The 45,640-nt window shown below is 35.0% G+C and carries 44 protein-coding genes; 8 read left to right on the forward strand and 36 right to left on the reverse strand.

The features are described from left to right. Together MUN42_RS02680 and MUN42_RS02685 are read left to right on the forward strand one after the other, a co-directional pair. Positions 1-1,176: NCS2 family permease (locus MUN42_RS02680; RefSeq protein ID WP_243342765.1), on the forward strand; the 1,176-nt coding region annotated here is incomplete at its 5' end. Positions 1,177-1,487: 311 nt separating this feature from the next. After that, on the forward strand, positions 1,488-1,982 hold the full coding sequence (locus MUN42_RS02685; RefSeq protein ID WP_243342767.1) for a tryptophan transporter: 495 nt from the start codon (positions 1,488-1,490) through the stop codon (positions 1,980-1,982). A 55-nt stretch (positions 1,983-2,037) separates the two neighbouring features. On the opposite strand, the gene MUN42_RS02690 is transcribed toward MUN42_RS02685, so the two are convergent. Genes MUN42_RS02690 through MUN42_RS02720 form a run of 7 tightly spaced genes read right to left on the reverse strand, consistent with a single transcriptional unit; the run spans position 2,038 to position 8,685 of the window. Then, on the reverse strand, positions 2,038-2,814 hold the full coding sequence (locus MUN42_RS02690; protein ID WP_243342769.1) for an ATP-binding cassette domain-containing protein: 777 nt from the start codon (positions 2,812-2,814) through the stop codon (positions 2,038-2,040). Between the two features lies 1 nt (position 2,815). Then, on the reverse strand, positions 2,816-3,781 hold the full coding sequence (locus tag MUN42_RS02695) for an ABC transporter ATP-binding protein (protein WP_243342770.1): 966 nt from the start codon (positions 3,779-3,781) through the stop codon (positions 2,816-2,818). Beyond that, positions 3,774-4,595 (reverse strand): ABC transporter permease, encoded by an 822-nt coding sequence (locus tag MUN42_RS02700; RefSeq protein ID WP_243342771.1) that lies wholly within the window; start codon positions 4,593-4,595, stop codon positions 3,774-3,776. Before MUN42_RS02700 ends, MUN42_RS02695 begins: the two co-directional genes overlap by 8 nt. Then, on the reverse strand, positions 4,588-5,538 hold the full coding sequence (locus MUN42_RS02705; RefSeq protein ID WP_243342772.1) for an ABC transporter permease: 951 nt from the start codon (positions 5,536-5,538) through the stop codon (positions 4,588-4,590). The genes MUN42_RS02700 and MUN42_RS02705 overlap by 8 nt, the downstream gene beginning before the upstream one ends. Next, a complete protein-coding gene (locus MUN42_RS02710) occupies positions 5,535-7,076 on the reverse strand; it encodes an ABC transporter substrate-binding protein (RefSeq protein ID WP_243342773.1) in 1,542 nt (513 codons plus the stop codon). The genes MUN42_RS02705 and MUN42_RS02710 overlap by 4 nt, the downstream gene beginning before the upstream one ends. Before the next feature lie 34 nt (positions 7,077-7,110). Beyond that, complete coding sequence (locus tag MUN42_RS02715) at positions 7,111-7,407, reverse strand: MTH1187 family thiamine-binding protein (RefSeq protein WP_243342774.1); 297 nt, start codon at positions 7,405-7,407, stop codon at positions 7,111-7,113. After that, complete coding sequence (locus MUN42_RS02720; RefSeq protein ID WP_243342775.1) at positions 7,408-8,685, reverse strand: M18 family aminopeptidase; 1,278 nt, start codon at positions 8,683-8,685, stop codon at positions 7,408-7,410. Between the two features lie 161 nt (positions 8,686-8,846). On the opposite strand from MUN42_RS02720, the gene MUN42_RS02725 reads away from it, so the two are divergent. Next, positions 8,847-9,422 carry a xanthine phosphoribosyltransferase gene (locus tag MUN42_RS02725; RefSeq protein WP_243342776.1) on the forward strand — a complete coding sequence of 192 codons (576 nt, stop codon included), beginning with the start codon at positions 8,847-8,849 and terminating at the stop codon, positions 9,420-9,422. 390 nt (positions 9,423-9,812) lie between these two features. Here the strand turns inward: MUN42_RS02725 and MUN42_RS02730 are convergent, their stop codons facing one another. The 5 genes from MUN42_RS02730 to MUN42_RS02750 all read right to left on the reverse strand — a co-directional run bounded on the left by MUN42_RS02730 (position 9,813) and on the right by MUN42_RS02750 (position 14,902). Further along, positions 9,813-11,195, reverse strand: coding sequence for a radical SAM protein (locus MUN42_RS02730; protein WP_243342778.1), 1,383 nt, complete (start codon positions 11,193-11,195; stop codon positions 9,813-9,815). Beyond that, positions 11,192-12,787, reverse strand: coding sequence for an ABC transporter ATP-binding protein (locus tag MUN42_RS02735; RefSeq protein ID WP_243342780.1), 1,596 nt, complete (start codon positions 12,785-12,787; stop codon positions 11,192-11,194). The genes MUN42_RS02730 and MUN42_RS02735 overlap by 4 nt, the downstream gene beginning before the upstream one ends. A gap of 43 nt (positions 12,788-12,830) precedes the next feature. Further along, positions 12,831-13,001 (reverse strand): hypothetical protein, encoded by a 171-nt coding sequence (locus MUN42_RS02740; RefSeq protein ID WP_243342781.1) that lies wholly within the window; start codon positions 12,999-13,001, stop codon positions 12,831-12,833. Positions 13,002-13,073: 72 nt separating this feature from the next. After that, a complete protein-coding gene (locus tag MUN42_RS02745) occupies positions 13,074-14,351 on the reverse strand; it encodes a radical SAM protein (protein ID WP_243342783.1) in 1,278 nt (425 codons plus the stop codon). 284 nt (positions 14,352-14,635) lie between these two features. Next, positions 14,636-14,902 carry a hypothetical protein gene (locus MUN42_RS02750; RefSeq protein ID WP_243342786.1) on the reverse strand — a complete coding sequence of 89 codons (267 nt, stop codon included), beginning with the start codon at positions 14,900-14,902 and terminating at the stop codon, positions 14,636-14,638. Between the two features lie 159 nt (positions 14,903-15,061). Between MUN42_RS02750 and MUN42_RS02755 the strand changes: the two genes are divergently transcribed. Next, entirely contained in the window at positions 15,062-15,637 is a 576-nt protein-coding gene (locus MUN42_RS02755; RefSeq protein ID WP_243342787.1) for a xanthine phosphoribosyltransferase, read from the forward strand. 532 nt (positions 15,638-16,169) lie between these two features. Beyond that, positions 16,170-16,538 carry a YbaN family protein gene (locus MUN42_RS02760; protein WP_243342788.1) on the forward strand — a complete coding sequence of 123 codons (369 nt, stop codon included), beginning with the start codon at positions 16,170-16,172 and terminating at the stop codon, positions 16,536-16,538. 67 nt (positions 16,539-16,605) lie between these two features. On the opposite strand, the gene MUN42_RS02765 is transcribed toward MUN42_RS02760, so the two are convergent. The 14 genes from MUN42_RS02765 to MUN42_RS02830 all read right to left on the reverse strand — a co-directional run bounded on the left by MUN42_RS02765 (position 16,606) and on the right by MUN42_RS02830 (position 34,544). Continuing rightward, on the reverse strand, positions 16,606-18,378 hold the full coding sequence (locus MUN42_RS02765; protein ID WP_243342789.1) for a flavocytochrome c: 1,773 nt from the start codon (positions 18,376-18,378) through the stop codon (positions 16,606-16,608). 162 nt (positions 18,379-18,540) lie between these two features. Continuing rightward, entirely contained in the window at positions 18,541-19,128 is a 588-nt protein-coding gene (gene yihA, locus MUN42_RS02770; protein ID WP_243342790.1) for a ribosome biogenesis GTP-binding protein YihA/YsxC, read from the reverse strand. Then, entirely contained in the window at positions 19,125-21,458 is a 2,334-nt protein-coding gene (gene lon, locus MUN42_RS02775; RefSeq protein ID WP_243342791.1) for an endopeptidase La, read from the reverse strand. The genes yihA and lon overlap by 4 nt, the downstream gene beginning before the upstream one ends. Before the next feature lie 52 nt (positions 21,459-21,510). Beyond that, positions 21,511-22,725, reverse strand: a complete 1,215-nt coding sequence (clpX, locus tag MUN42_RS02780) for an ATP-dependent Clp protease ATP-binding subunit ClpX (RefSeq protein WP_243342792.1) — start codon at positions 22,723-22,725, stop codon at positions 21,511-21,513. A 6-nt stretch (positions 22,726-22,731) separates the two neighbouring features. After that, positions 22,732-23,325: an ATP-dependent Clp endopeptidase proteolytic subunit ClpP gene (clpP, locus tag MUN42_RS02785; protein WP_243342793.1), complete on the reverse strand. Its 594-nt coding sequence runs from the start codon at positions 23,323-23,325 to the stop codon at positions 22,732-22,734. A 30-nt stretch (positions 23,326-23,355) separates the two neighbouring features. Continuing rightward, on the reverse strand, positions 23,356-24,723 hold the full coding sequence (gene tig, locus MUN42_RS02790) for a trigger factor (RefSeq protein WP_243342794.1): 1,368 nt from the start codon (positions 24,721-24,723) through the stop codon (positions 23,356-23,358). A 52-nt stretch (positions 24,724-24,775) separates the two neighbouring features. Then, positions 24,776-26,128, reverse strand: coding sequence for an HD domain-containing protein (locus MUN42_RS02795; RefSeq protein WP_243342796.1), 1,353 nt, complete (start codon positions 26,126-26,128; stop codon positions 24,776-24,778). Further along, positions 26,106-27,056: a CdaR family protein gene (locus tag MUN42_RS02800; RefSeq protein WP_243342798.1), complete on the reverse strand. Its 951-nt coding sequence runs from the start codon at positions 27,054-27,056 to the stop codon at positions 26,106-26,108. The genes MUN42_RS02795 and MUN42_RS02800 overlap by 23 nt, the downstream gene beginning before the upstream one ends. Then, a complete protein-coding gene (gene cdaA, locus MUN42_RS02805) occupies positions 27,043-27,867 on the reverse strand; it encodes a diadenylate cyclase CdaA (RefSeq protein ID WP_243342800.1) in 825 nt (274 codons plus the stop codon). The genes MUN42_RS02800 and cdaA overlap by 14 nt, the downstream gene beginning before the upstream one ends. A gap of 182 nt (positions 27,868-28,049) precedes the next feature. After that, positions 28,050-28,841, reverse strand: coding sequence for a ZIP family metal transporter (locus MUN42_RS02810; RefSeq protein WP_243342802.1), 792 nt, complete (start codon positions 28,839-28,841; stop codon positions 28,050-28,052). After that, positions 28,838-31,231, reverse strand: coding sequence for a glycogen/starch/alpha-glucan phosphorylase (locus MUN42_RS02815; protein ID WP_243342803.1), 2,394 nt, complete (start codon positions 31,229-31,231; stop codon positions 28,838-28,840). Before MUN42_RS02815 ends, MUN42_RS02810 begins: the two co-directional genes overlap by 4 nt. Then, positions 31,218-32,738, reverse strand: a complete 1,521-nt coding sequence (gene malQ / locus MUN42_RS02820; protein WP_243342805.1) for a 4-alpha-glucanotransferase — start codon at positions 32,736-32,738, stop codon at positions 31,218-31,220. The genes MUN42_RS02815 and malQ overlap by 14 nt, the downstream gene beginning before the upstream one ends. A gap of 2 nt (positions 32,739-32,740) precedes the next feature. Beyond that, complete coding sequence (locus tag MUN42_RS02825; RefSeq protein ID WP_243342808.1) at positions 32,741-33,349, reverse strand: hypothetical protein; 609 nt, start codon at positions 33,347-33,349, stop codon at positions 32,741-32,743. After that, positions 33,336-34,544 carry an AI-2E family transporter gene (locus MUN42_RS02830; RefSeq protein ID WP_243342810.1) on the reverse strand — a complete coding sequence of 403 codons (1,209 nt, stop codon included), beginning with the start codon at positions 34,542-34,544 and terminating at the stop codon, positions 33,336-33,338. Before MUN42_RS02830 ends, MUN42_RS02825 begins: the two co-directional genes overlap by 14 nt. 96 nt (positions 34,545-34,640) lie before the next feature. Here MUN42_RS02830 and MUN42_RS02835 point away from each other — a divergent pair, with 96 nt between their 5' ends. Next, positions 34,641-35,258, forward strand: a complete 618-nt coding sequence (locus MUN42_RS02835) for a thiamine diphosphokinase (RefSeq protein ID WP_243342812.1) — start codon at positions 34,641-34,643, stop codon at positions 35,256-35,258. Positions 35,259-35,283: 25 nt separating this feature from the next. On the opposite strand, the gene MUN42_RS02840 is transcribed toward MUN42_RS02835, so the two are convergent. Then, positions 35,284-35,733, reverse strand: a complete 450-nt coding sequence (locus tag MUN42_RS02840; protein WP_243342814.1) for a YhcH/YjgK/YiaL family protein — start codon at positions 35,731-35,733, stop codon at positions 35,284-35,286. Positions 35,734-36,143: 410 nt separating this feature from the next. Between MUN42_RS02840 and MUN42_RS02845 the strand changes: the two genes are divergently transcribed. Both MUN42_RS02845 and MUN42_RS02850 read left to right on the forward strand, forming a co-directional pair. After that, on the forward strand, positions 36,144-36,917 hold the full coding sequence (locus tag MUN42_RS02845) for a hypothetical protein (protein WP_243342816.1): 774 nt from the start codon (positions 36,144-36,146) through the stop codon (positions 36,915-36,917). 125 nt (positions 36,918-37,042) lie between these two features. After that, positions 37,043-37,297: a hypothetical protein gene (locus tag MUN42_RS02850; RefSeq protein WP_243342817.1), complete on the forward strand. Its 255-nt coding sequence runs from the start codon at positions 37,043-37,045 to the stop codon at positions 37,295-37,297. Between the two features lie 58 nt (positions 37,298-37,355). Here the strand turns inward: MUN42_RS02850 and MUN42_RS02855 are convergent, their stop codons facing one another. The 9 genes from MUN42_RS02855 to MUN42_RS02895 all read right to left on the reverse strand — a co-directional run. Continuing rightward, a complete protein-coding gene (locus tag MUN42_RS02855; protein ID WP_243342819.1) occupies positions 37,356-38,579 on the reverse strand; it encodes an AI-2E family transporter in 1,224 nt (407 codons plus the stop codon). A gap of 94 nt (positions 38,580-38,673) precedes the next feature. Beyond that, the gene (locus MUN42_RS02860) at positions 38,674-39,123 is read right to left on the reverse strand and encodes an Asp23/Gls24 family envelope stress response protein (RefSeq protein WP_243342822.1); all 450 of its coding nucleotides are present in this window, start codon (positions 39,121-39,123) and stop codon (positions 38,674-38,676) included. A gap of 11 nt (positions 39,124-39,134) precedes the next feature. Then, entirely contained in the window at positions 39,135-39,425 is a 291-nt protein-coding gene (locus MUN42_RS02865) for a DUF2273 domain-containing protein (protein ID WP_243342824.1), read from the reverse strand. After that, complete coding sequence (gene amaP, locus MUN42_RS02870; RefSeq protein WP_243342827.1) at positions 39,409-39,966, reverse strand: alkaline shock response membrane anchor protein AmaP; 558 nt, start codon at positions 39,964-39,966, stop codon at positions 39,409-39,411. Before amaP ends, MUN42_RS02865 begins: the two co-directional genes overlap by 17 nt. A gap of 49 nt (positions 39,967-40,015) precedes the next feature. Further along, positions 40,016-41,935, reverse strand: coding sequence for a ribosomal protection-like ABC-F family protein (gene abc-f, locus MUN42_RS02875; RefSeq protein ID WP_243342829.1), 1,920 nt, complete (start codon positions 41,933-41,935; stop codon positions 40,016-40,018). After that, positions 41,935-42,573 (reverse strand): redox-sensing transcriptional repressor Rex, encoded by a 639-nt coding sequence (locus tag MUN42_RS02880; RefSeq protein WP_243342830.1) that lies wholly within the window; start codon positions 42,571-42,573, stop codon positions 41,935-41,937. Before MUN42_RS02880 ends, abc-f begins: the two co-directional genes overlap by 1 nt. Further along, positions 42,566-43,135: a hypothetical protein gene (locus tag MUN42_RS02885; RefSeq protein WP_243342831.1), complete on the reverse strand. Its 570-nt coding sequence runs from the start codon at positions 43,133-43,135 to the stop codon at positions 42,566-42,568. The genes MUN42_RS02880 and MUN42_RS02885 overlap by 8 nt, the downstream gene beginning before the upstream one ends. A 6-nt stretch (positions 43,136-43,141) precedes the next feature. Further along, on the reverse strand, positions 43,142-44,965 hold the full coding sequence (gene typA / locus MUN42_RS02890) for a translational GTPase TypA (protein ID WP_243342832.1): 1,824 nt from the start codon (positions 44,963-44,965) through the stop codon (positions 43,142-43,144). Between the two features lie 439 nt (positions 44,966-45,404). Then, positions 45,405-45,640: hypothetical protein (locus tag MUN42_RS02895; protein WP_243342833.1), on the reverse strand; the 236-nt coding region annotated here is incomplete at its 5' end.

Consider the following 45,640-nt stretch of genomic DNA (forward strand, 5'->3'; position numbering starts at 1 on the left):
GAGGCAGGCATGGACTATGGTGCTGTCTTTACGAGTACCATTATAGCATCTGTAGTAGCTATGCTCTTTATGGCCTTTTATGCCAACTTGCCATTTGCCCTATCTGCAGGTATGGGACTTAATGCCTTCTTTACCTACACAGTAGTTATGCAAATGGGGAAAACCTGGCAATTTGCTCTAACAGCAGTATTTTTTGAGGGTATTATCTTCTTGGTCTTATCTTTCTTGGGAGTCAGAGAGGCTATTTTTAATTCAATACCAATCAACCTAAAAAAGGCTGTATCAGTAGGAATCGGTTTGTTTATTGCAGAAATCGGACTCTTGAATACCGGCATTATTAATCCAGGAGATGTATCACTAGAACTTGGCACTATCACAAATGCCAACGGATTTGTATTTTTTATAGCACTTATTATAATGGTGGTCCTTACCGCCAAGAATGTAAAGGGAGCCTTACTTTGGGGAATATTGATATCAACTCTTATATCTCTAATCCTAGGGGTAACAAGCTTACCTACTTCAAACATAGTATCCTTGCCACCATCAATTAAGCCAGTAGCCTTCAAGCTAGACTTTTCAAATGTATTTTCCTTGGAGATGTTCTCAGTACTATTCTCCTTCTTGTTTGTAGATATTTTTGATACTCTAGGTACTCTAACAGGGGTCGCTACAAAGGCTAATATGCTTGATGAAGATGGCAATTTGCCAAATGCCTCAAAGGCCCTCTTCTCTGATGCTGTCGGAACAACAATAGGAGCCTTGCTTGGAACATCTACCGTAACAACCTTTGTTGAGTCTTCTTCAGGTGTTGCTGAGGGTGGTAGGACTGGACTTACTACTTTAGTAACTGCTATCTTGTTTGTAGTAGCTGCCTTCTTCTTTCCAGTATTTTCAATAATTCCAGCACCTGCTACATCAGCTGCCCTAGTTACAGTAGGACTCTTTATGATAACAACAGTTGTTGAAATTGATTTTACGGATATAAGTGAAGCCTTCCCAGCCTTCATGACAATCTTGATGATGCCTTTGACTTATTCTATAGCTGAGGGAATCTCCTTTGGAATGATTTCTTATGCTCTAATCAAGTTATTTACAGGTAAGGGCAAGGAAGTATCTCCTCTAGTTTACATCTTAGCTCTTGTATTTATAGTTAGGTACCTACTACCAATTTTTTAACTTTACTACTTGACAGATTTAAACTGATGGACTATAATCTAACTAAATATAAATCATATGCAGAAGTAGTAGTGGGTAAAGCTTTATACAGAAAGAAAATGGTTGATGAGAATTTTCATAAGCTAGCCTAGTGAATGGATCTGCTAGATCAAAGGTGAACTAAAAGTAGCCTGCGGGTATTCTCGCCTTATTGAGATAGGATATGTATGTATCTAAAGATGTCTTTTAAAGGATAAGATGGATGGCACCGTGGGTCAAAGCTCGCTCCAATTAAGGAGTGGGCTTTTTATTTTGTGAAAAAAGGAGTTATTATGAAAACAAGAAATATCACAATATCAGCAATTTTTATGGCAGTTGGACTTGTACTACACTTTGTAGTACCACCAGTATTTTTTGGAGTTAAACCAGACTTTCTCTTATCAATGATGTTTATATCATTAATCATGATTGATGATAGAAAAGAAGCCTTACTAGTAGGCGTAGCAGGTGGAGTAATGAGTGCCTTGACAACTGGTTTTCCAGGTGGACAAATCCCTAACTTTATAGAAAAAATTATAGTTTCTGTATCTATCTTTTATCTAATAAAATCTATGGGCAAAACCAACTTAAACAATATTAAAATTGTCATAATCTTTGCCCTAGGTACTTGCCTTTCCGGAGTCCTCTTCCTACTAATGGCCCTAGGTTTTACCAACCAACTAAATATGTTTATCCCATCCCTACCAGTAGTACTCGTAGCTATGGTAGTAAATCCTATCTTTGGAATCCTTCTAAACACTATTTATGGAAAATTTATAAGTAAATGAAGAGAAAAAATATGACCTTCTTTGTCAGACTAAGAACAAAGAGGGTCATATCTATTTATAGGCTTATAGATTTAAAAAGTTCCTTGGTATATTCGTGCCTATCATCACTTTCTAAATCGTAAGTGTCAAATAAGTCTACCAGCTCTCCCTTGTATAGGACACCAATCCTGTCACAAAGATAGGCTATTACATTCAAATCATGGGATATAAAGAGGCTAGTAAAATTATGCTTTTTTTGCAAGGACCTAATCAAGTTTAATATTTGTGCTTGGATTGAAACATCTAAGGCACTCACTCCCTCATCTATTATCAAGAATTCAGGATTAACGACTAGGGCCTGGGCTATGGCTATCCTTTGCTTTTGCCCACCTGATAGGCTGTCTGGATAGTAGTTTAGCACATCTTCTTCCATCTCTATTTCTTCAAGAAGGTCCCTAATTAACTTTCGTCTTTCTTCTTTACTATAAATATCATGAATTTTAAGTATCTCTTCTATAGAAAATCCTATAGTTTTTTTGGGGTTTAGGGCCTGGTAGGGATTTTGAAAGACAACTTGGACTTCCCTACGATACTTCATTAGCTCATCCTTATTTAAACTTGCTATATTATTCCCCTTAAATAAAATTTTCCCTGAACTTTCTTTTACCAACCTCAATATTATATTTGATAGGGTGGTCTTCCCTGAACCACTTTCTCCTACTAGACCAAATATTTCTCCCTTCTTTATATCAAAGGATACATGATCTAAGGCTAGCTTGTCCTTTTTCCTAAAAAGTATGCCCGATCCCTTATAGGTCTTACTAATATCTTGAATTTTTAAAATATTTTCCATCTTATTCTCCATACAAATGACAATTTACCTCATGGTCATTCCTGTAGGTGGTCGCAGGATAGGTTTTAAAGCACTTATCCATGACAAAGTCGCACCTATCAGCAAAGGGACATCCTTCGTTAGACCTGTTTTTAAGATCTGGCACACGTCCTTTTATATTGTATAGGTCTTGGCCCCTTTTCTTATAATTTGGCACAGCCTTAAGGAGGGCCTTGGTGTAGGGATGGAGAGGACTATCAATTACATCTTTAGTAAGTCCCCTTTCGACAATCCTACCAGCATACATTATCATTACTTTTTTTGAAATATTTTCTATAAGGTTTAGGTCGTGGCTAATAAAAACTATGGCTCCCTTGTAGATATGGGATATCTCCTTAAAGAGGTCTATAATTTGGCTTTGAACCTTGGCATCTAGGGCTGTTGTTGGCTCATCAGCTATAAGGACATTGGGATTTGCTATAAGGGCCATAGAAATCACTATCCTTTGTTGCATACCACCGGATAATTCGTGGGGGTACTTGTGATAGAGGCTCTCTACATCCTTGAGTCCACACTTTTCCATAGTAGTATAGACTAGGTCTAGACGTTTTTTCTTGTCAAAGTCGTAGTGGATTTTTAATACTTCTTCGATTTGCTTACCTACTTTGATTAATGGATTTAGGGCAGAACCAGGCTCTTGGAAGACTGTAGCTATGTTTCTACTCCTATAGGGAGCCCACTGTTTATCATCAAGACCCAAGATTTCCTTGCCCTTTAATAGGCAAGAGCCTGACTTAATGATAGCAGATGGTGATTCTATTCCCAAAATTGTTTGGGTCGCTACGGTTTTGCCACAGCCACTTTCTCCAACAAGACCCACAAAGTCATTTTCAAATAGGTCAAATGATATATGGTTTACTGCGTATTTTTCGCCATTTGAAGTTGGAAAGGCAACTGTTAGGTCCTTTACTTCTAATAATTTATTCATGGTTTACCTTCTCCTTTAGTCTTCTTGTCCTAAACTTCTCCCCATAGAGGGTAAAGCCTAAAACTAGAAGTGATAGACAAATTCCTGTGGCTATAAAATAGTATGGGGCTTTGGAAAAATATACTTGGCTTTCCTTGAGCATCCTACCCCAGGATGGATCAGGAGGTCTTACTCCCAGTCCCAAATATGATAGGCCACTTTCAGCTAGGATAGCCTGTGAAATTGAAAGGATTATAGCAACCATTAGTTGGTTTTTGATATTTGGCAAAATATGGTTGATGCCTATATAGATAGGACTTGCTCCCTTAACCTGAGCACTCTTGACAAACTGGGCATTTTTCACTTGCAAGAACCCACTCCTTACAACCCTAGCAAAGTATGGGACAGAAATAATACCTATAGCAAAGATCGTATTTACTAGGCTTGCACCAAATACCGAAACTAGCATCATGGCAAAAAGTATTCCTGGAAAGGCCATAAGGGAGTCGATAAATCTCATCAATACTTCATCAACCAGTCCACCAAAATATCCAGCACTGGCTCCAATTATTGCCCCTATCACAAGGGCAAGGCTCACTGTTCCAAAGGATAAGAACAAGGCGTATTTGGATCCTTCCATTAGCCTAGATAGGATGTCCCTACCCATATTGTCAGTTCCCAAGAGATGGTCTAGGGATGGGGTCATAAGCTTTTCTTTTGTCATAATAGCATTTGGATCATAGGGTGTCCAAAATAATGACAAGATAAATACTCCAAAGTAGAAAAAAAGTATAGCCCTCCCTAAATTTATAGAAATTTTATTATTTTTAATCATTGCCACTCCTTATTCTAGGATCTATTATCCCGTACAAGATATCTATTATTAGGTTAATAAAGATTACCAAAAAGGCAACTGCTACAACGACGCTTTGGATTAGTGGAAAGTCCCTTGATGATATAGATGATACTATCAAAGATCCTACCCCTGGAAGAGCAAAAACATTTTCTACTATAAGGCTTCCACCAACACTTGATGTAAGACTCATGCCTATAACTGTGATTACTGGAATCAAAGCGTTTTTGAGGACGTGCTTATAGAGGATTTCTCTAATAGTAAGTCCCTTCATCCTGGCTGTTCTCACATAGTCCTTGTTCATTTCATCCAAAATAGCCGCCTGCATATACCTTATAATAGTCGCTATATTTGGTATAGCTATGGCAAGGGATGGCAAGAAGAAGTTCTTGAGCTTATCCAAAAATCCCCCTGCCATGACATTGTAAGATAGGGTATTAAAAATCCCAAGTTTAACAGCGAATATATAAATTAGCATAAAGGCCATCCAAAAGGAAGGAATGGAAATGCCGAGTTGGGTTATTCCTGTAATTATTGATGCATACCACTTGTCAGACTTTAGGGTTATTTGGATTGATAGGGGAATCGCTATTATTAGTGATAAAAATAAAGAAAAAAGACTTAGATATAGGGTAACAGGAAGTTTTTTGAGAAAAAGTTCACTAACAGGAACCCTGTACTTTAGGCTCTCTCCCATATCAAGTCTTAAAAGTCCTCCTATCCACTCTATATATCTTTGCGAAATTGGTTTATCAAGTCCCAACTCCCTCTCGATAGCTAGGACTTGGGCAGGATCTGCTTCGGTTCCCAGGATAATTCTTGCAGGATTACCTGGTATAATTTGGAAAACCAAAAATATTAGCAAGGAAACAAAAAATAAAGTTAGTAGGATGGACAATAGTTTTTTTACTATTGCTTTAATCATTTTACATCTATATCCTCAAGGTTTAATTTTTGAACTGGATAAGTCTTTAATCCAGTAAGTTCTTCATTTAGACCATAGATTAAATCTGGGTCAGTTAGGTAGACACTACCAGCATCCTTGGCTATAATGTCTTGGGCATTCTTAACATTTTCAACTATTTCTTCTTGGCTTGATGCAGACTTAGCAGCTGCTATGGCCTCATCATAGTCTTCTGACTTGTAGTTGATAAAGTTCTTAGTATTATCAGACCTATACCTATCAAGAATTCTGATTGGATCAGTGTAGCCTATGAATCCTCCGACTGTTGTTTCAAAGTCCCTATTTTGATAAACCTTGTCTAACCAAGTAGAAAATTCTACTGGATCTAAGGTAATCTCAACACCGATTTGGCTTAGTTGGGCTTGGATTAGCTCTGCTGTCTCTAGGTGGTACCTATAGTCACTTGGCACTGTAAGGCTTGCAGCAAAACCATCAGGATAGCCTGCTTCTTTCAATAATTCCTTGGCCTTTTCTACATCATAAGGATATGGATCTTCTTGGTCATTGTAGTAATCCTTTAGGGCTGGTGAAAATGTTGTATAAAGTGCTGCTGCCCTTCCCCCTGCTGCTGTTTCTATAATTTCTTCTTTGTTTATAGCGTGAGCTAGAGCTTGTCTTACCTTGATATCACTAAAAGGCTCAATATCGTTATTGAGACCAAAGACTTGGACAAGGTTTTGAGGTTTTGAGTAGATATCAACTCCCTCTAATTGATCAATTTGCTCATAGGTAAGTCCTGAAGCAAGGTCAACGTCCTTGTTATTAAGCGCCAAGACTAGACTTTGGGCATCAGGCACCCTAATTATTTCGACATTTTCAATCTTAGCTAGGTGGTCTTGGTTGTGGTAGTCATCAAATCTCTTTAGGACTAGGCCTTCTCCTGGTGTGTAGGATACGAATTGGTAAGGGCCTGTTCCTAGTGGTTTTGTAGCATTATCCTCATAGTCTTTTTTAACTATTGGTTGGTTAAGCAAATAGATGAAGGAATTATTTTTCTCCTTGAGGATGATTTTGATCTCAGTAGGTGATACTACTTCAAGGTCAGTTACCCCTTCGAAGTTTGAAGATAGGGCTTCACCACTAGTAATTCCAGCAAGCTTATCTATAGTATAGTAAACATCATCTGCTGTAAAGTCTGATCCATCATGGAACTTGACCCCTTCTTTGAGTTTGAAATCATAGGTCAATCCATCTTCACTAATTTCATAAGACTCAGCTAGGTCTTCCACTAGGGAGCCATTTTCGTCAACATCTAGGAGACCATCAAAAACTTGGTCCATATAGGTCTTGGTATCTCCTGCTGTAGTTAGGAAGGGATCCAAGCTATCAAGTTCAATAGTCATCGCAACCTTTAGGGTATCCTTACTAGAGCTTGTACTTTCTTCTTCTACTGGTGCTTCTTCATTTTTTTCTTTGTTGCCTTCTGTGTTATTGTTGGCACAGCCTGTGAATAATAGGGCTGATGCAAATAATCCCAATATTAAATTTTTGCTTTTCATATTATCTCCCAAAATATTATAGGTAAGTTATAACTTACATTTTTTCCTTAACTGATTTAATCTTCTCTTCTAGACTTGCCTTCTTGTCACGTCTATCGTCTATCTTTAGTACGGTATATACCCTATCTGCTCCCTTTGCAAAGACTTGCTCTTGCATGGCCCTTACAGCCTTAAGACCGAGGTCTATGTCAGCTTCAATTACTGTTCCCATTGGATTTAGCTCATACCTTACACCCATCTCTTCCAAAACCTTCTCTGCCTCAGCTATATAGGGGCTGACTGATGTTGTCTTTGTACCGATTGGTATTAGGGTTACTTCTAAAATTGCCATTTAATCCTCCTCATAAAATCTCTTATAAATTTGATATGCATCTAAATGATCATCTACGCCTGCGCTCTCCCTTATAGAGTGCATGGCAAGGATAGCTTCTCCCACATCAATTGATCTAATACCAAGCCTTGATGCTGTGATAGGACCTATGGTAGATCCCCCTACCTTGTCATTCCTATTGTGGAAGAATTGAAGGTTAAGTCCAAGATCCTTTGCAATATTTATTATCCTAGCCTTAGTCTCGATTGATGTAGAATAAGCACCATTTGCTGCAATTTTTACTACAAGGCCTTCATTCATATTTACAATATTAGTAGGGTCGGAAAACTCTTTGAAATTAGGATGGATAGCATGTGCCCCATCTGCACTTATTAGGAAAGAATTCTCGATTGCCCTATAATAATCTTCTAGAGGCTTATCTAGGCTTAGGCAAATTCGCTTCAAGACATCAGATAAAAATGTCCCATCTGCTCCAGTCCTTGTCATCGATCCTATCTCTTCATTATCATTTAATATAAGGACATTGGTCTTCACTGAAAAGGTCCCTACAAAGGCCTTCAGTGATGCATGGACTGATGCCAAATTATCAATCCTACCAACTTGGTAGATAGAATCAGAAATTATAGAACCTTTCTGCCTATCGTATAGACTTAGGTCAAAATCTATAATATCCTTAGAGTCGATTGACAAATAATCTCCTAGGAGTCTTTGAACAAAGCCATCTGCCTCTGCCCCATCCTTTATAGTCTTAACTATAGGATAGAGGTGGTTTTGGGGATTGTAGGCAAAGTCCTTGTTCACATTCCTATTCATGTGAATAGCTGCATTGGGAATAGTTAAAAGATCCCTATCGATATTAACAAGGTCCGTCTTAATCTCCCCATCCTCCTTGTAGATAACCTTACCTGCAAGGGATAAAGTCCTATCAAGCCATGTTGAATAAATCATACCTCCATAAGCTTCAACATTTAATTTTAAATAACCACTATCGGCTATTTCGGCATTAGACTTTAACTTAAAGGTTGGAGATTCTGTGTGGGATCCTATAAGGTCAAAACCCTTCACCAGGTCAGACCTTAGGTTAAAGGCGATTAGGGCAGTGTCATCTCTTTTTACATAATACTTACCCATATCCTCAAGCTCCCAGGAGTCAGCTTCCCTTAGCTCCTCATATCCATTTTCTTCCAAAAAATCTACTGCATTATTTACAGCATAGTAAGAAACTGGACTTTGGTCAATAAAACCAATTAAATCTTTAATAAAATCTTCCTTCTTCATACTATCTATGCTACCGTATATTTGGCTAAATGCATTATTTTTATATAATTTCTGGTTAAATTTTTAATTATCTTAATTAGATAAGCCTTTCCATCTTGATAAAACCATTATAAACATTATAATAATAAAAAGTACTAAACAAATATCCATAAGGAGTTAATATGAAAGAACTAGAAGAAAAAATTCTTGAAGAGGGAATCGTTCTAGGTCCTAACATCCTAAAAGTAGATTCTTTCCTAAACCAACAAATAGATAGCGAACTTATCCTCAAAATGGGCAAGGCCTTTGCTCAACATTTCAAAGACAAAAATATCGACAAGGTCCTAACAGTCGAATCATCAGGTATTGCCCCAGCCCTAGCTACTGCTATTGAGCTTGGTGTAAAATGCGTATTCGCAAGAAAACAACAATCCCTCACCACAGGTGATAATGTCTACCACTCATCTGTATATTCCTTCACTAAAGAAGTTACCAATGAACTTATAGTATCCAAAAACTTCCTCAATGAAGATGAAAACGTCCTAATGATAGATGACTTCTTGGCAAACGGTCAAGCTGCCAAGGGAATGGTTGCCCTAGTAAGACAAGCCGGAGCAAATCCTGCAGGCCTTGGTATAGTAATAGAAAAATCTTTCTCTGATGGTAGAAAGGTTGTAGAAGATATGGGAATTGACCTCTACTCCTTAGCAAGAATTAAGAGCCTAGATGATGGAAAAATTGAATTTGTAGAAGAATAAAAAAGTAAAGATATTTTGCAAAACTATAAATAATCATTGTGACATTGTTAGTAGATTCTCTTAGACAATTTAGGACAATCCCGGTGCTAGATCGTCGAAGTTAAATTAGAGTAGAGGTTATCATAACAATTTTAGAACATTTTATTTTTTAGTAATCCTTTTTTATATGTATATTTTTCATAAGATTAATTTTCTTTATATGCATTATTAATTATTTTAAAATGACTTTCTATAAAAATACATTTTTTAAATAGTTTATAAAATAAGCTATTACTATATAATTCTAAGTCAATTTTAATATAAACATATATGATCGTTATTTAATTTAATAAAGATGCCACAGTATTTATAAATACTAATACTTTTGATAATATTAATAGAATTCTACTCTTATAAACTTAAAAATTTATATAGCAATGAAGAGAAAATTTTGAATTTCTTTTGTTCGTATCCATATACGAATGATTTGTGTAAATATATAAGATATTTTAACTGTAATGAATTTTCTTTTAGTATATATTGTAAAAACTTTAAAAATTTACCATTTGATACTAAATAATCTCTATATAATACTGACTTATCAATATACATATATGTATTAAAAAAATAATCTATAAGGACTATTAAGTTATCAATCGTCCCATCTATATTTTTCTTTATATTATAATAATTTGATAGTAATTTTTTATTTTGTAAAATACTGTAAACATCTTTATTCTTACTATAATTTTCTTCTATTTTATGAGAATCTAATAAAAGTATATCATAAAATTTTTTAGTTAATTCTGTCTCAGGAAAAAATTGAATTTTATTGATTTCAAAAATAATTAAAGCTTCGTAATTATTAGTTCTTTCTATTTTTTTTAATTCCCATATTAATTTCAAGGTCTCATTCAAATCATCTTCCGTTTCCCTAGGATCAGATATTATAAATGAACATATAGTATTTATTTTACTATTTAACAAGTAATTAACATTATTATATAATTGGCTCTTATCAATAACTTTATTATAATAATTTTGTATTTTTATACTTCCACTCTCTATTCCTAGAAATATAGATCTACATTTGCTTTTGCATAACATATCTATGACATTCCTATTTAATACATCTGTCCTCATACTACAAGAATACTCGTAATTTAAATTATTTTTATATTTTACAAACTCTTTAACATCTTTCACGTTTTTGAAAAACAATTCATTAGTAAAAAAAACTGATTCGATATCATATTCTCCTATCAATTTATTTAATGTAAAATAGTCTACATCATAATTATCATAACTTTTATAAGGTATATTTAAAGCGCAGTATTCACACACATATGGACAACCATTAAATGTATTTATAGAAATGTTCTTATTTTTATTATGATATAGCAACTGATTACAGTCAAAAAGCTTTTGATAGTTTAATTTTAAAATATTAATATCGTCATACTTTTCTATCACAAAATCTGATATATAATTTAAATAGTTACCGAAAAATGTTATTTTATTACTTCCTCGATAAATATAATAAAGATATAAGGCATCTAAAATATTCTTGTATGTGACATGAATATAAATGTTGATGTCATTAAATTTATAATTTTTAAAAAAGTGATCAATTATTTTATCATTATAAGTTTTCTTTTCTTTAATTTTCACACTTTTCGAAATATTTATTATTTCATTGTCTTTTAACAAATTATTCAAAATTAGTATCTCATTATCTACCTCAAAATCATTATTAATATTTAAATCATCTGCATCTAATATTATATTTTTCATTTCAATTCAACTTTCTTATAATATCTATTTTTATATTCATCGCTACTATTATGAGCTATATGTATTACCATCTTATCCTCTAAATTTAATATCAAATTTTCTATATTTCTTGAATTATCGTTGTCTAAGCCTGATAGAATCTCATCTAAAATAATTATCTTTTTATCTGATAATAAAATTTTTGCCATATATAATCTTGATGCTTCGCCACCAGAAATAGAATTTATATCCTGATCTATAATTCTATCTAATCCATTTTCATCCAATATGTAAGATAAGTTTACATCATTAATAACCTTTAGAATATCTTCATCTGAATGAACACCAAGTGGATCAACGTTTTCTCTAATTGATTGATTAAAGATAAAACGATCTTGTGGAACATACATTATTTGTTTTTCTATATCTACATCTTTCAATTCCCTTAGTTCTACATTATTATATTTGATAGATCCAGTATAATTTTCATTATATTTCATAAGAATTTTTACTAAAGTTGACTTGCCAGATCCACTATGTCCTATAATTAGGTATTTTTTATTATCTTCAAAGTTAATATTTAAGTCTTTCTTAAAAACTTTTTCGCCTATATTGTACTCATAATTAGCATTTCTAATCTTTATATTCCTAAATATTTCTCTTTTGCTTTTGTAATTATCAATATTTATATCTAAGACTTTCTCTATATTTTCGTTAATTTCTTTGACCGTAGATATTCCTATAAAAGAATTGATTATATTTATCACAGGTTCTTGAATATAAACGGATAGTTGTACAAAAGTCATAAACATTCCAAAATCAATATTTCCTCTTGTGAAGTATATAAAACTAAGTAGTACTGATGATACTTGAGAAATAGTAACGCCTGCATTCGCAAAGAAAGCTGATAAATTTGAAAGAAACTGATCTTTTTTAGCAGCTTTTTTTGATTTATCTACAACTTTCGCCACTTTTCTTATAGAATTTTGATAGGAATTATTATTTTTAATTATTAGTATTGATTCAAGATACTCTCTCATGAATTCAAGTAAGTTAGAATTTTCTTGAATATTCTTTTTCGTACTTTCCCACATTTTTTTAGGAAAAACTACATTATTAATTATTAATGGTAACATAAATACCATAAGAAACAGATTTATTTTTATATCTATTCTTGCTATTAATATAAAGACCCATAATAATGAAAGCGCACTAGTAATTATATTTATCCAGCTATCTAAATATCTAAATTTCCATGTATCTACCTTTGCCAAAATTTCATTATAAAAATATCCCTTAGGTTTTTTTGCTATATTTGAAGCCTTAGAATACATAATGTTTTCAAAAGATTTTTTCCTTATTTCAGAGCATATATCTTCCCTTATCAAACCTATATAAATATAATTAAATCCTGAAAATGATAAGGCAAATAATATAAGTAATACTATCTTAACCAACTCAAAAACTACTATATCTCCATTTTCTGTAAATATATTAGTTAATAAAGAAAAAGAGTAAGATATAGAAACCTGAGATAAAGATCCCAATAATATAGCGATTGCCAATAAATTTTTTTCTTTTAGTGTTAACAATTTTAAAATTTTTTTACTCATAATATATCCTTTGAACAATTATTATGCCGACTTAAATAATTAACTAATCATTAATCAATTCTTGCTTTTTTAATTTAATAATTTCTATTAGTATGCTTTGTGTACTCCAATTATTACATGCACAATTACTCATAACTACTTCTCCACAATTATTTCTCCTAACGTACTCTTCTCTTTGATTTTCTTTTTTTTCTAATAAACTTGTATTCTTCACTCTTCCTCCTCGTATATTATATAAGTAAATTTTCTTAATTAGAAAGTCGGCATAATCATTATCCAAAAGTCCTTAAATTTTCCCTTCCAATATGTTAATCATCATTAATTTTGAATGTATACAAAATCCAACATCAATATTATTTTTATTATATTGCTTATAACAACCACCTCCACATATAGGCAAAGCATAGCATTGTAAACATATTTCATTATAAATTGGACTTTTACATTTTATATTAATATTTTTATTTTCTATATTTAATAACTTTTGAAAACTGTAAGTTGTTATATTTCCAATATAACTATTTTTATAATTAAAATCACAATTACATATACTAACACTTCCATCATAAGAAACAGTTATTTGCTCTCCAGCAATTGCAGAACAATCTGCATATTTGAAAATATTCAAATAAAAGGAATTTAACTTTCTATTTATTCTATCTTCATATATATTTGAATTATAATTAAATAAATAACTATTTATTATAAATTTCGTTGCTTTTTCATAGTAGTTTTTAATATAATCAAAAGCAACATTTTTATCAAAATGAAGCATATTATAATTTATATTCTTTATATTTTCATTTCTATACCATTTAATTACATTTTCAAAATTATTAATAACTTTTTCTGTAAGAGTAAGCGATATCCCAAAGTTTATAGAATATTTATCAAGCAATTCTTTTTTATCTAGTGCATTATTAAATACTTTATTATTATATCCTCTTCTTTCATTTATATTATTTGGTCCGTCTATAGATATACCAACACTTACATTATACTTACTTAAAAATTTTATAACTTCTTCGTCTAAAAGAGTTGCATTTGTAATCATCGAAATTTTGTATGTGAATCCTTTTTTTCTTAAAGTTTCAACAATATAAAAAAATTCTTTTTTATTTAATAATGGTTCTCCTCCATAAAATATCAATATAAATTCTTCACGATTATTTTCTATGTATTCAAATACCCTATTAATTAAAATTTCCGATATGGTTCTAGTCATATTCAAATAACCATTACTTATATACTTGTTTTTATAAACAAAACAATAATCACATTTCATATTACAAGAAGCAGATGGGACAACATATAGAGTTTTTAAATTAATGTTCTTTTCAAATGTCCTAACAAGTAATTCATAAAGTTCTTTGTCAACTTTTTCATTCACGATATAGATAAATTTACTTAATAAGATTTTTTTCTCTTCTTTACTTACTTCGAAATTTAATATTCTCCTAAAAAATTCCTTATCTATATATAAAATTTCAAAATATATAATATTGTATATTGCATATTCATTTTGTGAGATATTTATAAATTTAGCAAATTTTGATATTTTCATTTAAACTCCTAATAGAAATTAAACTTTAAATTTTTCTTTATATTAATTTAAACTACGGTATATAAAATATAGTAACATATAATATAAATAATTGCAATTATAATTCAGATAAATTTAGCAACTAAAAAGTCAAGTCCATAATATTGTGTAAATTAATCTATTTACAATATTCAATATCTCATTTTAATACCTATTCTAAATGATGTTATTCAATTACATTAATTTTTGCTCATTAATATAGTTTCTTAGCATATATATGTTTATCTCACATCTTCATCTAGTTTTCAATCCTTGTATATTTTGCTTCGTGTATGCATTGAGTAAAATTTACTATTAGCCAAATCAGACCTTAGGTTAAAGGCGATTAGGGCAGTGTCATCTCTTTTGACATAATACTTTCCCTTATCTTCTATTTCCCACGAATCAGTCTCTCTTAGTTCCTCATATCCATTTTCTTCCAAAAAATCTGCTGCATTCTTAATAGCATAGTAAGAAACTGGACTTTGGTCAATAAAACCAATTAAATCTTTAATAAAATCTTCCTTCTTCATACTATCTATGCTACCATATACTTCAACAAATGCATCTTTTATATAAATTCTAGTTGAGTTTTTAATTATCTTACTAGGAATACCTAACCCATCTTGATAAAATCCTTATAAACATTATAATAATAAAAAGTACTAAACAAATATCCATAAGGAGTTAATATGAAAGAACTAGAAGAAAAAATTCTTGAAGAGGGAATCGTTCTAGGTCCTAATATCCTAAAAGTAGATTCTTTCCTAAACCAACAAATAGATAGCAAACTTATCCTCAAAATGGGCAAGGCCTTTGCTGAATATTTCAAAGACAAAAAGATCGACAAGGTCTTAACAGTAGAATCATCAGGTATTGCCCCTGCCCTCGCTACAGCTACAGAGCTTGGTGTAAAATGCGTATTCGCAAGAAAACAACAATCCCTCACCACAGGTGATAATGTCTACCACTCATCTGTATATTCCTTCACTAAAGAAGTTACCAATGAACTTATAGTATCCAAAAACTTCCTCAATGAAGATGAAAACGTCCTAATGATAGATGACTTCTTGGCAAACGGTCAAGCTGCCAAGGGAATGGTTGCCCTAGTAAGACAAGCCGGAGCAAATCCTGCAGGCCTTGGTATAGTAATAGAAAAATCTTTCTCTGATGGTAGAAGGGTTGTAGAAGATATGGGAATTGACCTCTACTCCTTAGCAAGAATTAAGAGCCTAGATGATGGAAAAATTGAATTTGTAGAAGAATAAAAATTATAGCACAGGTTGTAGATCTGTGCTTTTTACTTTGATTAATATAACAATACATATGCTTTTATTTATAAGTCTTATTATTTAACTTTTGTAGGTAATAGGACATAATATTTTATACTATGTAAAGCTTCTAAAAATACACAATATTTTATACTATTTAAATCTTTCAGATTTAGATTCTTTCTAATCACAAATGATAATGCTCCTTGTTAAGTAAAACAAAAAGACCATTTATTAATTTAATATCTAATGTAGTATTAATCAGCAATATATTAAACTTATATATAAGTTATCATATTAATATATATTTTGCAAAAATAATTTATATATTTCAAAGAGAGAAGTAATACTAGCTCTATAAATATTTGATGATAGAATTTCTCTGTTAAATTCCGATTTTTTATGGCATTATTAATCTTAATCATTTAATAATGCCTATCATTATCTTTACATATAAAAATCCTGTGATACAATTTTATTAGTACGTAATAATTTTAGAAGATACATTAATAGCGTAAGGAGTGATTTTATGAAGGCTATTTTTACAGTTTTGGGGATTGTTTTTTTGGGCTTAGGACTAGTTGGGATTTACACACCAATCCTACCAACAACTCCCTTTTTGTTGGTAGCAGCCTTTTGCTTCCAAAAAAGTTCTGACAAAATTAATAATTGGTTTAAGTCTACTAATACCTACCAAGTTTATATTAAAGCTATCAAGAATAAAAAGGGTCTATCACTAAGTAAAAAGATAAGGATCCTTGCCCTAGTAACTCTTTTGGTTATTATATCCTTCTTCTTTATGAAAAACAAAATCGGTAGAAGTGTCTTGATTGTAATTTTGATTTTCCACTACATCTATTTCCTTTTTGTATTGAAAACACCTGATGAAGGGAAATAACAAATAATAAAACAAATTAATAGAAAAGTAAAAAGAGCTACAGAGTCTATCTGTAGCTAATTATATCTTATTCTGCAAGTTTTGCAGCATTTTCTCCTGCTATTCTTCCGAATACTGTTATGTCTGCCATAGCTACTGATCCAAGTCTGTTTGATCCATGGATTCCTCCTGTAACTTCGCCTGCAGCAAAGAGTACGTCTATTTTATTTCCGTCTTCTCTCATAACTTCTGCATTTGTATTTATTACAAGACCTCCCATGGTGTGGTGGACTGCTGGTCCAGCCTTTAGCATGTAGTATGGGCCCTCTTCTATGCTCCAACCTAGCATTCTTAGGTTAAATTCTGGGTCTTCACCATATTTAGAGTTTTCATTGAAGGTTTCTACTGTTTGTAGGAGGCTTTCCTTATCTATTTCGAAGTGATCTGCTAGTTCTTCTATTGTATCAGCCTTGTATAGGAGTCCTCTCTCGTATAAGTCTTCGGCTTCTTCAGGGTTTGATGCCATTGTACCTGTTTCTTCATTTGATTTTTCATCCCAAATTAAGTAACCTACATAATCTGTTTGATCTTTAATAGCCATGGATATGGCCCTTCTTGTATCAAGCTCTTCTACAAATCTTTTACCTTCTTTGTTTACTAGCAAGGCTCCACCAACAAGTCTTGTATCACCAACATAGAGTAGCTTTCCAGTTTCTACATCACAAATAGGGTATAGTTGGATTTGATCCATATCTACGGTATCTGCTCCTAGAGCCTCTGCCATTACTATACCATCACCCATAGCTCCTGGAGAGTTTGTCGATAGGACATGCTCGTCTATTTCGTTATCATTTTCGTAGGTCATTTCAGCATTAGCACCAAATCCACCTGTGGCAAGGACTACTGCCTTTGAGTTCACTATAAGTTCGCCGTCTTCTCCCTCTGCCCTGACTCCAACTACCTTGTCATTTTCTGTGAGGACTTCTTGTACATCAGTTCCTGTTAGGACTTGTATTCCTAGTTCATCAGCCTTAGCCTTGTAGTTTTTAATAAGTTCATTACCTGAATGGTTTTCTGGAATTAGGGATCTTTTTACGGAGTGTCCACCAAAGAACATTAGGGAATCTTTCCATTTCACTCCTATTTCATCCCTTAGCCAATAGGCAGCTTCTGTCGCCTTGTCAGCTAATACTGCTATTAGGTCCTTGTTACCACCAGCGACTTCTACGTCTTTGGCAAATACCTCCTTGCTATCTTCTATGCCTTCTTTTTCTTGAAGGTCGTTAGCTGGGGCAGCATATTCACCACCAGAAATAAGGGTATTTCCTCCGACTTGGTCTAATTTTTCAAGCAAAATTACATCAACTCCAGCTTCTTTGGCAGAAATTGCAGCTGCAAATCCTGCTCCACCTCCACCGACAACTACTACATCAGTATCGATAGTCTTGCTTTCGCCATCCTTCTTGGCTACTTCTTTTTCATAAAGGCTTATATCTCTTCCTGATGCCTCTATTGCTTCTTTGACAGCTACTATTAGGGCTGTAGATGTTTCAGTAGCTCCTGATACGCTATCTACATTTATAGATTGATTATCAACTATTTCTTTTACTAATTTATCAGCAGCCTTATCTCCGAGACCTTCTGTCTCCTTATGTACTATGTCAATAGATGCGATTTTATCACCTTCAAAGCTTAGCTTTGCTTCTATGTCGCCATTGTGGCCCTTGCCAAGACCCTTTGCTTCTTCACTTACTTCACTACTGCCTACTGGTTCTTCTCCCTTTTTCTCTCCATTTGTTCCACAAGCTGTGATCAGCATTGATAGGGAAAGAAAAATCGGAAACAATTTTCTTTTATTCATACTTCCTCCTCTTATGTCATGCAAAAATCTTAACAAATATTTTCATAAAAAGCAAGGCCTTAAATTATCATATTAAAGTTATATATGTTAGAAAAAATTTTGACAAAGAAAAGCTCCCAAAGCCTAAAGAATTTTTGTAATCTTTATTGGCTTTGAGAGTCTCTAGTTATCTAGTATTACTTGGATTTGTTCTTCAAGTACATCTTTGTTGTGTTTGGTTTGGGATGAGTAGGCGAAGATTAGTCCCTCATCTTCGATTTGGAGTTTTTTCTTTATGGCATTTATGTGCTTTTGGATTTGACCTTTTTTTATCTTGTCATATTTTGTTGCTATGACAAATCCCATAAAGCCAGATTCTATTATCCAATCATACATTTGCTTATCTAGCTCTGTTGGCTCGTGCCTTATATCTACCAGAAGGAAGACTTCCTTTAGGTTCTCTCTCTCATAGAGATAGGTATTTATTAGCTCATTCCACTTTTCTTTTTCCTTCTTGTCAACCTTGGCATAGCCATAGCCAGGTAGGTCAACAAGTCTAAATTTATCATTTATCCTATAGAAGTTTATTGTCCTGGTCTTACCTGGAGTGGATGAGGTTTTAGCAAGTTTTCTCCTATTCAGAAATGAATTGATAAAGGAGGACTTGCCTACATTTGACCTACCCACAAAGGCTATCTCGTCCAATTTATCCTTGGGCCATTGGGCCTTAAATCCTGCCACTTGCTCAAGTTCTACTGTTTTTATCTTCATACCAAGGCCTCTTCTATTACTTCTGCTACATTACTTACCTTGATGAAATTGATTTTTTCCCTAATTTCCTTTGGTATATCGTAGATATCACGCTCGTTTGCCTTTGGTATAATGACATTTTTTATCCCGTAAGAGTAGGCTGCGAGTGCCTTTTCCTTTAGTCCCCCTATGGCAAGGACATTGCCCCTAATTGTCACCTCGCCAGTCATGGCTATATCAGACCTAACTTTTTTCTTGGTAAGAGCAGATACCATGGCTGTTGTAATAGTAATACCTGCAGATGGGCCATCTTTTGGGGTTGCTCCTTCTGGGAAGTGGACATGGATGTCTTTATTTTCGTAGAATTTGCCCCTAATACCAAGGCTTTGGGCATTGGACCTTATATAGACTAGGGCTGCCTGGCAGGATTCTTTCATTACATCACCGAGAGATCCTGTAAAGTCGAGGCTTCCCTTACCTTCCATAACTGATGCTTCTACCTGGAGCATAACTCCCCCTACGGAAGTCCAGGCAAGGCCGTTTACTAGACCAACTTGGTCTTCCTTTTCTACTTCATCATCCAAGAACCTTATTCTTCCTAGGTATTTTTCGTAATTGGTCTTGGATATCCTGACCTTATCCTTACCTTCTAGGATTTCCTTGACTGCCCTACGGCAAATCTTGCCTATAAGTCGCTCGAGTTCCCTAACACCAGCTTCCCTAGTATAGTTTCTGATTATAATTTCTAAGACTTTATCTGAGATGGTTAGTTCATCTTCACTAAGTCCAGAATTTTCCATCTCTTTCTTTACTAGGTATTTTTTGGCTATGGATAGTTTTTCGTTCAAGGTGTATCCAGATATTTCTATCACTTCTAGCCTATCATAGAGGGCATCTGGAATTTCATTGGCATCATTGGCTGTTGTGATAAAAAATACATCTGATAAGTCAAAAGGTAAGTCTAAGTACCTATCAATAAATTTATCATTTTGCTCAGGATCCAATAGCTCAAGGAGAGCACTTGATGGGTCTCCATTGTAGCCATGGCCTAGTTTATCAATTTCATCTAGCAAAAATACAGGATTTTTAACCCCTATCCTTGAAAGATTGGTCATAATCCTACCTGCCATAGCTCCTACATAGGTTCTCCTGTGTCCCCTGATTTCGCTTTCGTCAGTTACTCCCCCAAGTCTCATAGAAACAAATTTCCTATCCATAGAGCTTGCTATAGACTTGGCTATAGAAGTCTTACCTACTCCTGGTGGACCTACTAGGCAAATTACTGATCCCTTGGCATCTTTTTTCTTAGCCCTCACAGCTATTGCCTCAAGTATTCTCTCCTTGACATCAGTTAGACCGTAGTGGTCATCGTCAAGAATCTTTGTGGCCTTCTTTATGTCTATTTCGTCCTTGCTCTTCTTATCCCAAGGAAGGGAGAAAACGAAGTCAAGGTAGGCTGCCAAGACCCCATAGTCAGGACTCATCTCAGGGAGAGAATCTATCCTATCTATGTCTTTTTCGATTGATGCCTTGGCTTCCTTATCTATTTTTAGCTTCTTTAGCCTTCTTCTATATTCATCAGCCTCGCTTGTAGCCTTGCCATTAGTTTCGTTGATTTCTTTTTTGATAACATCCATCTTTTCCCTTAGATAGTATTCCTTTTGGGATTTGTTGATATTATCAGTTACCTTTTTTTCTATATCTAGGGCTATGTCCTTTAGCTCAATCTCCCTCTTTAAGATCCTTATTAACTCAAGCATTCTTTCCTTGGTATCTAGGGTTTTAAGGAAGTTATAGTACTCCTTGGGACTTAATTCCAAGTGGAAGAGGATAACATCTACCAGGCTTTGGAAGTTTTCAATCTCAGATAGTTTGTAGCCAATCTCATCCATGGCATCATTACCCAAGGTAGCTATATATGTCTCGAAGTATTCTATAAGAACTTTCTTTAGGGCAAGAAGTTCGCTATTATCTTTCTCGCTTTCTTCCTTGTAGATATATTCTTCTAAGTCTGCCTTCAAAAAACCTTCTCCTACCTTTACCTCTAAGATCTTGGCAACTCCTTCTGGTTGCAAGAAAATTCTTATGGTGTCATCTGGCAGATTGTAAACTCTATTGATTGCAGCGACTATTCCATAATCATAGAGGTCATTTTCATGGGGTGTGTCTTCGTAGATGTCTTTTTGGTTTACTAGGACTAGTTTTGTATTTTTAAGTCTAGCATACTCTAGGGCATTTCTTGATATTGACCTTTCTATGTCAACATTTAATATGGTTGTAGGCATTTGCCACTGGCCCTTTAGGGGGATTAGTGGCAACTCTTCTCTTACTACTTCGTAATTATCTCTCATACTTACCTCGCTATAAAAGGGGACCCCAAGCTATAGCTCAAGTCCCCTCTTCTTACTTTTTCTTATAAATGAGTTTATCTTTATCTTCGATAGATTCTTTGGTGACTACAACCTCTCCCAAATCATCCATAGAAGGTATTTCGTACATAAGATCTAACAACAAATCTTCCATTATTGTCTTAAGACCCCTCGCACCTGTGTTTTGCTTGTAGGCCTTATTGGCTATTTCCCTTATGGCTTCATCCTCAAAGCTTAGTTTGACACCATCGAGTTCAAATAGCTTTTGATATTGCTTGACAAAACTATTCTTAGGCTCTGAAAGTATCTTAACCAATGAGTCTTGGTCCAAGGCTTCAAGGCTTACTATAATAGGAACCCTACCTATAAACTCTGGTATGAGGCCATACTTTAATAAGTCCTCTGTACTTACATTTTTTAGGCTGGCCTTAGATTTTTTGCTGACATCAGCCCCAAATCCTATAACTTTTTCTGAAAGTCTGCTATTTATAATATCTTCTATCCCCTCGAAGGCTCCTCCTAGGATAAAGAGGATATTGGTAGTATCGACTTGGATATACTCTTGGCTAGGGTGCTTCCTGCCCCCTTGAGGAGGTACATTAGCCACAGTTCCCTCTATTAGCTTAAGGAGGGCCTGTTGAACACCTTCGCCACTTACATCCCTAGTTATGGATGGGTTCTCGCTCTTTCTGGTAATCTTGTCGATCTCATCTACATAGATAATACCATGCTCAGCTGCTTCAATGTCATAGTCTGCTGCTTGAAGGAGCTTAAGAATAATATTTTCAACATCTTCTCCAACATAGCCCGCCTCTGTAAGAGATGTTGCATCTGATATAGCAAAAGGCACATTTAATTTACGGGCCAGGGTTTGCGCAAGAAGGGTCTTACCAGATCCTGTTGGACCCAACATTAGGATATTAGATTTTTGAAGCTCTACATCGCTGTCTTTTTCGTTAGATTTTATCCTCTTATAGTGGTTATAAACAGCTACTGAAAGGGTCTTTTTTGCATCATCTTGACCTATTACATACCTATCTAGGAAGTCTTTTATTTCCTTAGGCTTGGATAGGTCAAAGTCGTGATAGTCATGGGCATGCATCCTTTGCTCTTCGCTAATTATTTCATGGCAAAGATCAACACACTCGTTACAAATGTAGGCATCTGGCCCTGCTATCATCCTTTCAACTTGGGAACTATCTTTTCCACAAAAAGAGCATCTTACTTCTTTTTGGTCTATATCTGCCATTGTCTCCTACTTACTTTCAATTACTTGATCGATTAATCCATATTCCATGGCTTCTTTAGCAGTCATAGAAAAGTCCCTATCTGTATCCTTGACAATCTTATCCAAAGGTTGACCAGTGTTTTGAGCCAAGATATTGTTTAGCCTATCCTTTATCTTAAGGATTTGCTCAGCTTGGATTACTATATCACTAGCTTGACCTTGGGCACCACCTGATGGTTGGTGGATCATAATATTTGATGACGGTAGGGAAAATCTCTTTCCCTTAGCTCCTGATGATAGCAAAACTGCTCCCATAGATGCTGCTTGACCTATACAAATTGTAGATACGTCAGGTTTTATATAATTCATTGTGTCATAGATAGCAAGGCCTGATGTAACAACTCCACCAGGGGAATTGATATAAAACTGAATGTCCTTATCAGGGTCTTCACTCTCTAAAAATAAGAGTTGGGCTATTATGATATCAGACACTTCATCTCTGACTTCGCCTGATAAAAATATAATCCTATCTTTTAGTAGTCTTGAATATATATCGTAGGCTCTCTCGCCTCTATTAGTTTGCTCTATAACTGTTGGTACTAAATAATCTTTAGCTATCATTATATCTCCTTATATTCCTATATATGGAGTCTAGTTTTCTTCGCTTTCCTCGTTAGCTTCTTCATGGTGGTGATGGTCATCACCTACTGCTTCATGGTATTTTTCATGAGGTAAGGCTTCTGAATTATTAACTAGAAGTTCAACTGCTTTTCTTCTCTTGATGTTTTCTTCTAGGGTCTTGTCAGAAACATTCTTAGCAAAGATTTCTTTGAATTTTTCTTTATCCTCTACTCCATAGTTTTCTGCTGCTTCGTTTACTTCAGCTTCTTTTTCTTCTTCGCTTACTTCGATACCTTCTTTTAGGGCAACTTCATCTATTACTAGGTTAGCCTTAACTCTAGCTTCTGCTTCAGCCCTGTATTGGTTTCTAATTGTGTTGATATCCATCTTGGTCATTTCGATATATTGAGCTAGGGTAATGCCCATGCCTTGTAGTCTTTGATCAAGATTTTGTAGGTCATAGTCGATTTCTGCATCAACCATAGCCTTAGGTGCTTCTACCTTAGACTTTCTGATTAGAGCTTCTATTGCTTCATTTTGGTAAACTCTTTCAGCATAGTCTTTCTTATCTGCTACTAATTTTTCTCTAAGGTCATTTTTAAGTTCTTCTAGGCTATCAAATTCTGATATATCCTTAGCAAATTCATCATCTATTTCAGGAAGTTCTTTTCTTGTGATAGAATTAATTTCAACTTCGAATTTCGCATCTTTTCCTTGGAATTCTTTAGCTTGGTAATCTTCTGGGAAGGTTACATTAACATCAAACTTATCTCCAGCCTTGTGTCCTGCTACTTGGTCTTCAAAACCTTCGATAAAGGTGTGAGATCCGAGTTCAAGTTCATAATCTTCAGCCTTGCCACCTTCAAATCTAACTCCGTCAAGAGAACCATCAAAGTCTATATTTACAGTATCTCCGATTTTAGCTTCGTCATCTTCTACTGGTACAAGTCTAGCATTCTCTTCTTGTTGTTTCTTAAGTTCAGCTTCGATATCTTCATCTGTTACTTCGCTTGAAACTTCTTCGATTATAAGTTTGCTGTAGTCTCCAAGTTCTGGATGTGGTTTAGTTTCTACTTCAACCTTAAATCTAACATCTTTTCCTACTTCGATGTCATCAAGATCAACTGATGGTTGAGCTATTACTTCTAAGCCAAGCTCTTCAACAGCTGCTTCGTAAGGCTTTGGGAAAACTATTTGGATAGCTTCATCATAGAAAACTTCTGGACCATACATTTTCTCTAGAATCTTCTTAGAGACGTGGCCAGGTCTAAAGCCATCTATCCTATATCTGGATTTATTTCTTTTAAAAACTGTATCTGTTGCTTTTTTGAATTCATCATAGGCAACATCAAATTCAAATTTTGCGATATTATTTTCGTGTGATTTTAATTCTGTCATTTTCTCCTCCTGCTACTAGTTTACTCATTCTAGTAGTATACTTCTTGTTAATCTACCTATCAAGAAATAAAGCTTTCTTTGTTAAAAACTTTATTATTTCTTCTTTGTCATTTGCAATAACTTCGTCCTCAACTAGATTTTCTATATATGATAGGCTCTCTCCTATAATTTTACCTTCTTTATATCCAATTTCCTTAAGGTCATTGCCATTAATAGCAAGCTTTGATCTTTTTATAGGAATATTTGATGCTTTTACTTCATCTATTAGTTGCCTTGCTCTATCTATATTTTCTATATTGGGCTTAGATGTTGATAGGGTATCTGCCATCTGTAGGTCAAGTAATTTTCTAAAAGTCTCTTCTCCCATCATCCTTAGGTGCTTCCTAACAGACTTTTTAGTGTAAGTATTGGCAGAATCCATGTGCCTTAGGGAAAGGATCTTTACTTCTTCAATTATTTTCTTGGGATAATGAAGCTTTCTTAGTCTATTGTCTATTATCTTCTCACTATCTAGAGGATGGCCAAAGAACCTCCCCTCACCCCTCTCATCTATAAACATAGTAGAAACCTTGCCCGTATCATGGAAAAGTCCTGCAAGTCTTAGGGCTAAGTCAGAAGGAAGCTTATCCAAGACCGAAAGACTATGGTCAAATAAGTCCATATGATGGAAGGATGAATGTTGGTCAAAGCCAACCATGGCCTTGACTTCTGGAAGGATATAGGAAAGGAGTCCCAACTCATATAAGATCCTTATCCCCCTAGATGGCTTATCTGCAAGGAGGATTTTGGAAAGCTCATCCCTAATCCTATCGGCCGATATGGATTCTATTTCTGATGCCCTATCCCTTATAGCACTTTTTAGGTCGTCTTCTATATAAAAGCCTAGGGTTGTAGCAAACCTAACAGACCTCATGGAGCGTAACATATCTTCTCCTATCCTCTCATAGGGATCTCCTACTGTCCTAAGAATTTTCTTCCCTAGGTCATACTTCCCACCAAAGGGGTCTATTATCTCTCCCTTCCTATAGGCCATAGCATTTATGGTAAAGTCCCTTCTTTGTAGGTCTTCATAGATGGAGTCAGAATAGTTAACCCCATCAGGGTGTCTCTTGTCCTTGTAAGAACCATCCTTCCTAAATGTCGTAATTTCGTAGCCTATAGACTTATCTATAACCTTGATAGTCCCATACTTTTGGCCAAAGCCTATGACTTTTTTATCAGAAAAGATCCTTCTTATATCATCAGGTCTTGCCCTTGTGGTTATATCTATATCATAAACTTCTCTACCAAGAAGGTAGTCTCTGATGCAGCCACCTACAAGATAGGATTCATAGCCTTCATCTTCTAGCCTAGCTAGTATATGTTTATAGGGAAGGCCTAGGTCAATCTCTTCGTGTTTTGTCATTTTTATCAACCATTATCCTGTATTTTACCTTATCTTCCTCATCATAAATCTCTATGCCGTCAGGGAGGTTTAGGCTAATATAGCCAGTCTTATCAAACTTGATATTTGATACATCTACAGGATTTGTTTTGATGGAAGTTAAGTCCTTCATGGCCTTGGTTGTTCCCTTTACTATAACTTCATCTGGACTTACACTCTTTAGGGTAACCTCATAATCGTCTGCCACTTTTCCACTTGTTATAAGATCGACCTTGATAGATTTGGTTTCGCTTACAAGAAAGGAGATATTAATATCCTTGGCACTTTGCTCAAGCTCTCCTAGGGGTTTTCCGTCTTTGGATAGGATATTTATATTTATATTGTGCATCTTGGAATCAAGGTATTCTTCCCTATCAATATGGACTTCAGCCCTATCGACATTGTTGATTTGAGATACTGGCCCCTTGACTGTAACTTCCTTTATGCTTTGGTCAATGACTTCAATATTTCTCTCTTTTTTTAGGGTGTCATCGATTACTAGGTTAATTGGTAATTTCTTTTCTATAACCTTTTGGACATTGACATTTATTTCCTTGGGTTCAGTCTTTTCAATATTTACTCCATTTGGTGTGTCTACTTTGACTGGGACGCTTTGGACACCTTCCTTGACATCCCCTATGTCAATGCTCGCTTGGATATCATTTGACTTAAGACCTACTATGTTATCCCTGGATCCTTCTATCTCGACATTTATATCTGCAATTTCGTCTATACCAATTATTGTATAGCCCTTTTCTTCAAGCTTTTCCTTGTTTTTAATAAGGACTTCTTGACCCCTAAAGTTTCTTGTAACTGAAGGATTAGATGAAGTTGTTACAAAGGCCCACATTACAAAGGCTAGGAGTATAGAAAGTGCTATTAGCTGTAATTCGTGTTTATTTTCCTTCATCTTCTGCCCCCTTCTTTAAAAGAATATTTGAAGCTCCTGTATTAACTAGCTCCTTCATAAGCTTAATCTTTAATGATTCCTCATCAAAATACCTGTTTATCTTGCCATTTTCTGCTACAGAAATATTTCCTGTCTCCTCTGATACAACTACTACTAGGCAGTCGGATTTTTCTGAAATCCCTATTGCTGCCCTATGCCTGGTACCTAGTTCTTTTGAGATGGTATTGGATGGGGAAAGTGGCAAGTAGCAGGCTGCTGCAGCAATCTTATTTTCTCTAATAATCACAGCTCCATCATGGAGTGGAGTATTAGGGATAAAGATATTTATCAAAAGCTCACTTGATATTTCTCCGTCTATCTTTGTTCCACTTTCCATAATATCAGAAAGACCAACTTCCCTCTCTAAGACCACCAAGGCTCCGATTTTTTGCCTAGATAGGGAGCTCATAGCAGAAACAAGTTCATTGACAGACCTCTCATTCCTATCTTCCTTGTCAAAGGAAAAAATTGACCTACCACGACCCAATCTCTCCAGGGCTGACCTAAGCTCTGGTTGGAAGACTACTATTATAAATACTAGGGCAACGGTTAGAAATTGGTTCATGACCCATGATACAGTATTCAAATTAAAAATATCTGCCACCGAAGCAAAAATAAGCACAAAAATCAAGCCCTTTAGAACCTGCTCAGCACGAGTATTTCTAAGAAGGGAAAATAGCTTATAAATAACAAAGGCAATAATCGCTATGTCTATAACATCAGTAACCCTTATTATAGTTAAGGATGCTATAATGTTCTCCAAAAAATTCATACTTCCTCCTTATATTATCGTACTTTTTTAAAGGATTATTGGTAGGAATGATAGAGCAAAAATCTATGTGAATAATATTTTTCTCATGTCTATAAATTTCCCACCAAGTCCCAGTCCTTATATGCAAAAATCGCCTTAAGTAAGGGATAACCCTCGACTTAGGCGACTCTTCTTTTATATTCTTATCCCAAAGCTACATCTAATACCATCATTACCAAAAATCCTATTGAAAAACCAATAGTTCCTACGTTGGTGTGGGCTTCTCCCTCTCCTGTCGCTTCTGGAATTAACTCCTCTACTACTACATAGAACATAGCTCCAGCAGCAAAGGCTAAAAGGTAAGGTAGGATTGGAATCATGATTGTTGATAGGAGAATAGTTATGATTGCTGCTATTGGCTCAACTGCTCCTGATAGCACTCCTTGTCCAAAGGCCTTATTCTTATCAACTCCCACCGACCTAAGGGGCATGGATATTATAGCTCCTTCTGGGAAGTTTTGGATAGCTATACCTATTGATAGGACTATAGCTTGGGTAAGGCTAACCTCGCTACCATAGATAGCTCCAGCAAAGGTAACTCCAACCGCCATTCCCTCTGGGATATTGTGGATTACCACTGCCAAGACCATCATGGTTGTCTTTCTTAGAGATTCGTTCTTTGGTCCTTCTGGCAAGTCAGAATCAATATGTTGGTGGGGAATTGCATTATCCAAGAATAGCAAGAATATTATTCCCACCATAAAACCTATAACAGCTGGTATGAAGCTCATCCTCCCCATATCTCCTTCTGCCATATCAATAGCAGGGATTAGGAGGGACCAGATGGATGCGGCTACCATTACACCAGCAGCAAATCCTGAGAGGGATTTTTGAACCTTTATACTTAGTTCATCCTTCATTACATAGACCAAGGCTGCCCCAAGACTCGTTCCTATAAAGGGAATCAAGAGTCCTATTATCGCCTGTAAATTCATTTAAGGCCATCCTCCTTATCTATCTTCCAAATATCATCGGCATAGTTTAAGATAGTCCTATCTGATGAGAAGAAGCCTGCATTGGCTATATTAATCAACATCTTCCTAGACCAGTCTAACTTGTCCCTATAGGCTTCGTTTATTCTTTCGTGGGCCTTCTTGTAGGAAGCAAAGTCCTTAAGGAGGTAGTATTGGTCTCCCCTAGATCCACCTTGTGGGTTGACTAGCTCGTTGTAGATGTCTAGGAACATATAGGAGTCATTGTCGTTAAATTCTCCACTAACTAGACTATCAACTACATCAGAAATGTCAGGATCTTTTCTATAGTATTCTACTGGATTGTAGGTTGATGCGATTTGGTTAAGTTCGTCTACTGTAGCTCCAAATCTAAAGTTGTTTTCTTCTCCAGCCCTATCGTATATTTCGATATTAGCTCCATCTAGGGTACCTAGGGTCAAGGCCCCATTTAGCATGAATTTCATATTACCAGTACCTGATGCTTCCTTACCTGCTGTAGAAATTTGCTCAGATATATCAGCTGCTGGGAATAGTTTCTCTCCATATGAAACCCTATAGTTTTGAATGAAGACTACCTTCATTTTTTTGTTTACATCGCTGTCATTATTTACAACCCTAGCTACTTCATTGATAAGTTTAATAATCCCCTTGGCTCTAAAGTATCCCGGTGCAGCCTTTCCGCCAAAAATAAAGGTTGTTGGATAGAAGTCCATGTCTGGGTTAGCCTTTAATTTGTGGTAGAGGTAGATTACATGGAGGATATTTAGGTGTTGCCTCTTGTATTCGTGGATCCTCTTGACTTGGATATCAAATATTGACTCAGGATCAATCTTAATTCCTTCAGTATCTAGGATATACTTGGCAAGATCTCTCTTCTTTTTTTGTTTGATATCCCATAGTTCATTGAGAGTCTCATCATCTTCCTTGTACTTCTCAAGGCCCTTAAGGAGATCAAGATTATACTTCCAGTCTTCGTTACCAAGTTTTCTTGATATAAAGTCTGATAGGTCCCTATTAGCATAGACTAGCCACCTTCTAGGTGTTATACCATTGGTCTTGTTGTTAAACTTTTCTGGGTAGCACTTGTACCAGTGGTTGAAGGTTTCACCTTTTAGGATTTTAGTATGGATTTCAGCAACACCATTTACAGAAAATCCTACATAGATAGCGAGATTTGCCATATGAACTTGGTCATATCTAACAATTCTATATGGGTCGATGGATTCTTCTGATAGGCCCTTGGCCTTAAATTCCTTAACAAGCTTGTCATTTATTTTTTCAATAATTTCCATACATCTTGGACTAACTTCTTGGACTATGTCCTTAGACCATTTTTCTAGGGCCTCTTGCAAGACTGTGTGGTTGGTAAAGGCAAAGACCTTGCGGGCTATGGATAGGGCATCTTCAAAGAAGATTCCATTTTCATCGACAAGAACTCTGATTAATTCAGGAATTGCCATAATTGGGTGGGTGTCATTTAGTTGGATGATATGGTACTTGGCAAAGTCTTCAAATTTTAGGTCTTCTGGATAATACTTCTTGTACTTATCTACCATATCTTGGATAGAAGCTGAGCAGAAGAAGTATTGTTGTTTAAGCCTTAGAAGCTTACCTGCCCTTTGCATATCGTTAGGGTAAAGGACCCTAGTTATATCCTCTGCACGGTTTTTCTCGCTAACTGCTTGGTCGTATTCATAGTTGTTAAATTTTTGGAAGTCAAACTCTTGGAAGGGTTCACTTTGCCAAAGTCTTAGGGTGTTTACTACTCCATTTTGATAGCCTAGGACAGGCATATCGAAAGGAACAGCCTTGACTTGTTGATCCCTAAATTTTACGATCTTTGAGTCACTATCAACCCTGATTGACCAGGCATCTCCATCCTTTAGCCAGCTATCGCCTTGTTCAACTTGGAAGCCGTTTTTGATACTTTGCTTAAAGATTCCTTCCCTATACCTAACTCCATAGCCGTACATATTTAGGTTTTGGCTAGCAGCTGAGTCCATAAAGCAGGCAGCAAGTCTACCAAGACCCCCATTACCAAGGGCTGCATCATCTTCGTAGTTCTCGATTGATTCAAAGTCGATGCCTATTTCATCTAGGAGTTCCTTAACTTCATCATAGATACCAAGGTTTATTAGGTTGTTACCTAGGGACCTTCCTATCAAGAATTCAGCACTAAAGTAATAGGCCTTTCTTTGGTTACGGGTCTTTCTCTTACACTCTCTCCATTCTTCATTAATAAGTTCCATTATAGTATCTGATAGAGCCTTGTACCTATCCCTATCGCTAGTGTCTTCAAAGCTCTTTAAGGTAATTCTTTGGAGATTTTCAATATAATTATCTACAAATTTGTTCTTCTTAAGCTTGTCCATGGTTAAACCTCCCATATAGTTTTGCCATATTTTTTATCTTTTTTGCTAGATCATCATCAAAATCTTCTTCTAGGCACCTCCACTTCCAATTAATACCGAGAGTTGCAGGAGAATTTATCTTGCTATCATTACCAAATCCAAGGAAGTCTTGGAATTCGAATACCGCTACATCACTTACAGAAGCCATAAGAGCCCTATTTATCTTCCATAGTCTCTCCTTGTTATCTTCTGTATCTAGGTCAAAATACAAGTTAATTAGTTCATTTAGAGCATCATCTGCATTTTCTAAAAAGCCCATCAAGGTATCACTATCATGGGTTGAGGCATAAACAACAGAATTTCTCTCGTAATTATGAGGCAAGTAGTCGCTATCAAAATTTTCACCAAAGGAAAACTGGATTACATTCATACCTGGAAATGCATAATAATCTTTTAGCTCATTCACTTCATCCGTTATATAGCCTAAGTCTTCAGCTATAAAGCAAGCTGCTGGGAATTTTGCCCTTACCCTATCAAATAGTTCATAAGGCTTGCCCTTTTGCCATTCACCAAATCTCGCATTGTCATCTTCTGCAGGAATTGAGTAGTAGGCTTCAAAGCCTCTAAAATGATCTAACCTCAATATATCATAAAGTCTAAGACTTGATCCTATCCTCTTTATCCAAAAGTCATAGTCACTTTCTGCTAGCTTCTTCCAGTCATAGAGGGGATTTCCCCATAGCTGACCATCTTGTGAATAGGCATCTGGAGGAGCACCACCTACCTTGATAGGCTCCTTTGTATCTGGGTTAAGTTGTAAAATATCTGAATTGACCCAGGCATCCACTGAATCTAAGGCCACATAAATAGGAAGATCTCCTATGATTTTGATCTCTTTCCTATTGGCATATTCCTTTAACTTTTGCCATTGGCTAAAAAATTCATATTGGATAAAGACATAAAAATCAATCAAGTCCTTATTTTCCCTCTTGAACTTATTAAGGGCAGTTTTCTTGCGATTTTTGAGATCATCCTCCCACTCAAGCCAGGATACATCAAATTTCTCATGTTTGATTGCCATAAATAAGGCATAGTCATCTAGCCAATAAGCTTCCTTTTTTCTAAAGGCTACTATCTCCTTCTTTAGACTATCCTTGGCCTTATCGTAGGCCTTTTCCAAGATCCTATACCTTAGGTTGTATTGGATGCCATAGTCTACAAACCTAGCCTTATCGCCAAAGTTTAAGTTCTCTAACTCTTCTTTTTCCAAAAGTCCTTCTTCTATTAGTATATCCAAGTCAATAAAGTAGGGATTACCAGCAAAGGATGAAAATGACTGATAAGGACTATCCCCATAAGAAGTAGGTCCCAGGGGTAATATTTGCCAATATTTGATGCCAGCATCTGACAGGAAGTCAACAGCATCATAGGCCGCCTCTCCAAAGGTCCCTATTCCATAATTAGATGGAAGAGAAAATATTGGCAGGATTACCCCGTTACCCCTTTCTAGTCTTTTTTGTTTTTCCATTATTACCTCTCACTAAAATATATTAAACCACTGTAGTCTCTAAATTGCTTATTAAAGTCTTCCAGATAAAACTTGTAGGGCTTACCCCAACTAGATACAACGACCTCGTGCTTGCCCTTGACCTTATTAAGCTCAGTTATACATAGACCATGGTGGCGCATAACCCTTATGTCATTTGATATCCAATTAATTAGAATCGGTGGGCTATCATAAGCTAAAGCCTCCTCTATAAAGGCAATCTTCTTTCCTAGAGGTCGTCTTATAAGGGTGTTTTCACTTAATCTCTTACTTTTTAACTCTATACCCATATCATCTCTTACGAGCTCTAGCCTACGATCGAGCCTCCCTACTGTAGAGACTCCATTAATCAAAGGTCTTATCCTCCTATAAAAATAATATTGGTATTCATTGTAGATATCTATGTCTATCTTCCTATCCCTATGGAAGAGATAGAAGTATACATTGGTAAAGGCTGTTACAACACAGGACCTGTCCCTAAAGAATTGAGATACCCCCTTGGCTCCTAGGGAATTTTGGTAGCCACCATAGAGGATCTTGCCATTTTCGATCACAGGGACAAATTCTCCATATCCTGACCTAATTAGCTTCATTATTTTCTACATCTCCCAACATATACGTGATTTTCTTCTTCTCATCTATATCTGCTTCATCAATGTTTTTCCTCTCAAGTTTCTTATCAATAAAGTCATGGAAGAGGGTATAAAATATTGAAAATACTGGAATACTTACTAGCATTCCCCAAATTCCAAATAGGGATCCTCCTATTGATACTGAAGCTAGAACCCAGATAGCAGGAAGACCTATTTGCTCACCAGCCATAGCAGGATAGATGACATTTTCTTGAATTTGTTGGATAACTATGTCAAATATCAAAAATATAATGGCTTGGGCTGGTGATTCCAAAAATATAATTATTGATGAGAATCCTGCTCCAAGTATTGGTCCAAAGATTGGTATCAAGTCAGATATACCTATAACAATTGATATCATACCAGCATTAGGTATTCTTAGAATTACCATTCCTATAAAGGTCAGCAGGGATAGGGTAAATACTGCTATAAGCCTAGAGAATATATATTCTTTGAAGGTGTTATAGGATAGGGAGAATACCTTGTTTATATAGTCAGCCCTTGGTTCATCAAAAATAGCATAAAGGATCTTAGTGAAGTTGTTCTTTAGCATCTTCTTGTAAACCAATATGAAAACTGAGAAGAAAAATATGGTAAATAAACTAATAAGTCTTGATCCTATAGAATTGATAAAGCCTGTTGTAAAGCTTAATACTGAAGAAGAATTTCCTTGTAGGAATGACAAGACATTATTTCTAAATTCAAACCAACTAAAGGAATTTACAAACTTATAGAAATTATCTGCCAAGTCTTCTGTTGCCTCGTGACTAGCCAAAAATTTATAAAACTCATCTACAAATATAGGCCACTTGTTAAAGGTTGAAGAAATAACTGATATAATTCTAGGTACTAGTATTTTAAGGATGACAATACCAACCACTATAATCACTATCCAAGATAGGATTAAAGATATACCAGAAATCATTTTAGCATTTTTTTCGTTACCAAATCTTTTCTTCAATTTGCCCTCGAAAAAGTTCATAGGAATATTTAAAATATAACCCAAAATCGCACCTATAATAAATGGGTTAAGGATTCCTAAGACCTTAATGAACATTTCTTTTATATTTGGAAGATAATAAAGTCCGAAAAATAAAAGTATAGCATAAGTTATTAATTTAAATAAGGTTCTTTGATTAATGGTTAACTTATTCATAATCTCCTCCATTCTTTGCTAATTATATAATACCATAAAAGCTAGGTCCTTGCTTTAAATTGGATTTGTTATAAAATGATTTTGTGAGGAGCTTTTATGAAAAAATGTTTTATCTTTGCCGGAGGAGACTTCGACGGTTTTTTTGACACAATAAGTGATGATGACCTAGTAATAGGGGCTGACAAGGGATACCAATATGCCCTAGCAGAAAATATTCCCTTGGACTATATAATAGGCGACTTTGACTCAGCAGCTAAACCTGATGGTGACAATATCACTGTCCTAAACCCAGTCAAGGACTTCACTGATACAGTCGCTGCCATAGACCTTGCCCAAGACAAGGGCTACAAGGAAATAATAATATACGGGGGCCTCGGTCGTAGGGAATCCCACACCATATCCAACATCCGTAGCCTATACTTTTATAAGAAACAGGGCATTAATATTGTTCTAAAGGCCAAGGGCAAAAAGATTTTTATAGTTGATGGCACCTTTACCTACAAGCATAAGGGCAAAGACTTCTATGTATCAATCTTTTCACTAAGGGATATATCAAGGGGCCTTACTATCAAAAATTTATATTATGAACTTGATAACTATGACCTTTCCATGGACTCAAGCCTTGGCGTATCCAACGAAACCTGTGGCAAGGACTTCTCGATAGAAGTAAGAGATGGGGACTTGCTAGTAATCTTTGAGGACTTTGGCTCATAAAAAGTCCCCTCTCGGGGGACTTAGGCTAAAGTTTTATTTTAAAAACAGCTTTTTTAACCTTACTTGGTTTTTTATTAATAATCCCAGGCATATGGCCATCATTTGGGAAAAATATAGCTATATCTCCCTCTTCCATTACAAGATATCCCTTGCTAGGACCCTTTAGTAACATATAGTCATTTTCTTCATCAAAGGGAGAGCCTTCAAGCTTATCAATAGAATTAAATTTAATCACTTCATCTCCATCAAGCATTAGTTGTAGATCTAGGTATTTTCTGTGACTCTCATAGGACTTTTGGCTCTCATAGGTAGACTCATATTCTCCAATATTTACAAAAATTTCATCTCCCTCTATAGGATAAGACCCAGGCTCTAGGCTCTTAAGGTCATTTTCCCTAGCATAATCTAATGCTTTTTTGATTTTTTCTGAAACAATTTCTTCTGGATTGATATTTTTTATATTAGTATATATCATATTTACCCTCTCAAATTTTCTTTATTTAAGTATAACCCTAAAATCCTTTTATTGCAATTATTAAATAAGAAAAAATTTAAGTAATCTAGGCTCTTATATATACACTCTCTCAGCCAATTTCGATTGTAGAGGTCTAGCAGGTAAAGAATTTTACATTAATTTTACATTTTTCTTATAATTCCTTTATAAAATTATGATACAAAATAATTAAAGATAATTTTAATTTATATCTACAATGATAACTCAAATGAGTATAATGTTTATTTCAGGAATTTCTAATTAATTTAAATTTTGCTAAATTATATACAAAATAATTTGATGTTAATAGGCTGTTTTAGATGGGAATTTTAGCTAAGAGGAGGGAAAATAAAGAAACGTATAAATAATAAGTATATCACAAGGAGAAAGATATGTCATTAAAATTTAGAAATGTAATTAAAAAAACAGTATTGGTTATTTTATCATTTATAATGATATTGCCATATACAACAGTAATTGCTAGTTCAGCTAATTATATTAGTAATAACAATCCAAATATGCAAAGGTCAGATCTTACTTTCATTAAAGGAAATGCAGGAGATAAAAATGTAATATATACTTACAAAGAAAATGGTAAAAAGTATAAAATAATTGAAAATGCAGATGAGGGTTTTAATAACGTTATCTCTAAAAAATTCAAACTAACAGAAAATGGAGATTATGAAGAAATACAAAATCAAAATCTTAAGCAAATATCAAATGATTCTTTTATTCTAACAAGCAAGGATGAATTAGGTATTAGACAAGAAAAAATAGATATTACCATGGTTAAATCTTACGATGGCAATAGATTAAATGATGAATTAGTAAGTTTATATTATACCGATCCTGGAACAGGCGAACGGAGAACTCGTGAATATGATGGAAGTAGTAAAATACAAGATATGATGGTATCTGGAATTTCAGCAGTTTTAGGAGCTGCTTTAGGCGGTAAAGTTGGCGCTGGAATAGGTGCTATAGCATCGACTTATTTTCAAAAGGGAGCTGATCGTGCATATTATCATGTTGTGTATAATTGGATGATGAGCAAATTACATCCTGTAAATGTAGTCTTAAGAGAGACTCAATACACAGTATTTTATTTAGATGCTGCTCATAACTACAAAACAGGATCTGATTATTATGAATATGACGGAAGATGGTAGATATTATAGCTTGAATACCAATTAGTATATTTTCAACTATTACAGCCTAGTAATATATTTAATTTGAAGCTATGATTACAAATAAATCCATTAATTATTATATTATAAATAAAAGTGAGGTAGGTATGAATCTAAAAAAGTTAAGAAGATATCGTTTTGTATTTAATACTTTAGCAGTCCTTGCAACTATTGGTTTCTTTATAAGAATAGCCCTTAATATTCACGATAAAGCCTCTTTTATATTTTTAATTCTTTTATTAGTATTTGATATAATATTTGGAGTTGTTAAATTAAGGTGTCCCTATTGTAGGGCTAGACTAAATATATGGGTCAGTAAGCAAAATTATTGCGAATCATGTGGTGCAAAAATTAATGCCTAATTTGTTGGCAAAAATGTAGCCGGAGTCTTAGTTTGCTCCGGCTATTATTTTATAGTATTTATTCTTCGTAAGTTTCTTCTCTCATCTCATCAAAGGACTTTTCTCCCAAATGCACAACTTCGCTTTCTCTAATTTCTTTTTCCTTAAGCTTCCTACGGGTCCTATCTTCAAGTAAGGTATAGAATATTGTCGCTATTGGCATAAAGCCAATCATTCCTGCTATACCAAATAGCCTTCCTCCAAGTAAGACCGATAGGAAAATCCAAATAGCAGGTAGGCCTTGGTTCTTACCTATTACCAGAGGATAGACGATTTGCTCTTGAATTTGTTGGATTATCAAGATGAAAATCAAGAATATAATAGATTTGGCAGGACTTTGGATGAAGATAAGAATCATACCAATTCCTGTAGCTATTATTGGTCCAAAGTAAGGGATTATATCAAATACACCGACTAGGATTGATATCATTCCTGCCATAGGAAGTCCTAAGATTTTCATTCCTATAAAGGATATAAGTCCTAGGGATATACATGATAGAATCCTTCCTTCTAGAAACCTAGCAAAGGAAACATAGGATAGCTTGGCTACATAGTTTACCTTGTAGACCTTGTCCTTATCAAGGTGGGCAAAGAGGACCTTGTTTATATTTTTCTTTAAGTCTTCCTTGTTTAGGGAAACATATATGGAAAATATAAAGCCCATTATCACTGCTATGGTGGTTGATGATAGGGAGTTTATTATGGAAGATGTCCTATTTAGTAGGCCCTTGCTTCCACTTGTTAGAAGATTTCTAATCAATTCCCTAACCTTCTCTGGGTTAATAGTCTCGACTATATCTGCCATATAATAGCTAGCTTCCTTGAAGTACTTGTTATTTTCTAAGTAGCTTATAAGCTTATCAAAAAATATTGGCAAATTATCGATTAAGGACTCTATAGCTGATACTAGCTCTGGTATCAAAACTGTAAGGATTACAGTGATTATGGCAAAGAAAACTATCCAAGATAGGATAATGGAAATTACATTAATGAGCTTCTTATGCTTATCCTCATCCAAAAACTTGCCAAATACCTTCTCTTGGAAGAATTTCATAGGCATATTAATGATAAAGGCTATGATCAAGCCATATATTACCGGCCTTATTATGGTGTATGTAGTTTGAAAAAATTCACTTATATTTTTTATATATAAGAGGGTAAAAAACAATAAAATCAAGGCTACTCCTACCTTGAGGCTATTCTTGCTCCTCTCATCCAAAAACTTATCTCGATTGTTTTTCATAAATATCCACCTATAAAAAAAGAAGTGGCTTTAAGCTAACTTAAAGCCATAAGCCTAGCTAAGCTTGCCACCTCTTCTCAAATTTTATTTTTGATTAATATCTATCTTCGCTTGAGTTACTTTCTTTTCTAGCTTTTTTCTCAGCGTATTCTTTTCTTGTCATAACGTCAACGATGTTTACGTTGATTGTTACAACATCAAGACCTGTCATTTCTTTGATGTTAGCTTTAACTACTTTTTTAACTTCGTTGAAGACTTTTGTAGCATTTTTACCATATTCAATTATGATGTCTAGGTTAACTTTAGCTTCTTTTTCTCCTACTTCTACATCAACACCTGCAGTTGAAGTTTCATTGTCTGATGAGAAGAATGATCCGATTGTATCAGCAAAGTTTCCTTGCATTTCTAGAATTCCGTCAACCTTATCAACAGCAATTCTTGCGATTTTAGCTACTACTTTGTCTTCAATAAGAAGTTTTGATTCTTCTACTTCTAGTTCGTTACCATTAAATTGTTCTTGTTGTAATTGTTTATTTTCTGTCATATTTCCTCCGATTAACTAAAAATTCTTCTTAAAAATTTGATATACCTTGCATCCCTATCTATAAATGCCCCAATTGTATATCCTATTATCATTACTACCCAAATTCCTAAAGTTCTAACAAATCCGAAATTAAATAAGCAAATAAGTGTTAGTACAGAGATGATAAGGGATATTATTTTACCCTTATTCCTAGCTAAAAATGCTCTTCTTCTTTGTCTATCTGCGTTTTTTCTTTTAATTTCCTTAATTTCTAGGTCATAGATGGCGTAGTCTCTATCAGTATTATCATTTAAATGATTCATAGTTACCTCTCCTTGCTACTTCACCTTCTTTGACCCTATCAAAGTATAGATTAGTCTTTATATTCGTAATTCCAGTGAGATCTCTTAGGGCTAACTCAATTTTTTCCTTCAATTTATCTGAAAGAATTTGAATGTCAAAGTCCTTAAATAACCTAACCTTACATTCTACATTAATCTCTTCGTCATCTTCAATATAAACTTTAATTTTTCTTGCTTCAGTAGATAAGAAACTTTCCACAGAAGCCTTTACTGAATTTTCTAGTGAATCTCTTGATACTAGAATAGAACCATCGTCATATTGGCGAAGACGCTCGTATGAATGATCTGATGATAAAGTAAGGTCAACAAGCATAAATATGGCAAGGAATAGTAGTATAATACCTACAACCATTACTCCTATTCTAACATTTGGATTTTGAAGGTATGATAGAAGGTTGAATAGTTCATTTACATCTATCAAGGCTCCAAATACAAATAAAGCTCCCAAGAGGATTAGCACTACGGTTATAAATGAAAAAACAAATCTTTTAAATTTTCCCATAAGTCCTCCTCACCTTATTATTACCCCCATTTTATCTTCTCAAACACTATTATTCAATTTTTAGACTAAGATCTATCCAGTCTTCATTAAGTTTTTCGCTTTTGTTTTGAAGTTCTTTAATCTCAGAAAAAGTTTCTTCTACTTTAGAGCTGTCCTTGTAGAAGTCTTCTGCCATAGTAAGACTAGTTAGTTCTTCGATTTTTCTATCGATTTCTTCTATGTCTACTTCGATATCCCTTATTTGGTTTTTAATTTTTCTAATCTCGCCCTGTTTTAATTTTTCTTTTTGCCTTTGTTTTTTTATTTCGGTCTTGGTAAGGGGATTTTTTTGTGGATCTTCTAGCTTACTTTCCTTAAGTTTTTTCTCATAGTAGGAATAATTACCTAGGTACTCATCAATCCCATCAGCCTTCATCACTAAGATTTTGTCAGCGATTTTATTTAGGAAGTACCTATCGTGGCTTATAAGTAAGATAGTCCCCTCATAGTCAAGGATGGCATCTTCAAGGATTTCCTTAGAGTCAATATCTAAGTGGTTGGTAGGCTCATCCATCAAAATAAAGTTGGCATCTGATATCATAAGTTTAAGAAGGGCTATCCTTGACCTCTCCCCTCCACTTAGCTCGCCTATTACCCTATCCACATCCTCATCATAGAACATGAACTTAGCAAGGTAAGACCTTATTTCTCCGTAGGTTAGCATAGGGTAGGTCTTTGATAGCTCATCTACTATTGTATTATCAAGGTTTAGAGATTCCTGCATTTGGTCAAAATATCCTACATTGACACTTTGACCTAGCCTTATGGAGCCTCCATCCTGCCTTTCTGCCCCCATTATTATCTTAAAGAGGGTGGTCTTGCCTACTCCATTTTCTCCAATAATAGCAACTCTTTCTCCCCTGTAGATGTTGAAGGCTATGTTATTGAAGATTTCTTCCATGAAGAAGGACTTTTCCAAATCACTTACCTTAAGTACGTCTGCTCCAGATTTAATTCTTGGAGTAAACTTAAGGCTCATCGAATTTTTTAGAAACTCTGGCTTTTCAATCCTCTCCATCTTATCGAGGAGCTTTTGCCTAGACCTTGATTGGGAAATCCCCCTCTTTCTAAGAGAACCCCCCTGGCTTTTGAGCCTAGAAATAATCTCTTCTTGTCTGGCTATCTCCTTTTGTTGGGCCTTGTACTGGTGGATTCTCACTTCCATATCCTTTTTTCTTTGAACCATGAAGTCTGTGTAGTTACCATCGTAGGTTTCGAGCCTGCCATTTTCCAAGATGAAAATTTTATTTACAGTATTATCTAGGAAGTACCTATCATGGCTTATTACTATGACAGATCCCTTGTAATTTTTAATAAAAGTTTCTAGGAAGTTTATAGCCCCTATATCTAGGTGGTTGGTAGGCTCATCTAGGAGGATGAGGTCGGTTTTTTCAAGCAGGAGGCGGGCAAGTTCTACCCTGGCCTTTTGCCCTCCTGAAAGCTCTGCTATTGATTTATCAAAGTCAGCCTTAGTAAAGCCCATAGCATTGAGAGTTCCTTCTATCTCTGACCTTATGGCATAGCCATTTTTATCATTAAAGTCCTCAAGTTTTTTGGTATAGGTCTCCATGATTTCTTTTAGCCTGTGATCATCCTTTTCTTCTTCCATAAGTCTTTCAAGCCTCCTCATATCCTTTTCAGTTTCTATGAGGTCTGTGTATACTTCTAGGACGTAGTCATAAATAGACATGTGAAGATTAAGGTCCAGGATTTGCTCCAAGTAGCCTACCTTTGTGTCATTGGCTATGTAGAACTCCCCACCATCAGGGTCAAGCTCTCCTGTCAGTATTTTAAAAAGTGTAGATTTCCCTTGACCATTAGCTCCTATTAAACCGACCTTGTCTCCCTTTTCTATCTTGAAGGAAACATTGTCGAATATATCTTTGAGGGGATAAGATTTTTTTAAGTTGGAAGCTGTCAGTATATTCATTAAAAGACAAAGTCCTTAGGTGAATTCATGAAATATGTTAGAGTAAAGAGGGACTCATCTAGGTGGACTGACTCGAGGACAGTTCCATTTTTAACCTTCAAATCAACTGGAGTGAAGTTCCATATACCCTTTACCTTGCCGTCACATAGGACATCACATATCTCTTGGGCAGCATTCTTTGGTGTTGCTATAATACCAATATCAATCTTATTTTCTTCGAGATAATCCTTTAAGGTATCGATGGATCTAACTTCAAAGTCAGCATCCTCGATTTCTATATCGGTATTCTTGTCAAAAACTGCCTTTATCTCATAGCCAAGCTCAGAAAAAGACTTATATTGGTAGAGGGCATGGCCAATATTTCCAAAGCCTATAAGTACCATAGAATATCTCTTATTAACCCCTATTATTTTTGATAATTCTTCGATTAAGTCTTTTACATTGTAACCATAACCTTGTTGGCCAAAGCAGCCAAAGTGGTTAAGATCTTGTCTGATTTGACTTGCAGTAAGGCCTGTAATCTCTGCAAGCTCCTTGGATGAAACTCTGATAATTCCCTTATCGTTTATACTTTCAAGATACCTGTAATATTTTGGGAGTCTTTTTATAACTGATAGTGATATATTTTGCTTACTCATTTTCTCCTCCTTCTAGGTCATCCTCTTGACCCAAGATAAATAAATCATCATCTGCCTTGTGGCTATTTAATATTTCTAGATCTTTATCATCTACTACAAAATCGTTTTTTTCGACTGTGTCATCTAGCTCTACTGGTATATGTTCTTCTTTTGCCTTCGAATTTAATCTCACATAATTAAATACATGGATAAAATATGTAAGTATCAAGGATGTATAAAATATCTTTTGATTATAGTTTTCTACTACTATCCTAGGTAGGATTAGACCACCTGAAAGATTGTCTACAAAGGTTGATAGGATAAGGACGCTATGACTTGCCAAAATTATAAATATGAAGCCTGTTACTATCCCTGTCAAGATTGAAAAGTTGTAAGGGTCCTTGTCGAAAAAAACGACAAGGCCAAATACTACCATCAAAATCCAGCTTAGTAAAAACACTAAGTTCCAAATCAAACCTATCATTACATTGTTAAAAAACATCCCTGCCAAGGTCAATAGAAAAACACCGAAAGTAGATATAGCTAATATGAAACTTAGGTTTTTTTCTGCTGTCTTTAACATAATTTCCTACTTATTTTTCTTTGACTTATACCTTAAGTTTGAATCTAAGATTCTCTTTCTAATCCTTAGATAATTTGGTGTAATCTCGATCAATTCATCATCTTCAACAAATTCCATCATTTCTTCAACACTCATCCTCTTGGCTGGTGTAAGAATTATTGCATCATCAGATCCACTAGCCCTGGTGTTGGTAAGTTTCTTCTTCTTGCAGACATTAACATCTATATCAAGACCCTTGGCATTCATACCAACTACAAGGCCCTCATAGACCTCTTCTCCTGCTCCCACAAATAGACTACCCCTACTTTGGGCTTGGTTAAGTCCATAGGCCGAAGAAATTCCTGTTTCAGATGCTATAAGAGAACCAACTTGTCTCTTTTCGATATCTCCCTTGTAGCTATCATAGCCTTCAAATTCTGAATTTAGTATTCCTGTCCCCTTGGTATCTGTCATAAACTCTGACCTATATCCAATTAGTCCCCTAGAAGGAATCCTAAATATTAGCCTATTGTACCCAGAAGCTGAAGGACTCATATCAATCATCTCGCCCTTTCTCCTACCGAGCTTCTCTATAACAGATCCAGAATAGACTTGGTCAACATCAATAGTAGCAAGCTCGATTGGCTCAAGCTTCTTGCCCTTCTCATCTTCCTTATACATAACTTCAGGCTTAGAAACTTGGAATTCGTAGCCCTCTCTCCTTAGATTTTCGATAAGGACAGATAGGTGGAGTTCTCCACGACCTGAGACCTTGAAGGCTTCTGTAGTATCTGTGGCTTCAACTCTTAGAGAAACATCTGTTTCTGCTTCCTTGAAGAGCCTATCTCTTAGGTGCCTACTTGTTACATATTTACCATCCCTTCCAGCAAATGGTGAATCATTTACAGAGAAGGTCATAGATAGGGTTGGCTCTGAAATCTTGGTAAATTCTATAGGCTCAGAGTCTTCTTCTGTACCGATAGTATCGCCTATATTAATATCTTCCATACCAGAAAGGGCTACTATTGAACCAAATTTTGATTCTTCAACCTCATTTCTTTCTAGGCCTTCAAACTCATAAATTGTAACAATCTTTGACTTAATACGCCTATCAGGATCATTGTAATTAGTAATGACTGCTGGGTGATTTTTGCTAATCACTCCACTTTCAACCTTACCAATGGCAATTCTTCCTAGATAGTCATTATAATCTGTTGTAGATACTAGAACCTTGAAAGGCGCATCTTCGTCTGCCTCATAGCTTGGCACATAGTCTAAGATAGTATCCAAGAGATCTATCATATCTTCCTTGACTACGCCCTTTTCCTTGCTAGCCCAACCTTGTTTGGCACTGGCATAAACAAAAGGACTCTCCAAATAAGATTCATCAGCATCAAGAGATATAAATAAGTCCAAGACTTCATCTTCTACTTCATCAATCCTAGCATCAGCCTTATCAACCTTGTTGATACAAATAATAGCTGGTAAGCCTAGCTCTATGGCTTTCTTTAGTACAAACTTAGTTTGTGGCATTGGGCCTTCGTGGCTATCTACAACCAAGACAACCCCCTCAGCCATATTTAGAACCCTCTCAACCTCTCCACCAAAGTCGGCGTGGCCTGGAGTATCTATAATATTTATCTTTGTATCCTTATAATAAACTGCTGTATTCTTGGAAAGAATGGTGATTCCTCTTTCTTGTTCGATAGAATTTGAATCCATCACCCTCTCTTTTACCTCTTGATTGTCCCTAAATAAACCACTTGACCTAAGTAGGCCGTCAACTAAGGTAGTCTTACCATGGTCTACGTGGGCAATGATGGCTACATTTCTAACATCTTCTCTTTTCATCTAACCCCTCACTCCTTATTACATTTTCTATCAATATATTATATTCCATGTCAATACATTATCAATATTTCATCATTAAAATATTCATAGCCTTACTTTAAAAACTATAAATTCAATTATTAAAGATCCTATCCATATGTTTAAAGTATTTTTTCTATATATTAGCTATTAACTTTATCTGCTTAGTCATCGTATTTTTTCTTAAGAAACCAAGGCATTTCCTCTCTAGATACATTTATCTAAGGCTTTTAGGATTTATGACTTAAACCCTTATTACTAATAATATGGTCTCTATAGTAAGCTTTACTCTCTAGTCTGTCGCTAACAACTAAAAATATTCCATCTCAAAGCCTATGTAAATATCCCCACAAGCTTTTTTCACTATCCTTGATATAAATAATAATTGTTTTATCTAATTGTCTCTTCTAATCATACGAACCTATTTTATTAAATATAAAAAAGGGATCTTTTGATCCCTGACCTGAACCCCAAAATCCGGAATACGGATGGAGGGATTTTGTATGCCAAAATATACAAAAGAATTTAAAATAAAATTAGTATTAGAATATCTTTCAGACCAGCTATCAAATGTCAAGAGAAAATAAAAAATAATTAATCTTGAATTTAATGTATGGCAAATAAGCCTAATATTTAGGCTTAGAAAAATTAAATAAC

Origin of the sequence: Anaerococcus sp. AGMB09787 (assembly GCF_022808955.1) — a bacterium.
In the GTDB taxonomy this organism is placed as follows: domain Bacteria; phylum Bacillota; class Clostridia; order Tissierellales; family Peptoniphilaceae; genus Anaerococcus.

Excerpts from the sequence above, each read along its gene's own strand:
- MUN42_RS02685 (WP_243342767.1), top strand. The coding sequence starts at position 1,488 with ATGAAAACAAGAAATATCACAATATCAGCAATTTTTATGGCAGTTGGA.
- MUN42_RS02690 (WP_243342769.1), bottom strand. The coding sequence starts at position 2,814 with ATGGAAAATATTTTAAAAATTCAAGATATTAGTAAGACCTATAAGGGA.
- MUN42_RS02695 (WP_243342770.1), bottom strand. The coding sequence starts at position 3,781 with ATGAATAAATTATTAGAAGTAAAGGACCTAACAGTTGCCTTTCCAACT.
- MUN42_RS02700 (WP_243342771.1), bottom strand. The coding sequence starts at position 4,595 with ATGATTAAAAATAATAAAATTTCTATAAATTTAGGGAGGGCTATACTT.
- MUN42_RS02705 (WP_243342772.1), bottom strand. The coding sequence starts at position 5,538 with ATGATTAAAGCAATAGTAAAAAAACTATTGTCCATCCTACTAACTTTA.
- MUN42_RS02710 (WP_243342773.1), bottom strand. The coding sequence starts at position 7,076 with ATGAAAAGCAAAAATTTAATATTGGGATTATTTGCATCAGCCCTATTA.
- MUN42_RS02715 (WP_243342774.1), bottom strand. The coding sequence starts at position 7,407 with ATGGCAATTTTAGAAGTAACCCTAATACCAATCGGTACAAAGACAACA.
- MUN42_RS02720 (WP_243342775.1), bottom strand. The coding sequence starts at position 8,685 with ATGAAGAAGGAAGATTTTATTAAAGATTTAATTGGTTTTATTGACCAA.
- MUN42_RS02725 (WP_243342776.1), top strand. The coding sequence starts at position 8,847 with ATGAAAGAACTAGAAGAAAAAATTCTTGAAGAGGGAATCGTTCTAGGT.
- MUN42_RS02730 (WP_243342778.1), bottom strand. The coding sequence starts at position 11,195 with ATGAAAAATATAATATTAGATGCAGATGATTTAAATATTAATAATGAT.
- MUN42_RS02735 (WP_243342780.1), bottom strand. The coding sequence starts at position 12,787 with ATGAGTAAAAAAATTTTAAAATTGTTAACACTAAAAGAAAAAAATTTA.
- MUN42_RS02745 (WP_243342783.1), bottom strand. The coding sequence starts at position 14,351 with ATGAAAATATCAAAATTTGCTAAATTTATAAATATCTCACAAAATGAA.
- MUN42_RS02750 (WP_243342786.1), bottom strand. The coding sequence starts at position 14,902 with ATGAAGAAGGAAGATTTTATTAAAGATTTAATTGGTTTTATTGACCAA.
- MUN42_RS02755 (WP_243342787.1), top strand. The coding sequence starts at position 15,062 with ATGAAAGAACTAGAAGAAAAAATTCTTGAAGAGGGAATCGTTCTAGGT.
- MUN42_RS02760 (WP_243342788.1), top strand. The coding sequence starts at position 16,170 with ATGAAGGCTATTTTTACAGTTTTGGGGATTGTTTTTTTGGGCTTAGGA.
- MUN42_RS02765 (WP_243342789.1), bottom strand. The coding sequence starts at position 18,378 with ATGAATAAAAGAAAATTGTTTCCGATTTTTCTTTCCCTATCAATGCTG.
- yihA (WP_243342790.1), bottom strand. The coding sequence starts at position 19,128 with ATGAAGATAAAAACAGTAGAACTTGAGCAAGTGGCAGGATTTAAGGCC.
- lon (WP_243342791.1), bottom strand. The coding sequence starts at position 21,458 with ATGAGAGATAATTACGAAGTAGTAAGAGAAGAGTTGCCACTAATCCCC.
- clpX (WP_243342792.1), bottom strand. The coding sequence starts at position 22,725 with ATGGCAGATATAGACCAAAAAGAAGTAAGATGCTCTTTTTGTGGAAAA.
- clpP (WP_243342793.1), bottom strand. The coding sequence starts at position 23,325 with ATGATAGCTAAAGATTATTTAGTACCAACAGTTATAGAGCAAACTAAT.
- tig (WP_243342794.1), bottom strand. The coding sequence starts at position 24,723 with ATGACAGAATTAAAATCACACGAAAATAATATCGCAAAATTTGAATTT.
- MUN42_RS02795 (WP_243342796.1), bottom strand. The coding sequence starts at position 26,128 with ATGACAAAACACGAAGAGATTGACCTAGGCCTTCCCTATAAACATATA.
- MUN42_RS02800 (WP_243342798.1), bottom strand. The coding sequence starts at position 27,056 with ATGAAGGAAAATAAACACGAATTACAGCTAATAGCACTTTCTATACTC.
- cdaA (WP_243342800.1), bottom strand. The coding sequence starts at position 27,867 with ATGAATTTTTTGGAGAACATTATAGCATCCTTAACTATAATAAGGGTT.
- MUN42_RS02810 (WP_243342802.1), bottom strand. The coding sequence starts at position 28,841 with ATGAATTTACAGGCGATAATAGGACTCTTGATTCCCTTTATAGGAACG.
- MUN42_RS02815 (WP_243342803.1), bottom strand. The coding sequence starts at position 31,231 with ATGGACAAGCTTAAGAAGAACAAATTTGTAGATAATTATATTGAAAAT.
- malQ (WP_243342805.1), bottom strand. The coding sequence starts at position 32,738 with ATGGAAAAACAAAAAAGACTAGAAAGGGGTAACGGGGTAATCCTGCCA.
- MUN42_RS02825 (WP_243342808.1), bottom strand. The coding sequence starts at position 33,349 with ATGAAGCTAATTAGGTCAGGATATGGAGAATTTGTCCCTGTGATCGAA.
- MUN42_RS02830 (WP_243342810.1), bottom strand. The coding sequence starts at position 34,544 with ATGAATAAGTTAACCATTAATCAAAGAACCTTATTTAAATTAATAACT.
- MUN42_RS02835 (WP_243342812.1), top strand. The coding sequence starts at position 34,641 with ATGAAAAAATGTTTTATCTTTGCCGGAGGAGACTTCGACGGTTTTTTT.
- MUN42_RS02840 (WP_243342814.1), bottom strand. The coding sequence starts at position 35,733 with ATGATATATACTAATATAAAAAATATCAATCCAGAAGAAATTGTTTCA.
- MUN42_RS02845 (WP_243342816.1), top strand. The coding sequence starts at position 36,144 with ATGTCATTAAAATTTAGAAATGTAATTAAAAAAACAGTATTGGTTATT.
- MUN42_RS02850 (WP_243342817.1), top strand. The coding sequence starts at position 37,043 with ATGAATCTAAAAAAGTTAAGAAGATATCGTTTTGTATTTAATACTTTA.
- MUN42_RS02855 (WP_243342819.1), bottom strand. The coding sequence starts at position 38,579 with ATGAAAAACAATCGAGATAAGTTTTTGGATGAGAGGAGCAAGAATAGC.
- MUN42_RS02860 (WP_243342822.1), bottom strand. The coding sequence starts at position 39,123 with ATGACAGAAAATAAACAATTACAACAAGAACAATTTAATGGTAACGAA.
- MUN42_RS02865 (WP_243342824.1), bottom strand. The coding sequence starts at position 39,425 with ATGAATCATTTAAATGATAATACTGATAGAGACTACGCCATCTATGAC.
- amaP (WP_243342827.1), bottom strand. The coding sequence starts at position 39,966 with ATGGGAAAATTTAAAAGATTTGTTTTTTCATTTATAACCGTAGTGCTA.
- abc-f (WP_243342829.1), bottom strand. The coding sequence starts at position 41,935 with ATGAATATACTGACAGCTTCCAACTTAAAAAAATCTTATCCCCTCAAA.
- MUN42_RS02880 (WP_243342830.1), bottom strand. The coding sequence starts at position 42,573 with ATGAGTAAGCAAAATATATCACTATCAGTTATAAAAAGACTCCCAAAA.
- MUN42_RS02885 (WP_243342831.1), bottom strand. The coding sequence starts at position 43,135 with ATGTTAAAGACAGCAGAAAAAAACCTAAGTTTCATATTAGCTATATCT.
- typA (WP_243342832.1), bottom strand. The coding sequence starts at position 44,965 with ATGAAAAGAGAAGATGTTAGAAATGTAGCCATCATTGCCCACGTAGAC.